Raw genomic sequence first — 47423 nt, 5'->3', positions numbered from 1 at the left:
TTAAAATACTTATGAAATCTATGCCCTCGTGTTCATAGAAGCGAGCGTCTTCTGCAGACACGAAGGCCTGAATGAGATAAGGTGGCATTTTCTTTAGAGGCACAGGAAAACGACGTTCGAGATACCAATAGGCAATAGGAGTTCCGTTTCTATCATAAACCGTAGTTACCGCCGGAGGACGGTAGTGCTTGAGGCTTGAAATATCAGGAAGTTCAAGGCGCAGATAAAAATAGACTCCGGAAAAGATGATCACTAAAGCCGCAAAGGCTGAAAGAAGAAAAAGTATAGAGATATGATAATAGGTAAGCCTCATCTTTCAGGACGGGCCTTAAGGGTCCGCAGGCGATTGAGAGCCGCCGCGACCTCAAAACGTCTCACAAAGGCTAAATCTCCTCGCGCCTCCTCCGAAAGTCCCAGGAGCCCTCGGCTCTTTATCTCGTCCTCCACTTCCAGGACAGCCTCGTATAGAAGTTTACCCGCATAAAGCTTTTCTCTCACCTTGAGCAGAGCAAGCCCAAGAGTTCTTACCTGATCTGGACAGACCAGTTGTTCTATCGCTGAAAGATCGATCTTCTCCCGGTTAAGACTCAGAGCCTCAAGCCCTAAGACTTTGAGCTTGATACCTTTTAACGGAAGGTTATCAGATAGTACTCGCCTGGCAGGAATTCTTTCAAAGGGCCCCGGGCGCTCCGGACGTCGGCGAGAGGGCAAAGCCTTTACGATCTCCCGGGCCCGCGAGGTGACCTCTAGCGGCCGGAAGTGATCCATGGCAATGACGGTGTCCGCCACTTCAAGATAATCGCCGCTTCCCCCCATGACAAGCACGGTAGAAACCCCGAAGAGTTCATAAAGTTCTCGTACACGGTCAAGGAAAGGGGTTATGGGTTCCTTTTCCTTGGCAATCAAAGCTTGCATGCGGGCGTCCCGGATCATAAAGTTGGTGGCCGAGGTGTCCTCGTCAAGGAGAAGCACCCTGGCCCCCACCTCTAGGGCTTCCATGATGTTGGCCGCCTGGCTGGTTGATCCCGAAGCGCAGGGGGTCTCGAAGTTTGTAGTGGATCTTCCGAATGGAAGATGGTTTATAAAGGGAGAAATATCTACGCCAGAGACCGATCGGCCGTCCTCAGCACGGATCTTTACGGTCTCGTACCGACTTACCACCAGCTCTCGGCCATCGCCGGGGCGGTGGTTATAAATCCCGAGTTCAAGGGCCCGAAGGAGGGTAGATTTTCCGTGAAACCCGCCGCCAACAATAAGGGTTATCCCTTCCGGAATGCCTAGGCCGCGCACCCTTCCCCGGTTGGGAAGTTCGATCTCCACGGCGAGCTCGGGAGGGGGCTCAAAGGGTACAGCCTCTTTGGCTGGACGAGGATCAACTCCGGAGGCCCGTGGAAGGATGGCCCCCTCGGCTACGAAGGCCACGAGCTTGAGTCTCGCCAATTGATTTCGCAGGAAATCGGCGTCTTCGTAAGTTTCTACAAAACTCCACAGTTCGTTCTGGTCCAAATGACGATAAAAGAGGGCTTCGGAGACGAGCCGAGGTAGCTGTTTGCCTAGCATATCCCAGGCTTCACTGGCCAACACCCTCCTCCCGGCGGCTGGCAACCCCACAAAGAATCTGGCCTCCACATTGCCTTCCTCGTCCACAGAGACCGCCGTGCGAGGCATAAGTTCTTGCCCCGGCCCGTGAACCACAATGAGACCGCTTTTTCCGGAACCGCGTCGTTCAGCAAATCGACGGGCAAATCGTTGCAAGCGATCGGCAAGATAGTTTTCAAGGCCCAAACGCCGACTGGTATTGGCATAACTTGAGGGCGGAAGTTTTGCTTCCGAAGCCGGCACTTTCACCCTTACCCGGCTCGGAGGAGCAAAGGGATCGGCCTGCACCCTATCAATAAAAAGGGTAAAACCCGGGAAACGATAAGTCCCCTTGAGTTCCTTATAGGCCCCATAACCTCTACCGTCTATGCGAAAAAGGAGGGCCTTCAGGCGATCCATGGCTGCTTGATACCTCCGTTAGTCTTTGTTTTAATACCATAAAGAAGGTGATTTAACATGCCTTGCGAAAGAAGTTTGCCCTTTTATGAGGCTATTTTAAACCTTTTTCCGGGAATGATCTCGGTTATATCCCAAGATTTCCGAGTTCTTTATGCCAACGAACCTTTAAAGCAACGCTGCGGAGAAGACCCGGTAGGAAAAATGTGTTACCAGGTCTTTCATGGCCTAGAGAAAGTATGCCCTTGGTGCAAAAAAGAAGAGGTCTTAAGGGATAAAAAGACCATTGTCTGGGAAGTAAAAAGCCCCAAGGACCAATGTTGGTATGAAGTAAGGAGCATTCCTTTCAAAGTTGGGGAAGAATGGATCTACCTTTCGGTAATCATAAACATCACCGAAAAAAAGAGACTTGAACACAAATTAGAAAAACAAGTTCGATTTTTTCAAGAAATCTTGGAGAGAAATCCCGCCCTTATCATATTCAATCAGGAAGGCAAGCTTACATTTGTAAATCGCGCTTTCGAAGAGATTACTGGCATTCCGCGGGGAGAGGCTTTGGCCAAAAATATTTTTGAACTCTTCGTGCCGGAAGAAGACCAAAACCTCTGGCGTAAGCATTGTGAAGAGGTCCATTGCGGGATTTTCCAAAAGGGCGTCGAACTCCCGATAAGATCTCGTAAGGGCGATAAACGCTATCTCCTTTGGAATTGCATGCGAGTAGACGATCCCGAAGGCAAGCCTACCATTGTAGGTTTGGCTATAGATATAACGAACCAAAAACAGTTTTTCGAGCAGTATCTTCAGGCCCAAAAAATGGAAAGTCTTGGGCGGTTTACCGGAGTTATTCTCCACGAATTGAACAACCTTTTCATGGCCCTTCAAGGCTACCTTGGCGTGGCCAAACTTAAGCTCACTGACCCCGAAAAAGTAAAAGATTATCTCGAAAAGATGGAAGGGCTCATCGAACGCTGGCGTAACATGAGCCAGGATCTCCTCTCTTTTGCCCGCAAGTCTCCGGGCACACCCCAGACCATTGATCTGGCCCAATTTCTCCATAGCCATAAAGAAACCTTCTCTCGACTATTAGGATCCAATATCCAACTCGAAATTGAGGCCCCCCAAAAGGGGCTTTTTACCGAGATAAATCCCCTCCATATTCAGCAGATACTTTTCAACTTGATCTCCAATTCCAGAGAGGCCATGTCCGAAGGGGGCAAAGTAAGCATTAAACTGGAAGAGGTTATCCTTTCAGAAGGAACGGCCCAAATACTAGGCCTTCTAGCCGGCCCCTATCTCCTTCTTACCTTCGAAGACAACGGTCCGGGTATATCCAAAGAGGTCCTGCCCCATATCTTCGAGCCCTATTTCACCACTAAGGATTCCGGCACCGGCCTTGGCTTGGCCACGGTCTATTCTTTGGTCAAACAATACAAAGGCCATATTGCCGCCTATTCTACCCTCGGTAAAGGCACGACCTTTCGAATCTATCTTCCCCAAAAACCTTCCAAACCAGAAACGGCCCTGCCCCCCTCTTTTCTCAACATTTTGGTGGTAGAAGAAGAGGTAGTCCTCCTCGAGACCATTAAAGAAATGATGCAGCACCTGGGTTATCGTCCTTATCTTGCGGCCGGATTTCAGGAAGCCAGGGAACTTATTACCCATGGTCTCAAACCCGAAGTCCTCCTCATTGACATCCAAATGAAAAGTGGAAATACCGTTAACTTCATTCGGGAACTTCGAAACAAATTTCCGGATCTCAAGCTCATTGTAGTTTCAGGTTATGGCGAGGACTTTGTGCGCCAAAATCTACCTGAGGAAAGGTACTATCATCTCTCCAAACCTTTCTCTCTGGAAGAACTCGCCAAGACCTTGAAAGAGGTCCTCACCGTTGAATAGAGAACTCATCGAGGAATTTCTGCGCTATCTTTCAAACGAAAAGAACTTCTCCCCTCACACCTTGCGGGCCTACCGGAGAGATCTGGAAGACTTCCTCAAGTTTTTGGGAAACAAACCTATTACCGAAGTCGAGCTTTCGGATCTCCGGGCTTTTATAGTAACTCTCCGAAAAACGGTCTCTCCTCGGACAGTAGCCCGCAAGCTCTCGGCCATCAAAAGTCTCTACCGATATCTCATGAAACACAAAGGCCCTGTGGACACCCGTCTCCTGGCCCTGGCCAGTCCCAAGTTATCCAAGGAACTTCCCCGAGTACTTACGGTGGATGAGGCCGTGGGTTTGATAGAGAGTCCACTCGAAGACCATTTTATTTCTCTGCGTGATCGAGTAGCCCTAGAACTCCTGTATGGAGCGGGTCTTAGGGCCTCTGAGCTCTGCGGTTTAAGGCTTCCGGACATCAATCTCCAAGTTCGACTCCTCAGGGTTCGGGGCAAGGGCCGGAAGGAGCGCCTAGTCCCCTTGGGACGCAAAGCGAAAGAGGCTATTTCTAAGTATCTTCCCGAAAGAGAAAAGTTCCTTCAGCGTCTTGGCCGAAGCTCGGATTATCTCTTACTGAACCGATTCGGCGGGCCTCTTTCCACCCGTAGCCTCCAGCGCATCGTCCAGAAGTATGCCCTAAAGGTCGGCCTTTCCGGTGTCCATCCCCATGTCCTTAGGCATTCCTTTGCGACTCATCTGCTTGAGTCCGGGGCGGATCTCCGAAGTATCCAGGAAATGTTAGGCCACAGCCGACTGGCCACCACCGAACGTTACACCCATCTCGATTTCGGACACTTGGCCCGGGTTTACGACACTGCCCATCCTCGGGCCCTTGCTAAAAAACCTGAATGTGATAAGGATTAGAGCCATATGTTCAAAGGCACCACGGTTCTGGCGGTAAGAAGGGATAATCAAGTAGTCCTTGGAGCTGATGGCCAAGTAACCCTGGGCGAAACGGTCATCAAACACAAGGCCCGTAAGGTTCGTAAACTTTACAAGGGGCAGGTACTAGCCGGTTTCGCAGGCTCAACCGCAGACGCCTTAACCCTTTTCGAACGTCTAGAGAAAAAGCTGGAGCTTTATAGCGGTCATCTGGTAAGGGCCGCGGTAGAGCTGGCCAAAGACTGGCGCACGGACAAGCTCCTGCGCCGGCTTGAGGCCCTTCTCATCGCCTGCGACCGGAAAACTACCCTCCTCATCTCTGGTTCTGGAGATGTGATCGAGCCAGATGAGGCGGTCATGGCCATCGGTTCCGGGGGGCCGATGGCTCTGGCGGCGGCCCGGGCCCTTATACGCCACACCGATCTTCCCGCCCGCAAGATAGCGGAAGAGGCCCTTAAAATCGCCGGAGAGATCTGTGTCTATACCAATCAAAACTTAACCATCGAGGAACTATGAAGCCGCTTACACCTCGAGAGATCGTAGCCGAACTAGATAAATACATCGTAGGCCAGGAAGCCGCCAAAAAAGCGGTGGCCATTGCCCTTCGAAACCGCTGGCGCAGACAACAGGTGCCCCCACCCCTTCGGGACGAGATCTATCCCAAAAACATTATCATGATGGGGCCTACCGGGGTGGGTAAAACCGAGATAGCCAGGCGCCTGGCCCGGCTCTCGGGGTCGCCCTTCCTAAAGGTGGAAGCCACCAAATTTACGGAGGTGGGTTACGTAGGTCGAGATGTGGAATCTATGATCCGGGACCTCACCCACATAGCGGTCCAGATGGTCAAAGCCGAGGAACAGGAACGGGTCAAGGAACGTGCCCGGAAGCTTGCCGAGGACCGGGTGCTGGATTTCCTTCTTCCTCCTACCCCTCATCGTCCCGGGGGCGACACCGAGACCCGGGAAAAATTTCGCCAGATGCTTCGGGATGGAAAACTCGATGACCGGTATGTAGAGCTGGATATTGAGGACCGACCCTCCATGCCCATGGTGGAGGTCTTTGCGGCCTCAGGGCTCGAGGAAATCGAACAGCAACTCCGGGACATGATGTCCTCTCTCTTTCCCCGCAAACAGAAAAGACGGCGGGTCAAAGTTAAAGAGGCCCTCGAAATCCTCACCAAGACCGAGGCCGAAAAACTCATTGATATGGAAAAGGTCACCCGGGAGGCCATTCGCCGCACGGAAACCAGTGGCATCATTTTCATCGACGAGATTGACAAGATCGCAAGCCGCGGCGAGGGTCACGGACCAGATGTATCCCGGGAAGGCGTTCAGCGGGACCTCCTTCCCATCGTGGAAGGCACCACGGTGAACACCCGTTACGGTATGGTCCGTACAGACCACATCCTCTTTATCGCTAGCGGGGCCTTTCACGTGGCCAAGCCCTCGGATCTCATACCGGAGCTTCAGGGGCGCTTCCCCATCCGGGTGGAACTCGATCCCCTGACCCAGAAGGACTTTGTACGCATCCTCACCGAACCTGAAAACGCGCTGGTGAAACAGTATCAGGCCCTTTTGGCCACCGAAGGGGTAGAGCTGGAATTCACCTCGGATGGCATTGAGGAAATCGCACGCATAGCCTTTGAGGTCAATGAGCGCACGGAAAACATCGGGGCCCGCAGGCTCTACACCGTGATGGAAAAGCTCCTGGAAGAGATCTCCTTTTCGGCCCCGGATATCGCCCCCACCAAAGTGGTTATAAACGGGGATTACGTGCGAGAGAGGCTCTCGGATATCGCTTCGGACCTCGATCTTTCGCGGTTTATCCTTTAAAGCTCTATTTCAAAGCCATCGTAAGCCGCAATGACCGGGATACCAGTCTCTTTCGTGAGTTTCTGGGCCACCTGTTTGGGATTGGCCCGGATCATGGTCATCCCGAAATGGGTAAGCACGGCCCTTTCGGGTCTCAAGATCTCAACCATCTCCTTTACATTGGCCACCGAAAGGTGCTGGACTTGGGGTGAGGGATGGGGCTTGAAGCGCACCACATTGAAGATTAAGAGGTCACAGCCCTGATAGCTCTCAAGAAGCCCCTTGAAATAAAGGGTGTCCACCACGAAGCCCACCCGCTTCCCCGAAACTTCCATCACGATACCGTAGGTCTCAACCGGATGGTGGTGCCGTACAGAGGTCCGAAACGCAATTTCTCCCAGCCTAAATTCCTTTTGAGCTCCAAGAATCTCGATTCTTTGGAGATAAGGCCTGAGATAAGGGAGAAGTACGGCGTTTTCTCCATAAAGCCCTTCTCTGGGGATAAAGACCGTCCCTCGTTTCTTAAGCCCGCCTTCTGTTATGGCATCCACCAAGATGTTGAGATCCGCGGAGTGGTCGAGATGGACATGGGTGACAATAATCCCGGAAAGCTTTTCCACCCGCAACTTTTCCCTGGCCATGTAGACCAGGGTCCCGGGGCCAGGGTCGAGCACGAGGCGGGTGCCCTCGGCCTCGATGTAGACCCCACCCGAAGCCCGAAGCTGCCGGGCCACCACGTAGCGGGCGCCTGCGGTGCCAAGGAATTTAATGATAGCCACCAGCCAACCTCCCGAACCGATCTCTTCAAAAAGTTAAGGTCGCTGATTCAGGGTTTCAAAGAAGATTCGGTTTAGCTTGACCGCCGCAGAAAAGGCGTTTAGCCCCGGCCGAGCAAACTCGTGTTCATCCACCCGGATAACCCTGCTCTCAAGACCCTTGAAATAGGGACGTTTTTTAGGAGACACAGGGTTTCGATTCATGGGTCCTACCTGGTAGAGATAAAAATCTGGGTTAAGGGCCAGCACCGCCTCCGGAGAGAGCAACACGTGTTTTTTTTCTGCAGTCACCAGGTTACGTCCGCCTGCCACCCGTATAATGTCGTTCACGATGCTACGGCGTCCGGCCACTTTGAGGGGCAATGAACTTACCTCATAGATTACGTTCGGCCGCCGAGGGAGGGGTTTGAGGGCCGCAAGCTCGGCCTTGAGCTCGACAACTAGGTTTCGGGCGGCCTCCTCCCGCCCGAGGACCCTTCCCAAGGCCTCTATGGCTTCGAGAATCTCCTTAAGTGTCCTCGGATCGTATCGAAAGATCGCGGCCTTAAGTCTTTCAGCCGCCGAATCGGGAAAGGCCTTTTTGGAACCTACAATCACGAGATCCGGTGAAAGGGCCCGGATGAGTTCCAGGTTGGGCCTTAAGTGAGATCCCACCTTTGTTGCCCGAGGAAACACCTGATCCGTACGCGTAACCCCCACTACTTCATCCTCGGGAACCCCGAGGGCCTTAACAATGGGACTAGCAGCCGCATAGAGGATCACTATCCGCCTAGCCCAAACTGAATGGACAAGGACCAGAACGAAACCCAGTGCTAGCAAGAATCCGGTTAAGACTCGATGTGTGCTCATTTAGACCCCTGTTGAGACTAAAATTTCGTCCCCCTTCCGGAAAAAGTCTACCCTGACCTCCAGGACTTCCGAAAGGAGGGCGGGATCAAGCTGCGAACGTTTAGCCTGATGCAATAGTAGTCCTTCCTTGAAAAGCAAGAAGTAATCGAAGTATCTAGCCGCAAGCGAAAGATCGTGAAGCACCACCAGCGCAAGGGCCTGGTCTCCACGGACATATTCTCTCAGAAACTTCAAGATGGCGTGCTGGTGCCGGAGGTCCACACCATTGAAGGGTTCATCAAGGAAAAGTATCTGCGCCTGTCGATTTAAAGCCCGGGCTAAAAGTACCCGCTGTCTTTCTCCTCCTGAAAGTTCGTTAAATGTCCGATGTCTCAGGTCCCAGAGATCCATAACACGGAGTATCTTTTCGGTCTCAAGATGGTCTTTCTCGGAGTAACGATTTCCACCCACCAGAGGATAACGGCCGGTTAGCACCACGTAAAAAACCTCAAAGGGCAGCCCTACCCTTCCAGCCTGGGGGAGATAGGAAAGAAAACGATATCTCTCGGACTCGGAATAGGCCTCAAAGTCTTTACCTAAGAAAAGGTATCGACCTTTATAAGGCCTCAAACCTGCCAAAGCCGAAAGAAAGGTAGACTTTCCGCTACCGTTGGGCCCAAGGATGGCTACCAGATTTCCCGGACAAAGAGCCAGTTCTGGAACTTTGAGATCGAAGGACGCCAGTCGAACCTCAAAATTCTGAAGTTCAATCCATTTCATAAAGTTGCCTCTTGCGATGGATCAACAGATAGAGGAAAAAGAGCCCCCCTAGGGAAGAGGTGAGCACGCCCACCGGAAGTTCCTCCCCTCCGGGCAGAATGCTCCTGGCAGCTAGATCGGCGAGTAGCATAAAAGTAGAGCCGAAAAGGAGGCTTAGGGCAATAAGGTGTTCGGCCCTATAGAAGCCACAGAGCCTAAGGATGTGCGGTACGATCAGCCCTACGAAACCTATAATCCCAGAAAAAGCCACGCTTACAGAGGTAAGAAGGGCCCCCAGAAAAAGGAGTTCCCGCCGCAAACGGTCAATGGAAAGACCACTTGAGACCGCGGTGGCATCGTCAAAGGCCGCAAGGTCCAAAGCCAACCGACGTTTCCAAAGAAAGATCAACGTTCCTCCAATCACTAGGACCAGCAAACCCACCCGTCCGTAAGATGCATTTTGGAATCCCCCCATGAGCCAGAAAACGATGGAGGCCACAGAATCCTCGTGGAGGAACTTGAGAAGACTTATAGCCGCGGAGGCAAAGGTGCTTACTACTATTCCGGCAAGCAACATAGTTACCGGAAGGAGCCTTCCCCGAAAAGAGGCCACTCGAAAGACCGTAAACAACCCCACCATGGCCCCACAAAGCCCGGAAGGAAGTACTAGGGCCTCGGCACCAAGGACCAGGGCGGCTACTGCCCCCAGGGCGGAAGAGGCCGCGGCCCCGGTGGTAAAGGCGTCTGCCAGGGGGTTTTGCATCACATACTGAAAAAGAAGCCCCGAGAGAGAAAGGGCTGCTCCTACCAAAGCCGCAAGCGCCACTCGAGGAATACGCACCTGAAAAAGAATGTTCTTCTCTATCTTATCAAGATGAGCAAAATCTATAGCCACCGCCCCATACCTGATGGCCAGAACCAGAGACAGAAAAAAAACCACCACGAGAGTACCTACGATCAGAGTTTCCCGACGCATAATCCCAAGTTGTCCCTGAAAGGCATACGCATTAAACTTGCTTCCATGCAAACTCGATTCTTTTTAGTGGTTGAGCCCAGTATAAAGGGATTTTTCCTTCCCCTAAAGGGCGCCTTCGAGGTCTTGACCCCCGAGGAATTTCCGGGAAGACTTTCCCGGGCTAAGGAAGAAGGTCTGCGACGCCTAATCGTCCATGCCCTGCCAAAGGACCTTTTGGCCATCCTCCGAAGGCTGGCTTCCCGCTTCCATGAGGTAGAATTCATCTGGGCGAACGAAGACGCCCCAAAAGTCACGGTCGAAACTCTGGCCCTCCTTTCCGAGGCCAACGAACCGCAAAAGATCGAGGAGACGAGCTTTGAGATCATCTCTTCTCTTGTAGATCTTGCCTCCTATCCCCCGGAGCTTCGGCCCATCATTCTGCGTTTGATCCATGCCACCGGAGACCTGACGTTTCCGCAAACCCTTCTCATACATCCTCAGGCGGTTGAAACTGGAATTGAGCTCATCCATTCAGGTTATGACATCTTAACCGATGTAGAGATGCTCAGAAGTGCTATCAATGAAAGACGGCTAACTCGTTGGGGCGGAAGGGTCCTCTGCGGGCTTTCAGAGATTTCTGAACCCCCTTCCGGTAAGACCCGCACTGAAGCCGCTATCGAAAAGGTCCTTTCCGAAAATCCCAAGGTAGGTATCGTAGCCATCGGTAACGCCCCCACGGCCCTTTTAGCCACCATTAGGCATCTAAGGGAGAATCCTCGAAAAATCCTGGTCATCGGTCTTCCGGTAGGTTTCGTTAAAGCCGCGGAGGCCAAACTCCTTCTAAGCTTGCAACCTTACCCATATTTCACCAACCTCGGCCCCCGCGGAGGTTCGGCGGCGGCCGCAGCGGTGATAAACGCCCTCCTTCGCCTGAGCGATGGCCAGACGTCGGCTTAGAACGGGTTACACCACCGGCACCTGTGCCGCGGCGGCAGCCAAAGCCGCTACTCTTCTCATCATGGGAAAAGAAGTCCGGGAGGTGGAGGTTACCCTTCCCGACGAAAGCCGCCACCGGCTTCCGATCCATCGGCTTGAGATTGAAGGAGATTCCGCCACCGCCTCGGTCATCAAAGACGCTGGAGACGACCCGGACATCACCAACAGGGCCGAGATCGTGGCTACGGTAAGAATCCTTTCCGAAAACGGAAACCGCATGGTTTTAAAGGGTGGCCCCGGGGTTGGAGTAGTCACCAAACCCGGACTTCCGGTGCCTGTAGGCGAGCCGGCCATCAATCCCGTACCCCGAAAGATGATTCAACAAGCTGTAAAGGAGGCCCTATCCGGGAAACCTTTAAGTCTTGAAATCACCATTTCCGTACCCCATGGAGAGGAGTTGGCCAAGAAGACCTTGAACCCCAGGTTGGGTATCCTGGGAGGAATATCCATACTTGGGACTACCGGAATCGTAAAACCCCTTTCCTCCGAGGCTTGGTTGGCCACCATCGAGGCCTCCCTGAGGGTGGCCCGGGCAGTAGGCCTGTCGGAAGCCGTACTCTCCTTCGGCCGAACCTCGGAGCTCGCCCACATGAAACGCTACGGTTTCCCGGAAGAGGCCTATGTGCTCATGGGAGACTTCCTGGAGTTTACCCTCAAGGCCGCTCAAAGGGAAAAGTTCCAGAGGGTTCATTTAGTGGGCCAGTGGGCCAAACTCCTGAAATGTGCCCTGGCCTATAGGAATCCTCCTCGGATCTCTGAAACCTATGGTTTCACCACCCATGTGAGACACGGGGCCGTGAGGCCCGAAGAGGCCCTACCCCTTCTCCTTGAGGCCGGTTTCCCTAGAGAATTGGCCCACAAGCAACCCTTCAATACCGCCCGAGAGATCTTCGAAGTCCTCCTCGAGCTTCCGGAAAAGATCCGCGTCTCCGTATTTCAGCAGGTGCTTACCCTGGCCCGGCTTTTTGCCGAAAGGCTTGCTCCGGGCCTTACGGTGAAGGTCTATCTAGTAGACTATCGGCGGGAGGTCATCTTTGAGCTTTGAGATTTATCTCATAGGTCTATCCGAAGAAGGTCTTTTATCCGGCGCCCTCAAGGCCCTTGAGCGGGCCGAAACCATCTTGCTTTCGGAAAGGATCCTCAGTTTGGCAGAAGCCGTACTTCCGTCTTCCCTACACCCTAGACTTAAAACCTATCGAAAGCTCGGTGAGGCCCTATCTCAGCTCGAAGCGGCCGAAGAACAGGGGCAATCGGTGGCCTTCCTCGCCAGCGGGGATCCCCTCTTTTTCGGGATCGGAAAACGCCTGGTTGAAAGATTCGGCCCTGAACGGGTCCAGATCTTTCCGGCCTTGAGTTTTCCCCAACTGGCCTTCGCCCGTCTGAAAATCCCCTGGGAAGACTTTTTCTTTGTAAGCCTTCATGGCGCCGGAGCCACTACACGGGCTTTCGATCTTCATGATCTCCCCGGACTTCTACGACTCTATGGCCGCCTCTGCGTCTTCACCGACCCGCAAAATAATCCCCGGAAAATAGTCTCTTTCTTAAAGGAACGGGTTCCATCCGAAGACTTGAGGATATTTGTGTGCGAAAAGTTAGGTTATCCCGAAGAAAGAATCGTTGGCGGTCGCCTTTCTGAGATAGCCCAAGAGTCCTTTCGGGACCCTAACCTGGTGATCCTCACTTATGATGGCCCGGGGAGGGAAAGGGGCTTCGGGCTTGAGACCTCGGAGATCATCCATCCCCGGGGGCTTATCACCAAGGATGAAGTGCGGGCGGTAGTGGTACACAAACTCCGGCTTCCAGAACGAGGAATCTTCTGGGATATCGGAGCCGGAGCGGGAGGACTGGCCTGCGAAGTGGCCCGAGCCCTTCCCTTATTAAGAGTCTTTGCCATAGAAAGGCATCCCGAGAGGGTGGCTTATCTCCACGAAAATCGGAAACGCTTCGGGCTTCTCAATCTGGAGGTGATCTCCGGCGAGGCCCCAGAAGTCCTGGAGAAACTCCCGCAGCCGAACCAGGTCTTCATCGGAGGGTCAGGGGGAAAACTTCTCGAGATCTTAGAGGCAGTCTCAGAAAACCTTTCAAAGGGCCGCCTCGTTCTGACCCTAGCCACTATGGATCACCTCAGCCTGGCCTTAGAATTTCTAAAGTCCCGGAGGCTTTTCCGAGAATTACTTGAGATCCAAGTGGCTCGATCTAAGCCCCTGGGTGAACATATCCACCTGCGGGCCGAAAACCCCGTATTTGTGGTGGTAGGGGAAAAGGGGTAAAATCTTTGGCATGTCTAAGGTCTACTTCCTTGGGGCCGGGCCGGGTGATCCCGAACTCATCACCGTAAAGGGCTGGAAACTTCTGCAAAAGGCCCAAGTCATTATCTATGCCGGAAGCCTGATTAATCCGGAGCTCCTCTCTGGCCTTGAGGCAGAGCTTTACGACTCTCACGGCCGGGATCTCGAAGAGATCGTAGCTCTCATGGCCCAGGCCACCTCCAGAGGCCAGATTGTAATCCGACTTCATAGCGGAGATACGGCTTTTTACAGTGCCATCAACGAAGAGATTGCCAGACTAAGAGACCTTAACATTCCTTACGAGGTCATTCCGGGGGTGAGCTCGGCCTCCTTAGGGGCGGCTAGACTCGGTCTTGAGCTTACCGTCCCTGAAGTGGCTCAAACAGTGATATTCACCCGTTTGGGGGGTAAAACCCCCGGTCCGAGTCCCGAAGACCTGGCCTATTTCGCCAGAGAAGACGTCACCCTAGTTATCTTTTTAAGCGTACACCGGGCCCAAACCATTGAGGAAGCTTTACTCCAAAGGTTATCCCCGGAAACCCCGGTGGCCGTGGCCGAGAAACTGGGTTTCCCGGAAGAAAGGATCGTGCGGGGGCGGCTCGCAGATCTGGCCCGCTTAGTAGAGGAGGCCGGCATCCGCAAAACCGCTCTGATCTATGTAGGTAAGGCCTTAGAAGTACTCGAACACCCCCAGCGCACCCGTTCAAAACTTTATGACCGCAAGACTTAACAAGTCTAAACCCCTGTTTCTGTTTTATTTGAGTGATCGAGGCCGGGCCCTTTGTGAGAAGCTATCCGATTATTTTCCAGAAGCTAGCATAGAAAAACTTTCCAAAGAAAAGGTCGCCAAGTGCTGGCCCGAGGCTCGAGGCCTTATTTTCGTTATGGCCTGTGGCATCGTCGTGCGCACTATAGCCGAACTACTAAAGAGCAAGAAGGAAGACCCTGCAGTGGTGGTGCTGGATGAAGCCGGGAAATTCGCTATAAGTCTCCTTTCCGGACACCTCGGTGGAGCCAACGAGCTTGCCTGTGAGATCGCGGCCCTAATCGGGGCCCAGTCTGTGATTACCACCGCAAGCGATCTTTCAGGCCTTCCGGCCCTCGATCTCTGGGCCGAGGAAAACGACCTCATCCTTGAGCCCGAGGATCTGATACCGGAGGTTACCGCCTGCTATCTCAGGAACCGTAGTTTAAAAACCTTTACGGATTACCCGGTAAACCTTCCGGAGGTCTGGGAAAGGGTAGAACGTCCCGAGGAGGCTGACCTGGTGGTCTCCTACCGCAAACTTGAGGTTCCGAAGAAGGTGCTTTTCGCAAGGCCAAGGGTCCTTTTTCTGGGCCTGGGATTCAATCGCGGAACCCCTACCGAAAAAATCGAAGAGGCGGTCTCGAGGGTCTTCGAAAAACACGGCCTTTCCTTAAAGGCCATAAGGGGGGTGGGCACCCTGGACCATAAACTACATGAGCCGGGGTTTTCTGCCTGGCTTTCGAAACGCGACCTCAAGGCTCTGGGGTTTTCGGCCGAGGCCCTTAACCGGGCGGTGAAAGAATATGGCCTTGAAATCTCAGAGGCCGCCCGGGCCGCCACCGGGGCGCTTGCGGTGGCCGAACCCGCAGCCCTCCTCGGTGCCGGACCGGGGAGCAGGCTCATCGTTTCCAAGGAAAAAACCCCAGAGGTTACGGTGGCGGTGGCTGAGGCCCTTCGACGAAAAGGAAAGCTCTTCATCGTGGGCACCGGTCCGGGGGCCCTCGAGGAACTCACCCCTCTGGCCCGCAGGGCTATCCGCCTGGCCACCCACGTAGTGGGCTACCACCGATACCTAGCCCTCATCAAACCCCTCCTTTCCGGAAAGCAGGTTTACGGCACCGGGATGACCCAAGAGGTTGACCGGGTGAAAAAGGCCCTTGAGCTTGCCCAAGGGGGCTATTCCGTGGCCCTGGTAAGCGGAGGGGATTCCGGAATCTACGGCCTTGCCGGCCTGGTCTTCGAGCTCATGCGGGAGGAAGACCTTTTCGGAAGTTTTGAGGTCGAAGTTATCCCTGGGCTTTCGGCCTTGAACGCTTGTGCTGCCCGTCTGGGGGCCCCTCTCATGCACGACTTTGCGGTCATAAGCCTTTCGGACCGCCTGACTCCCTGGGAGACCATCGAAAAACGCCTTAGAGCCGCAGCCGAGGCCGATTTCGTGATCGTAATTTACAATCCCAAGAGTCGCTCCCGCAGGGAACACTTAGCCCGAGCCCGCGATATTCTTCTAGAATATCGCTCCGGCAAAACCCCGGTGGGGCTGGCTCGGGCTGTAAGCCGAGAAGAAGAGACTTTGACTCTAACCACCCTGGAAGATATGCTCCTTCATGAGATAGATATGCAGACCACGGTCTTCATCGGAAACTCTGAGACTTTCATTTTCCATAATTGGTTGGTGACTCCTCGAGGCTACCGGGGACGAAGGTTCTGATCTCGCCTGGCTGTTCGGCGAGATTTTTAATCATAGCGGAGAAATCGCGCTCCCCGAGGCCTCTACTCCTTGCCAGCTAAACAAGGATCTTGCCCGTATCCCTAAAACTATATCCAGGGACTTTATGCCAGTTAGCAGAAAAAAGGAAGGAAAGAAAATTTTTTACTTTCTCGGTTTCCCAAACCAGAGAAGAAAACACTAAATCGAAACGCTCCTCCACTAAAGGGATAAATTCTAGTCCGAAAAGATGCGCCATGTATTCTATACCTAAACCCGCGTCCGCCTCTCCCAAAAAAACCTTCAGAGCTACTTCAAAATGAGTGCTCACTTCCTGACGAAATCCGACCACTTCTTCTGAAGAAATGTTTTCTTGTTCTAGGATCAGATCCAACAAATGCCTTGTGCCAGAACCTTTGTTGCGGTTGATAAAACGGGCCCCCTTCGACACGGCATCTTTGAGATCCTTGATGCCAAGAGGATTCCCTTTGGCAAGGTAAAGGCCCTGCCTTCTATGCCATAAGGTTACCACTACGTAAGTCCCGGCCTGAAACCACTTTTTCAAAAAAGGCAAATTGTATTCTTGAGTTTCAGGATCCAACAAGTGACAGCAACATCCTTCCACTTTTGCTTCTTTAAGGGCCATTAGTCCCAAGCGACTCCCTATAGCCGCATAAAAAACCGTTCTTTGGAGAGGATCTTTGCGATTAAAAGAAGATAAGAACTTCAACAAAAGAGGATCGTCACTGCCTCCCAGTCTCAAATCCTTTTCCGTTTGAATCCTTTCTCGAAGCCAATGGTTTAGATGTTCTTTAGGAAAAAGCCACTTACCGGCAATCCTTACATGGGGCAAACCCGCTTCTTTGATAAGTTGATAAACTTTCTTTTCATTTACCCGCAATAGGCGCGCTACTTCTTTGGTGGTCAGAAGCTCTTCCATAAAAGATGGTGTATCCTCTCTCCCCCATGGTGTCAATGAGTTCAGGAAAAGATCTCAAACAGCCCAGATACTTACTTATAATAACTAGAATTGACAAAAAGTCTCTCTTTTGGTAGCAATACCCCAAAAAGGGTATCATAAAGAGGGAAACACACCATGAATACTAAAAAAGTCCTACTTTTATGCTTTTGGGCGTTGCTAGCCTTATTTCTTGCGGATCTTGGTCTAGCGGAGAAAAAGGTCCTGCGCATGGCCACCACTACCAGCACGGACAATACAGGCCTTTTGGATTATTTAGCTCCCATCTTTAAGAAAGATACAGGCATTGAACTTCAATGGATCGCTGTGGGTACGGGCAAAGCTTTGAAGCTGGGGCAAAACTGTGATGTGGACATACTTATGGTACATGCTCCCTCTGCTGAAAAGGCCTTTATTAAAGCGGGATATGGTATCAACAGGCGAGAAATAATGTATAACGACTTCATCATCGTCGGTCCGCCGGATGATCCTGCTGGTATTAAGGGTATGTCCGCCACCGAAGCGTTGAGGAAAATCGCTAACCAAAAAGCAATCTTTGTGAGTCGAGGAGACCATTCTGGTACCCACAAAAAAGAAGAGACTTTGTGGAAAACTGCAGGAATTGATCCTAATAAACTGGATAAAGAACCTTGGTACATACAGACCGGGCAGGGTATGCTGGCCACCCTTAACGTGGCCTCAGAAAAGAGAGGTTATACCCTTACCGACCGGGGAACCTTTATTAAATACGAAGCCACCCTGAAAGGGAAGCCCATCCTAGTGATCTTGGTGGAAGGAGACAAAATAATAAGAAATCAATATAGTGTTATAGAAATCAATCCCGAACACTGTCCCAACGTGAAAAACGACTTGGCACGGACCTTTTCGGATTGGATTACTTCTCCAAAGATTCAACAAGCCATAGCAAACTTCAGGCTCATGGGCAAACAACTTTTCATCCCTAACGCGAAAACTAAATAAGTATAAAAAAGTATTCAAGAGAAATAATCTATACTCATTTTTCTATCCTAAAAGATTATGGGATATATTACCGAAGGGATAATCAAGGCTTTCGAGTTGCTTATATCTAGGGACGCAGAAACCTATTCGGCTATTTTAACAACGCTCAAAGTTTCCACTTATGCCATGACAGCAAGTCTTGCGCTGGGAATACCTTTGGGATTCTTTTTGGGCTTTCTGGATTTTAGAGGCAAGAAGTTATTGCGAACCATCGTCAATACCCTTTTAGCCTTTCCTACGGTTTTGATTGGGCTTTTAGTTTATGCCCTTTTGAGCCAAAGAGGACCGCTAGGACAATATGGTCTTCTTTTCACCTTGCCTGGGGTGGCCATTGGACAGACTATTTTGGCCTTGCCTATCGTTATAGCCTTAACAGCTACGGCAGTTGAAAGCCTCGATCGGCAGTTGCGAATAACGCTTCTTGCCCTAGGGGCCAACCGTTACCAGCTCTTGTGTACCTGTATTTGGGAAGCCCGTTACGGTATCCTCACTGCGGCTGTTACCGCCTACGGCAGAGTACTTACTGAGGTAGGCATATCCTTGATGGTTGGAGGAAACATCAAATGGCATACCAGGACCATCACCACCGCCATAGCTCTTGAAACCTCTAAAGGCGAATTTGCCATGGGTATAGCCCTAGGGCTAGTCCTGTTGTTAATAGCTTTCGTTGTAAATTTTAGTCTAATGTATTTAAGGCAAAGATCGTGATTCCGCTTTACGAAATAAAAAATCTGATCCACAAATATGGAGAAAAAGTGGCCCTAAAAATAGACAATTTGACCATTTCAGATAGGGGGGTCACCGCTCTCCTAGGACCTAATGGAGCAGGGAAAAGCACCCTTTTAAGACTTCTTGCTCTAGTAGAAAAACCTACCCAAGGCCAAATTTATCTCCGGGGAGAACCTGTGGGCCCCTTTTGTAAGGCCTTCCGAAAAGTTACGCTTTTGCCTCAACAGCCTTATTTACTTAAACGCTCAGTCTTTGAAAATATCGCCTATGGGCTCAAAATAAGGGGGAAAAAGAAGAATCTACGCCAAAAGGTATGTGAAGTACTTTCCTGGGTGGGCTTAGATCCCGATCAATTCCTCCATCGGCCATGGTATGCCCTTTCGGGAGGGGAGGCCCAGCGTGTGGCCTTGGCCAGTCGTCTAGTGTTGCAACCTGAAGTACTCTTGTTAGATGAGCCGACAGCAAGTGTAGATGCCAAAAGCGCTCAGCTCATAAAAGAAGCGGTAACTAAGGCCGTATCCCTATGGGGTACTAGTCTTATTATCGCTACTCATGATTGGGCCTGGATTAATGAAATAGCTGATAGGACGCTTTACCTCATCAAAGGTCATGTGTTGCCGTCGGAGATGTCAAACCTCATCTTCGGGCCGTGGACAGTAAATGGTCGCTTTTGGGAAAAGAGATTTAGAGATGGTCAAAGACTTTTACTGGAACCGCCGCCTTCAAAAGATATGGATATCGCTCTTATTTCTTCCTCTTCGGTAGAGATCTTTGGTAATCCAAAGCCGGTTCATGACCAAAATCTGCTTTCTTTTTGGGTTACACGTCTAAACCTAAAAACAAAAAGTGGGCAGATCCTTGTAACTTTTAGTCTAGAGGACGTATCTTTCACTCTCGAATTTTCAAAAGAAAAATTTTCTTCTTATGGATTTGTGCCTGGCAAAAAGGTATGGCTATCCTTTCCTAAAAAAGCCTCTGCTTGGTTGTGACGGAGTTTGGCCAATAAGATTATTCCAAGCGTATCTTGATCTCTATTTCGCGGGCACCTTCCGTCATTTTGAGACGACTCACAAAGCCCTCAATGACTCCAGCTAGAGTTTCCCGAACGTATTTTTTGATGGGGATACGTCTGCCATTCACGAAAAGGACGGTCTTTACATCCCGCTTCAAGGGTAAAAGGATGTGTTCTTCGATAAAGCTTGCAATTTCAGAAATGGCCTCAAAGGGAAAACTCCGGCTTCCTGGCACTTCAAAATCTGAGACCACGGCCAACACACCGGAAATTTTTCCTTTAAAGAGGTTACGCGAAACGGAAGCCCTGGCTACCTCGATCTTGGGGATAGGCTCTATCTCGACAAAGCCTTCACCTAAGACGATATCATAGCCTTCAAACAGACGATAAATCAAATGTTCAAAGTCTTCGTGGTCAAGCTCTTGAACGAGTGAGATCTGGCCAAAATTCACCTCGGCCTGCCCCGGGAACGGGAGGGATGAGGTCTTCACTGGGCTAGATTTCTCCCTGATGAGCCCTACCTTATAGCCCCGCCCCTTGAGTTCCTGAGCCACGGCCTCCACCAAGGCCCGTTTCTCCACAAACCCCACGAAAGTAACTACGGGAATCAATCGGGCCTCCTTGGCGGTTAAGAACGCCCTTGCTTCAATTTCTCGTAATACTTGCTATGGAGGACGGAGACCTCTTCGGCGGATTTGTAGCCGGAAAGCATACTTTGGATGGCGCCTTTAACGGCAAAGAGAGACATGTAAAGATGGGTGAAAAAGAGGGCCACGATGGCAAGCCCTAGAAAATTGTGAATGAGGACAAAAAGACGCAAATCCTTCAAAGGGGCCTCGAAGAGATAAAGGTAAAATCCGGTATAGAGCATCACCCCCCCGCCCACGGAGGCCAGCCAGAACCACATCTTCTGTCCGGCGTTGAATTTTCCTGCCGGGATGGGTTGCTTCTTGCGGCTTAAGTATCCGCCAAACATCAGGAACCATTTCAGATCATAAGGGGCCGGAAGCATGTCCCTGAGCCACATAAGAAACATGGGGACAACCACGGCTCCAAAGCCAAAGGCCGAAAGTAGATGAATCTTGCGCGAAATCCGCACTAGAGAACCACCACCGAAAGTCTTGGCAAAGATGATGGTTAGCCCCGTAACGACGAGAAGCGTAAAGAAAAGCGCCGCCACCCAGTGAATCAATCGGGCCAAGGGCCCGTAGTAGAGGATCTTTTCACCTTGGTGCGAGAACCTCTTAGGTCCTATGATAAGGTAGTGCAGGAAGAAGAGGCCGGGCACCCCCACAAGCACTACCAGGAAATATAATTTCAACTTCGGCACCAGGGCGAGGAACTGCCTGCCGGAATTAGACCAGTCGCCCACGATGATCTCAGAGAACTGTCTGAAATAATCCGTAAAGGACTCCGGTCCGAAACCACGAAGGATATCCTGGGCCCAAACATAATGAACCCCTAAGCTTAGCAAAAAGAAAACCAAAAGGCCTTTTCCTAAAAGGCTTCCTCGCATACTCCACTCCATAATAGTTTTCCGGGGGCAGAGCCCCCGGAGTCTATTAAAAAATCTTTTCCTTTAGCCCGTTCCCTCGACGGGCCACGCGTTCAGCATAGATCTTGGAAATGACGTCAGCATCTCCGGCAAGCAAGGCCTTGGTAGCACACATGCCAGCACATAGGGGCACCTTACCCTCGGCAATTCGGTTCTGGCCATAAAGTCTCTTCTCTTTTTCGCTGAAGGTGGGAGCCGGACCACCCGCACAAAAGGTGCACTTGTCCATGACTCCACGCGCCCCGAAACTACTGTTCTTTGGAAACTGCGGGGCCCCGAAGGGACAGGCCATAAGACAATAACCGCAACCGATGCAGATATCTTTATTCACCAGGACGATGCCGTCGTCGCGCTGATAAATGGCCCCTGCCGGACAAACCGCCATGCACGGAGGATCGGAGCAATGCATACAAGAGATGGAGATGCTCCTCTCCCCTGGTTTACCCTCATTAATGATGATCACCCGCCGGCGGTTAATCCCCACCGGGATGTGATGTCCCTCTTTGCAGGCAACAACACAACCATGACAGGCTACGCAGCGCTCGGTATCACAAATAAATTTCATACGCGCCATATCGTCCTCCTATCACAAATTGTAGGGGGAGGGGGATCCCCCACCCCCTATTTTTAGACTTTTTAGGCCTTTCTTATCCGGCAAAGCCCCTCCTTAGTGGCCTGGATTTGAGTCTTGATGTCGTAGCCGTAATTTACGACGATGTTAGCCGGCTCACCGATAGCGTAGGGTACCAGGCCGTCTGGATAATTGGCGGCCATAGAACGCCCCATAAACATACCGCCGAAGCTGTAGGGGATAAAAATTGTCCGGTCATCTACCCTATCCGTGATCTTCACCTTAACCCTAATCCGGCCACCCTCAGGTGACTCCACCCAGATCATATCTCCCTCGCGGAGACCATAGTTGTTGGCCACCCGCGGGTTGATCTCCGCGTAGACCTCGGGCATGAGCTCTGCGAGATATTTGTTGCTTCGGGTCTCGTCACCACCGCCCATGTGTTCCACCACACGCCCGGTAATAAGGACGAGCGGAAATTCTTTGACGAGCTCCGGTTTCTGCTCGCTCTTAAAACGCGTGTAAACGCGGTAGTGATTAGGTTTGTCTGGATAAGTGGGATATTTCTTGATGAGATCAGGTCTAGGAGAATGGAGCGGTTCCCGGTGGACAGGTACAGGATCCGGGAAGTTCCAGCAATAGCACCGGGCCCGGGCGTTGCCAAAAGGCGCCATGCCGCGCTTAACGGCTTCCTTGATGACCCGAACATCTGTCTTCCAGCCCTTGAACTCCGGATACCCGCCCATGATCTCGCTTCCAGGGTTGGCCACCCCTTCAGCGGCCAGCAGATTCTCCTTGCGGCCGCTCGGATAGGTATACTCCGTGCCGAAGCGGGCCCGGAAGGGTAACCCTCCTTTGGCTACGGGTTTCGAGATGTCGTAAAGGATCGGGGTTCCGGGATGCTCCTCCGTCCAGCAGGGCCAGGGTAAACCGTAGTACTCCCCGTCGCAAGGGCCACCCTTGGCCTGGAGGGTATCAATGTCGAAGGTGTGCCAGTTGTCGGTATGTTTCTTGATGCGTTCGGGAAGCCAGCCCACAAGCCCGATGGTGAGTGTGCCGCGGGCAATCTCTCGGGTAACATCCTCGGGGATCTTCTTGATGTTCTTGAAGAACTTGTCGGCAAATCCGAAACGCTTCACGAACTCCTGGAGAATCTCGTAGTCGGTCTTGCTGTCATAGATCGGGTCCACCACCTTGTAGCGCCACTGGGCTTGGCGGCAGCTGCTGGTTACCGAACCCTCGGTCTCATACTGGCTGGTGCTCGGGAGGAGGTAAACGTTGTCCTTCTCGCACATGGCCGCCGTGGTGGTAGGGAAGGGATCGATGATCACCACGAGCTCAAGCTTGTCCAAGGCCTTCTTTAGCTTGTGGTACTGAGATTGCGAGGTGGAAGAACAACCCCAGAAGACTACGGCCTTAATCGGAGTGTATTGATAGATCTTATCTTCCTGGATGACGCCTTCGTACCAGCGGGCTAGCGTAAATCCCGGTTTCTCCATGTACTCCTTGCTGTGGAAACGGGACTTCATCCACTCGTAGTCTACGCCCCAAACCTCACACCAGTGACGCCAAGCCTTCTCCGAGAGCCCGTAGTAGCCGGGCAGCGAGTGCGAAAGCACGCACATATCCGTGGCACCCTGAACATTGTCGTGTCCTCGGAAGATATTCGTGCCACCTCCGGAAACACCCATATTCCCGAGCATGAGCTGCAGGATACAGGCCGCCCGGGTATTGGAACTTCCGATGTGATGCTGGGTGAGCCCCATGCACCAGACCACCGTGCCCGGACGGTGCGTGGCCATGAGTTTGGCGATGCGTACCACCTCTTTGGCCGGCACGCCGGTAATGTCTTCCACCACTTCGGGGGTATAGTGGGCCGCCACCTCTTTAAGCTCTTCAAAGCCTGCCACCCGGGTGCGAACGAATTCTTTGTCGTACCACTCGTTCTGAATGAGTTGGTTGATGAGCCCCATGAGAAAGGCCGTGTCTGTCCCGGGACGTATGCGCACGTAATCCGTAGCCTTGGCCGCAAGCTTGGTAAACCGCGGATCAACTACGATAATAGGCGCGTTGTTGACCTCCTTGGCATAAAGGATGTGCTGCATGGCTACCGGATGGGCTTCGGCAGCATTGGAACCAATAAAGAAAACCAATTTGGCATGACGAATATCGTTGAAGTGATTGGTCATTGCACCATAGCCCCATGTGTTGGCCACCCCGGCCACCGTGGTGGAGTGTCATATGCGGGCCTGGTGATCGATATTGTTGGTGCCCCAGAAGGCGGCAAGTTTTCTCTGAAGATAAGCCATTTCGGTCGAAACCTTGGCACTCCCGTTCCAGTGGACAGCATCAGGGCCATACTTTTCCCGGATCTCAAGGAGCTTGCTGCAGATCTCGTCTAGGGCCTGTTCCCAGGAAATCCTCTTCCACCGCCCGTTTTCACGTTTCATGGGAGAGCGCAGACGCTTCTCACTCCTTACCATGTCAATCGCCCCGGCGCCCTTGCAGCAGTGCCCACCACGGGAGACGGGATGATCCTGGGCGATCTCCTGCCGGACCCAGACCCCATTTTCTACCTCAGCGTAAATCCCGCACCCCACAGAGCAATAGGTGCAGATGGTGCGCACAATCTTGGACTGACTATAAGGAGACTTGGGTGTCTTGGCCTCGGCCCGCTTGGTAAGCCTACCACTTAGGGCAAGACCGGTAAGGGCCGTGGTCGCCGCCGCAATCTTCAAAAAGGAACGGCGAGCCATCTTGGGATTTAAGGTAATCTTGGTCCCGGAAGGGGAGGTCGTTTGAGGAACAATTTTCCTTGCCGCCATTTGCGTACCTCCTTTAATTTCTAAGAGATTCGTAATAGGCCCGGAAGGCCTCCGTCTCACGATAAAGGATCTCGTCCTGACTCTCAGGGGCAGCCTTTTGAGCCCTGGCCTTCTTAGAGCTTAAAGCCAGGGCCGTCCCCGCGGCCAAAAGCATACTCTTTATGATAGATCGTCTAGTCTCATCCACTTTTTTAGCCATCTCTTCCCTCCTTAACTACACATTTTAAACTTCCCCCTCGAGAAAGAAACGTTCCTCGAGGAGGATATAGGCCTTAAGGAAGGCCGCACACCGGCGATAAAACCCGGTCTCTTCTCTTTCCTCCAAGGCCTGACTTAACCCCTCTACACACGGTTTCAAAAAATTAGTCAAAAGCTTCTCTTGCGCCCTCGAAAGTTCCTTTCTTTCAACGTAGATAAGGGAAATCAAAAAGTCAAGGAGACAGACCAAAGAATCTTCTGGTTCCTTAAAATTTTCGTCTTTAACAAGCCCTATTTCCTTCAGGAAACTGCGTAACTTGGCCAGAGTCGGTCCGTAGTTTTTACCATCTATGTGATAAGAGGCTGTAAGCAAGACGGGCTTTTCATTGAAAGGGTCTACAAAAAGCCGGTAGTATTCCTCAGAAAGGGCTGAAAGGGGAGTCTGCGCAAGATATTCCCTGAGGTCCCTCACCGCCTGATCGAGAGGCGCGAAACCGGTCTGGCCGTCGAGGGCGGCAAGGGCCTTCTCCCAGGCCTGGCATTTTTCCTCTGAAGGTTCTCCAAGAAAGAAAGATTTCGCCAGATCAAGCATAAAAATACGGGCACGTTCAACCTCAGAAAGCGACACCTAGGCCTCCTTTTCGCTAAACATCTTAATCACCCGACAGGTCTCACAGTACGGAAGCAGGCCCTCGACCTCAGCCCATCTTCCCAAAGAATTGAGCGTGGTCCTAACCTTTTCAAAACTCTTTTTCGTACCGAAGATCTTGCCGCACATGAGACACTTAATCGGTTCGTCCTGGGCCAAGACCTTTTCCTGCAAAAATTCCGGGGAAAGCCGAAGCCCAGGCGCTTTCTTCAAGACCTCCTCCGGGCAGACGGAGACACAGGTTCCGCACTGGACGCAAAGGACAGGGGTGAAAACCAAGGCGTAGGATTCGGGATCGCCCCTCAGGGCCTCGGTATGGCACTCGTTTAAACAAGCGGCACATAGGGTACAGCGGCTTTCGTCACAGAGGATCTCTCCGAAGGTTTCACTTTTTATTTCGGGAAGGGAAGCCTCGGGAGCCTGGCTTTCAAGGAAAAAGGAAAGGAGGGCCGCGATGGCCCTCCGCCGAGAACGAAACTCAAACTTCTCAAAGGACTCTTTGAGGGGATTTTGGGCTTCCGGTTCTAAAGAGGCCCTAAGGACCTCTTCTGAGGTAAGAATCTCAAAAGGCTTAAAACCCCAGAGGAGAAAGATGATTTCGTTGGCAAGCTCAACCTCTTCGGAAAGGGCCCGGGCCTCTTCTGTTACCAGAATCACCCGGGAGACCCCTCGGGCCCAGAGAAAGAGCAGGTGCATACTCGTTAGAGCGCGTGGTTCTGGATACTCTAAGAAAAAGACATCAGGGAAGCGGGTACCGTTTTTGCGCCACCAGATGAGCTTTAAGGTCTCCTCCGGAGCGATGAGAACGGTGGTCCCTTTGGGGAGAGGAAGGTTTTGGAAATAGGCCACAAAACTTCGGTCGTCAAAGGGGGCGTACTGGAGGGCCCCGGTAGGACAGGCGGCCACACAGGAGCCGCAGCCTGCACAGCGGAAGTGATTTATCTTAAGCCCTCCATCGCTTTCCCTGATCGCCCCCTCCGGACAGGTCTCAAGGCATCGCTTACAGCCCGCCTTTAAGCGGGCGATGTGCTGGCATAGATCGGAAGAGAAACGTATGACCTCATCTACCTGATGGAGTCCTTGAAGAGCCAAAAGCTCCTCAAGCTTATCCCTGGTAAAAATGTTCTCTTTTTCTTCGGGGATAGGGATAGTAGGTTCTTCCAGAAAGAGGATATAGGGAGCCTCGACCTCTAGGCGCGTGTAGCGGTGGAAATCAATAGCCTCGGTGGGGCAAACCGCCACACATTCTCCGCACTGATCACAACGAGAAAGATCGACCTGAAGATCCGGAAGAAGAGCTTCTTTATTACATACCGGACCGCACCGACCACAAAAGAGACATTTTTCGGGGTCAATAGGAAGCCGGCGTAGGAAAGTCAAGCGAAAGCCCGAGGAGGTCTTCTCAAGGGAAAGATCTTCGGCCACCGGAAAGGAAAGACAGGGGGTACCGAGGACCACAGGAAAGAGATCAAGGATGCCTCCGTAGATCTCCACAAAATCTTGGAGGGTTTCCGGCTTTCGAGCAAGGACGATGATCTTTCCCCGGGTGTCTAAGGTGTAGCTCTTGAAATAGTTTTCTTCAAAGCGGGCTTTCTCAGCCAGCGCCAAGGCGTATAGAAAAGACTCCTCAAAAGTACCGAGATCGGCATTGACCCTAAGTGTGGGGGAGGCGAGCCAGGAGGCCTCCGGGGCCTGGTCTGAAAAAAGGCCCACCAGCACCGCCTCTGAGGGGATCTCTTCCTGAGAAGAAACCCGATTCAGTAAAAATTTATCCCCTTTTTTTAATAAAACGTGGAAAGAAGTACTTACCATAAAAGAAGTCCCTTATTTCCTTGGCATCGTTAGCAAATCAGCTTATACTCCTCGACCAAATTGGTGTCAAGCTTTCTAGCTTCTTAGATGCAAGATAGAACTTCCACACTTTCCGAAGTAATTACTTCAAGGAAAGTCCTATTTCAAGATGGTGGGATGAGGGCAAAAGAGGATAAAATAGGAAGGATGAATCGCTTCAATGTTATCTTAAGGAGGATTTAATGAAGCGCAAAATATACCTGCATATGAAACCCCTTTATGAGGCCCAAAAGATCTTTCTTAATGCCTGGGACTGGAAAAAGGCGCTTGCTCAAGAGGACATTCCTGTAAAAGAAGCCAGAGGTCGGATCACGGCCCAACCTATTTTTGCCAAGCGATCTCTTCCCGGCTTTAACAGCGCGGCTATGGACGGTATTGCCGTGCGAGCGGAAGATACTTTTGGCGCAAGTGAGGCCAATCCCCTTTTACTCCAAATAGGAAAGCAAGCCTTTTTGGTAAATACGGGGGAACCCTTACCCGAAGGAACCAATGCGGTCATCATGATTGAACACGTCCACTTCATCAAAGAAGACCTGGTAGAGATCAGGTCCCCGGTTTATCCCTGGCAGCATGTACGTCGTATTGGTGAAGATGTAGTCCAAGGAGAAATGCTTTTTACCGAAGGCCACAGGCTTTCGGCTTGGGATCTTGGGGTCTTACTGGCCTCCGGTTACCTAACCGTTACCGTGCGTGCCAAACCCCGTGTCATCTTTATCCCCACGGGGGATGAGCTGGTTTTGCCAGAAGAAGCCGAAGGAGAAATCCCTTTTGGAAAGACGGTGGAGTTCAACAGCACCATGCTCGCCGCTCTGGTTGAGGAATGGGGAGGAGAGGCCGAAATCTTTCCTATTGTAAGAGATAATTACGTAGAGCTCAAAAAAGCAGTCGAAAAGGCCGCCTCAAGAAAGCCTCATCTCATAGCCCTTATTGCTGGATCTTCTGCTGGAAGCAAGGATTATACGGCCGCTTTGATCGAAGAAGAAGGAAAACTTCTGGTGCATGGCATACAAATGATGCCTGGGAAACCCGTAGTACTGGGGCTCGTTCAAAACACTCCTATAATCGGCGTGCCAGGTTATCCGGTATCGGCCGTCCTGGCTTTTGAGCAGATGGTAAGACCTGTTTTTGAAGCCATGTATGGCGCAAGAATCCCTAGGCGCCCCAAGGTCAAAGCCGTCTCTGGATGCAAGATTCCCTCCAAACTCGGTGTTACCGAATTTTTGCGCGTTAAAGCTGGTAAGGTTGGGACGCAAACCGTATTTTTGCCCTTAAAACGCGGAGCCGGAGCCATCACTACCCTTACCCGTGCGGATGCTATAGTCCGTATCTCTTCAGAATCCGAGGGTTTACTTCAAGGGGCGGAGTGCGAAATAGAACTTTTGCGTCCAGAAAAGGACCTTGCCAAAACCATTCTTGTGGTAGGGAGTCATGACCTGGCGCTAGACATTCTAGCCCAGTTCCTACGCCAAAAAGAGCTCGGTCTTGAACTCTCTACGGCTCATGTAGGAAGCCTTTCTGGTCTTATGGCGATAAAAGATGGGCTGGCCCACATGGCCGGCACCCATCTTTTCGATCCCGAAACCGGAGAATTTAATGTTCCTTACATAAAACGCTACTTACCGGAAACACCAGTACGCTTGATCAATTTCGTTTATCGGGAACAGGGGCTTATCCTTCCACCCGGCAACCCCAAGGGAATTAGAGATTTAAGAGATCTTGCCCAAAAAGAGGTAACCTTTATCAATCGCCAGCCAGGTTCAGGAACAAGAGTGCTCCTTGATTATCATCTACAAAAAATTGGTGTGTCACCTAGAGAAATCCAGGGCTACGAAGTAGAAGAAACCACGCATCTCGGTGTGGCCATAAACGTTGCCACAGGGCAGGCCGACGTTGGCCTTGGAATACGAGCCGCAGCCAAGCTTTTAAATCTGGAGTTTATTCCCCTTTTTAAGGAAAGGTACGATCTTCTCATACGTCTAGACTTTTATGAAAGCCCCTTCTTCAAAGTCTTGCAGGAAGTACTGACCGACCCTGCTTTTAAAAAGGCCGTTGAAAATCTTGGAGGTTATGATACCTCAGAGATGGGCAAAATAATCCTATGAGACCTATTACCCTAGAACTAGAAACCATTATAAGAACTCCGGCTGAAGAACGGCAACATTTTGAAGAAGTTATCCAGGAGGTTCCGTACAAAATTTATCTCAATGAAGAGCCCATAGGTTCTTCTATGGTTTTGCCTACCGGGCTTGAAGAGTTTGGCGTAGGTTTTCTCTATGCCCAGGGCTATCTTTCTGGCCCCGAGGTGGTCAAAGAAGTAAGGCTCTGTCACGAAAGGGGTGGTATATTCGTTTATGCGGATATAGAAAAGATCGAAAAAAAAGACCTCATTGTAACTTCTGGCTGCGGTGGGACCGGTAAGATTTCACGAGATTTTTTGGAAAGAGACTTTGAACCCTTGGCTGAATATCAAATATCCTTGAAAGAAATAAGAAGTTTTATCCTTGAGGTCCTAAAGACCTCTGACCTTCAACGCAGAACACACTGTGTTCATGGGTGTGGTTTCTGGTCTGAAGGGGAACTTAAGCTTTTTTATGAAGATGTCGGACGCCACAACGCCATGGACAAAATAGTAGGGGCTATCCTTCTGGGGAAGGCTACCCCTAAAGGGGCTGTTTATACCACGGGACGCTTGACTTCGGATATGGTTTTAAAATGTGCCCGCATAGGCATTCCTATCGTGATGTCGCGTACAGCTACCTCTTCTTTAGGACTCGAAATAGCCAGACGGGCTGGCATCACACTCGTCTGTTACGCTCGCCCGGACCGAATAAATGTTTTCCATGCTCCCGAAAGGATTAAGATATAAAAATGGAATTCTTCTTTCAGGTCAAAAAGGTGGAAGAAGTCTTAAGTGCCATTGAAAAGTTTTCGCCTCTAGGGAAAGAAAACGTAGATTTGACGAGTGCCCAAGGGCGTTTTTGCGCGGAAGATCTCATCTCTCAAGAAGACTTACCTCCTTTTAGCCGTTCCACCATGGATGGCTATGCAGTCTATGCCAGAGACACTTTTGGCGCCAGAGAAGGAGAGCCGGTAGTTTTGCGCCTAGTGGGAGAGATTCCCATGGGCGTTGAACCTACCTTTACCCTTTCTTCGGGGGAAGCCGCCAAGATCGCTACCGGAGGCATGTTGCCCGAAGGGGCCGACGCCGTTGTCATGCTGGAATATGCCGAGGAAATAGGAGAGCTAGTTGAAATCAGAAGACCCGTTGCTCCCGGAGAAAACGTCATTACTAAAGGGGAAGATATCCCCAAAGGTGGGCTCATTCTTGCCGCCCACACCCGGATCACTCCAGGGCATATCGGCCTTCTGGCCAGCGCCGGGATCACCTCAATCCCCGTCTTCAAAAGGCCTAAGGTAGCCATTATTTCTACGGGCGATGAACTAGTCCCGCCGGAAGCGCCCTTAGAGCCGGGGAAGATCCGAGATGCTAACTCTTTTTCTTTATGTGCCGCCGTCCAAGAAGCCGGAGGTACAGCCCATATCATGGGCATTGTGCCAGATCAGGAAGAGGCCCTTTATTCGACTCTAGAAAAGGCTTTAATGGAAAACGACGTAGTGCTTATTTCCGGCGGTTCTTCCGTGGGCACGCGGGATTATACCTTGCGCTGTATCTCGCGTCTTCCCGACGCAGAACTTATCTGCCACGGAGTGGCCGTTAAACCGGGTAAGCCTACTATTTTAGCAAGGACCGGAAACAAAGCTGTTTTCGGCTTACCGGGCCAGGTCACAAGTGCTCTTGTCGTATTTTATATAATGGTCCGTCCCCTTCTACTGCATCTGCAGGGCGCCTGTGGGAAAGACTTGTTTTTACCTAAAGTACGGGCCAAAGCATTACGTAATATCGCTTCGGCTCAGGGCCGAGAAGATTATATTAGAGTCAAATTGCAGGAAGACAAAGAGGGAAAACTCTGGGCAGAGCCCATTTTTGGCCGCTCAGGTATTCTTTCCCCCATGGCCCAGGCCGATGGACTTTTGCACATACCTTCCGAAAGCGAAGGGATATACGAGGGCGAGGAGGCCGAAATATTTTTACTCTAATGACTAATCTTTAATCCATTCCCCTACCGGCCCATTCCTTAAATATAGTGCTCCTTACGAAATTCGAAGACGAATTTTTTAAACTCCGGCCAGGGAAGAGGACGAGCAAAATAGAAGCCCTGGATCTCATCCACTCCGAGTTTACAGAGACACTCTAGCTGTTCTCGAGTTTCTACCCCTTCGGCTACTACCCGCTTGCCGAGAGCTCGGGCTAAGGCCAGAATAGCCTTTACAATTTCAAGGTCTTTAACCGAATTGGGAAGTCCCTTTACGAAAGCTCGATCAATCTTTAGATCGTGTACCGGGAGACGGGAGAGATAGTGAAGAGAAGAGTAACCGGTCCCAAAATCATCTAGAACCACTTTCACCCCTGTTTTTGAAATCTTTATAAGTTCTTTGATTATTTCCTCCGTTTTTTCAACGAATACATTTTCCGTAATTTCGATCTTTATTCTAGTCGGACACAGTCTGTATCTTTTGAGGATGTCCATAAAGCGATCCACAAAGTTTGAGCCCCATAATTGGCGGGGAGAGACGTTGAAGGAGAGGTTAAGGGACACAAACATCTCCCGGGGAAGATCCAAAAGTATGCGACAGGTTTCTTCGGCTATCCAAAGTCCCAAATCCGTGATGAGACCTGATTCTTCGAGCACCCAGATGAATTCACCGGGAGGAATGAGACCTCTCTCCGGGTCCTGCCACCTTACCAGAATTTCTCCTCCGCACACCTTCCATTCCTTGGCGTCTATCCGCGGCTGACAGTACACCACAAATTCGTTTTTCTGTATGGCCCGCCTCAGCCGAGGGAGAAGCACAAGGTACTTGCGGGCCCGTTCGTGAAGATCCCGAGAAAAGAAGACTGTACGGTTCCCCCCCAGGCGTTTGGCTTCATGAAGGGCAGTACGGGCCTTTTTTAAGAGATCTCTAGGTTCGGTACCATCCTCTGGAAAAAAGGCTACTCCGAGGGAGAGCGTAATTTCAAGGGGCAAGTTCCCTAAAACGACTGGTAGAGAGAGAAACCGTTTTAGTTTTTCCAGATATTCCACGTACGATTCCGGTCTTGGAACGAGAAGATAGAAAGTCTCACTTCGGCCGCGGCCGATTTCCCCATCTTTGCCCACGAAATCTTTAAGTCTTTCAGCAAGAACTTTAAGAAGGGCATCCCCTGTATCGAAACCAAAAACCTGATTGACGTGAATGAGACGATCCACACCTAGCGATAAAAGCATGAGCTTTTCGCCTTTTTCTCTTGCCTCTCGGAATCTTTTTTCCGTCAGTATCAGGAAATATCCTTCAAGCGGAAACTCGGTTACGGCATCGAAAAGATTATTACCGTGGGCCTTCCTCTCTCTGATCGCCTCCAGGGCGGAATTTATGTGGTTATAAAAGTCATCAAGAAAGAGCGTACGTTCCCATTCTGAAAGAGGGGCTTTCGAGAGTCCCAGGATAAGCATTCCGAAAGTCCAATCCCTTACTCCAAGCGGAATGAGGACCCAACGCTCGACCCCAAAATTTTTGGAGGGTTCAATCAGTGATTCCGAGATCTCCGAGGGTTTCAGAATCCTAGGCTCACGGAGCCATTCGAAATCCTCAAAAATTTCATCAGGGAAGAATTTTTTCAATCCCTGAGCATCAAAAGGAAGGATCGTATCCAAAGAATTTATCTTTCCCCATAGAACCCTAAATTCCGGGAAATGAAAGAGCAAGTCAATCAGACCTTTTACGAATTCCTCCAAACTGCCGGCATGATGGAAAAGGGTGTTCATCTGATATAGGATAAAATAAAAGTTGATAATTCTATTGAGTTTATCTCTTAAGCGAGAAAAATCTCTTTTTTGGATTAAAAGATTGTATTTAGTAGCCCAGAGAAGATCTTCAACAATGATTTCTGGATTTCTGGAGGTTAGACCTGTTTTAAGTAATTCTAAAAGGGTTTGAAAGCCCTTTCGGGATGCTACGGCTCTTCGTACAAAATAAGCTAAAACCTTTCGAGCCTTTTTAGGATTGTCGTTTAGGAGATCAAAATACTTTTCCGACTCCGGCTTTTCAGTTTTACTAGTATCAAGTCCCACTAGTATCTCTTTTTAGCGAAGAGCGCAAGGAGAGTCAAACTCATTAAAAAATCAAAATAGATCTTTATATCTAATTTCAAGTCTAAAAGTCGAGGAAAGGCCCTATATAAAGCTTATTTTTCTTTAAAAGCAAAGAATCACTAGGGAAGCCTATAATACCCAGCCGGAAGCCCGGGGCTTATCCCCTTTTCATGGAAACAAGACGGGAGCCTTAGAGTTTAAGGCCCGATATAATGGAAACACCCGAGGTGGAAAGGCCTTGGGAGGTATTGACAAATATGTCTTGATTGCTCAAGATGTTGACGATGAATACCGGTTCGATAGCCGGTAGCTCAAGACGTAAAATTAAACTGATCTCCCTAGCAAGCCTTTTTATTTATCTGGTCGCCCTCTATTTAATCATCCCTCTCCATCAAAGAAAGCACATAAATGAAATATTTTCAGAAAGCTTTTGCTATACCTGCGTCCCTTTTAAACCAGCTTATACCCACCCTCCCGACCAGGATTCGGGAAAAAGGCCTCACCACACTACCCAAAATTGTCCCGTCTGTCTTACCTACCTTTTGGCCCAAAGTGCCCTACCCTCCCTTTTCATTTATTTGGTTATTTGGGCGATAAAGCTTGCAATAAGATTTTGCTTCCGTGAATTTCTAAGCCGAACTTCTTTTGTTCATTTTCAAACCAGGGCCCCTCCCGTCTGCATATCCTGAAGGGCTCGGCCAGGCTCCTCAAGGAATAAAAAGCGGACTCGGAAACTGAATTTAGCCGATCAGGTGACCTGAAAGATATTTTGTCTCTTCCTTCTGGCACCCGACGTTAAAGATGGGCCGTGCCCTTCAGGGCCATTCCAAAAACCTCTTTTCAATCAGGAATAAGCATTTCCTAAAACCTAAGAATAAGGAGGGAGCTATGAGGGGCCTGATATTGATATTTTTACTGGTCGTGGTTTTAACGGTTACTTCGGTGGGGCAGGTCCTTTCGGCCAACCCCTCCGAAACCGAATTCTCTGAAATTTCTAAACTAAGAGAAGAAATCCGTCTTCTGCGGGAAAACTATGAAAGACAACTTGAAGAGCTTAAAGCAAGTTATGAACGACGCATCAAGCTCTTAGAGGAACGTCTAAAAAGGGTCGAAGAAGAGAAGTATCTGGCAAAGGATTCTCAACGCCTTAAAGAAGAAGTAAAAGAAGAGGTTTTAGAAGAGATCCAACCGGTCATCTCCAGTTCCGTAAGGACCTTCCCCAGCATGTTCAACCCGGCGGTCTCTCTGACCATCGACACCATGGCCAAATACTATTCCAATGAAGGTCGGGACAATAGTTTTGATCTTCGTTCGGCAGAGCTAATGCTCTCCGGAAGCGTTGATCCCTTCCTTTCGGCCTACGCAGTCATCCTGGGCACCGAAGAGGATGTTGAACTTCATGAGGCCGCCGGCGTTGTCCGTCTGCCCATGGGTTTTTCCCTAAAAGGAGGCAAGTTCTTTGCCGATTTCGGTCATCTGGCCAAGGTCCACGAGCACGATCTCCCGTTCGTGGATCGTCCTCCCTCCCTTAAGGCCTATCTGGGGGGTGAACCCATTGTGACCGGGGTCGAGCTGGGATGGTTAGTACCGATTGAAAGGTATCTCCACCTGACACTAGGAATCTACGACGAATTTGAAGGACATTCACACGATGAGGGGCATCATCACGAGGCAAACTCCCACATCCACCGCTCCACCGATGACTTCGCTTATCTGGCCAGGATCTCAACGGGGTTTGATCCTTTTCCGGACCACAATTTCCGCCTAGGCGCAACTTATCTTCGTTTTGACACGCAGGATCGCCAAACCTACGCCTTTGACTTCAAGTACACCTGGTTTCCTCTGAGCAAGGCCCATTATCAGCGTCTGGACTTTGGAATGGAGGTACTTTTCAATCGAATAAGATTTGCCCATGAAGCCCATGAGGAAGAGGCCCATGTTCAGCATGCCTGGGGTGGTTATGCTTACCTGGAGTATAAGTTTAGCCCTAAATGGTCATTAGGTTTTCGTTACGATCAGTTTCAATACCTGAATAACAAAAACAACGAATATACCTATACCCCTTACCTGACCTTTTCTCCTTCCGAAAGGCATCGCTGGAGGTTCCAGTACAATTATCGCAAGCTGGGGCACAAACTCTACGATGATCGGAGCTACGCCCACGAAGTCTTCCTACAGTGGACCTTCACTCTGGGCTCTCACAAGCATCCTTTCCAATACTAAAGGAGGAGGTAGAAACCATGAAATGGAAAACGATAATTTTAGGACTTAGCCTTCTACTCCTTCTGGCTCCCTTCGGCTGGGCCAAAAAACTTTTCGTGGTAACCTCGGTGCCCGATTTGGCTGACATAGCCAGACAGATCGGGAAGGAGCGGGTAGAGGTCGTAAGCCTTACCACGGGAGTAGAAAACCTCCACCATGTTCCGCTGAAACCGAGCTTCCTGGTCACCCTTAGAAAGGCAGATGTCCTAATTGTTCTGGGACTGGAGGCCGAACACGCCTGGCTTCCGGCCTTAATTGAGGCCAGCCGCAACAAAAAGATACGCTACGGAGCGCCGGGTTATGTAGATGCCTCCAAGTATATCATCCCCATTGAAATTCCTGAGGCCATCGATCCGGCCTTAGGACATGTTCATCCCAAGGGCAATCCCCATTACAACCTCGATCCCAAAGCGGGCCCTAAAATGGCCAAAGCCATTGCTGAAGGCCTTAGCCTCAACGATCCGACCAATGCTGCCTACTATCAGGCCAACCTTTCCGCTTATCTCGAATTTTTGCGGGAAAAATGGCATGAATGGAAGGAAAAGGGAGAGAAACTTCGAGGGCTGCGTTTCATTAGCTATCATAAGACCTTCGGCTATTTTGCCAGGCGCTTCGGCATGATCGAAGTAGGGACGATTCAGTTGGCAACCGGGGTGGAGCCAACCCCTACCCATCTTAAGGAACTCCTGGAGAAGGCCCGCCGGAACGGCTGCGAGGTGGTGATAAGGGAGGTTTACTATCCGGAAAAGACGCCCAGGCGGGTGGCCAGGGCGTTGGGAGTCCCTCTTGTCAGTCTGCCGGTCATGGTGGGAGGGGTACCGGAGGTGAAGACCTGGCCGGAATTGATCGACTATCTCATCGAGGGGCTTTCGGAAATAAGAGATGAATAGAAAAACGGCCATCAGGGTCGAGGACCTCACTGTGGCTTACGACAGCCGGCTAATCCTTGAAAAAGTGAGTTTGGAAGTCACGGCCGGCCAAATAGTGGGTTTCATCGGTCCTAACGGGGCCGGCAAGACCACCCTCTTTCGCGCCCTGCTGGGGTTGATCAAACCCATAGCAGGGCGCGTCACCTTTTTCGGGGATGCGGGTCGTCCCAATTTGGGCTACGTGCCCCAACAGGACCGCCTTGATCCCCTTTACCCTCTTACGGTTTGGGAGGTAGTCGCCATGGGGCTTTATCGAGACCTCGGGCCCTGGGAGAGGCTTAGCCGTCATAAATCCAAGGTGCTCGATGCCCTGAAGACGGTCCGGCTCGAAAGGGAATATCGGAGAAAGTTTTGGGAACTCTCACATGGTCAGCGACAAAGGGCCCTTCTGGCCCGAGCCCTCCTCTCGCGCCCCGAAATCCTTTTCCTTGACGAGCCCTTCAGCGGCCTGGATATGGAGAGCACAACCCTCATTTCACAGCAACTAACACGTCTGAAGAGCGAACAGAATCTGACTATCCTTCTGATTCACCACGATCTCCCCTTTTTGAGAGGATGGGCGGACCGTGTCTTCTGGGTTGATAATGGACGAGTATCTCCCCTAACTTGAGGTCAGTCTATGGAGACTTTTGATATCTTTCGCCATGCATGCCTCATGACCCTCATCTCCGGTCTGATTTATCCGGTCATCGGGGCCTATTTTCTGCTCAGACGTTGGGTGTTTTTGGGAGTGGCCTTACCCCATCTGGCCATGGCCGGAATGGCCTTGAATCTCTTTATCTTAACCATCTTCGATCATGTCCTTCCCCCGGGAGTCCAAAAACTGATGGCCTTCGGTAGCCCTTTCCTAGTAAGCCTTTTGGCCCTAGTCATACTGGCCCTTCTCGAGAGGCGGGAGGCAATTAGCGAAGCCCGCATAGGGGCCGCCTACGCCCTGGCCCTTTCGCTGAGTTTACTTTTCGTGGCCAAAAACCCCTGGAGTCAGGCCCAGATTATGGAAAGACTTCGGGGAGATCTCATTATGGTCTCCTCCACCGAGGTTCTTACGGCCGTGGTCGTCTTTGGGAGCGTCATCGCCTGTCTCCTCCTTTTTCGGAGAGAGTTTGTATTGGTCTCCTTTGATCCGGATCTGGCCAGGATTTTGGGCAAGAGGGTCAGGTTCTGGAATGCGTTTCTTCTGGTGCTGGTAGGGCTTTCCATTTCCGTAGGGGCCGTTGTGATCGGTCCTCTGGTAGTCTTCTCCCTTATGCTCTTTCCACCGCTTGCAACCAGAAACCTGGTCTCCGGTCTCAATCGTTTCCTGGTGTTTTCGAGTTTGATCGGTTTCTTGGGAGCCGGCCTGGGTTTTGGGATCAGTATCCATCCCCTCTTTGACACTCCTTTAGGGCCTACCGTTTCGGTAAGCGTGGCCGGCATTTCGGGACTTGTTATGGCCGCATTCAAGGTTATGAAAACTTGGAGAAAGGCCCGGGCTTGATGCCATTGAGGCCCTTCCCCTCCGAGGTCAACACCACGGCGCACCTTCACTTCCCGGGCCACAGGACTTAACTTGAAGGTCCTATTTGGCCAGGGGGAAATAAATTTCAAACCTAGTGCCTTCCCCGAGTTTACTGGTAACGTGGATCCAACCGCCGCGGCGTTTTACCAGGCTATAGACAATAGCTAACCCCCAGCCCCTGTTACGGCTTGCATTTTCCCCTTTGGTAGTGACCATAGGCTCGAAAATCTTGTCAAGCATCTCTTCCGGAATTCCACAGCCTTGATCCTGGCAGACAAGCACCGCAAACTCCCCCGGATAAGCGTTCCCGTGAAGTCTGCACTCCTCCTCGCTTACTTGCCTTAAAGACGTGGATATGAGAATCTCCCCCTCTCCATTCATGGCTTCACAGGCGTTAGAGACCAGGTTACTTACCACACGCCAACACTCTCCCGGGCCCATTTTTACCGGAAGAGGGCAAAAGGAAGGCTCAAAACGGAGCCTTATCCCTGGTGGAAGCCCTGTTTGAATAGACCTCAGGATTTCCTTTACTTCGGAAGATAGATCTTTTAGTTCAAGAGCTTCTTTGTGCCCTTCTAATCCGTTTGCCTGTAAAGCACTAAGTCTTTCAACTAACTCCCCTAATTGTTCCACAATCTTTCGCAGAGCCTTGATCCTCGGACAAAGCTCGTTCCCACTCTTGGCACATTTCAGCGACAGGATCTCCAAACCGCCTTTTAGAACGGTCAAACAGTTTCTTAGATCATGGTAAATACCCCGAGACAGGTTTTCGATGGCCTCCATGCGTTGTAATTGCAGATATTCCTGAAAGGCGTGAAAATCGCGACCAGTTAGCCCTTCCCGAAAAATTTCTCGTTTTTCCTTTTCCATAGGCTTTTCCTCATACCAAAATGTAATAAAGCTCCCTGATTAGGATATACCGAGGGACAAACACCTCCTGTTTCGAAGGTTCCCTTCAGTCTCATTAGGCTCAACCAGCATGAGATCTCGCCACCTTTTGAGGTGAACCGGATTACTCCCAGCGAGGCAGCACCAGAACCAGGCCCAGTCGGTCTCAGGCCAAGTGTAAGTAAGCCAATCGTCTCGATCCCAGTGAAAGCGGGGCTTATTCCTCAATCGCAAAATGTCTGCGCACCATTGGCGGAGCACGGCCACAGCCAGCTTCTTCTCAGGAGAAACCTGCTTACCTGTCCACTCGAAGGTGATGCTGAGCCCGTTAAACCTCATAACCACCTTTTGGTTATTGAATTTCTTTTGCAATTAGTATCATAACCCTTGGATGGTTGTCAAGGGGCCAGGAAGGCTACCGGCGGATGACATAGTCGCGCACTTCAGGCTCTAACCCCTGGACATATCGGGCAGAATGTTTTTACTCTAGATCCGAATGCGCTTGAAACTCACGCTTGAGCCGATAGGGGGGCGGCTAATACTTCAGGTGCATTACAACCACCTGATTCAGGGGATGATTTACCATCATCTTGACCAGGCTCTAGCCCGGCGATTCCACGAGGAAGGGTTCACCTACCACAAGCGGCGCTTCAAACTCTTCACCTTCTCCCGCCTGATTTCCCGGAACCCGCACTACCTTCCGGAAAGGCGAGAACTTGTCTTTAAGGGGCCAATCTATCTCTGGATCGGGGCCATGGAGGTGGAATTTCTGGAGTCACTGGCCTCGCATCTGGTCAAACGGCGAGAGGTGAGACTTGAGGGGCAAAGTTGTCACCTTGCGGCCATCGAGGTGGAAATGCAACCCGAGGCGAGGGGGCCAGTGGTGGTTCGCACTCTCTCGCCCATCACGGTTCATCGCACCTTCTTTGATCCTGAGGGCCGGAAGAAGACCCGTTTTTTTCATCCGTCGGAGGTGGAATTCGAGCGCCTGGTGTTTGACAACCTCCTGCGGAAGGCCCGGGCCTTTTACGGGGAGCAAACCGATGTGTTTCCCGCTCTTGAGGATGGGGCCTACTTACGCCCGCTGAAGCTTAAGAAAGAGGTTATCACGCGGTTCAAAGATACGCTGGTCAAGGGCTGGGACGGGCTTTTTGAGCTTTCACTTCCCGAACCCCTTTTTACCCTGGCCTACAATGCCGGCCTCGGGGCGAGAAACAGCCAGGGCTTCGGTATGGTGGAGGTGGTAAAGCAATACGAAACCAGCCTATAGAAGTACTAGGCTTATTTTGTCAAATTGAACTTTCGACATTCAATTTGACAAAATTATTGCGGAGTGGCAACATGAGGGTATGGAGACCAGATTCAAGCCCCGAATTCTGCAAGCCAGCTTAAAAAAGGCGGCGGAAAAGTTTCCCAGCGTCACTCTCATCGGCCCGCGTCAATCCGGAAAGACCTCCCTGGTGCGCATCACTTTTCCGGAATACCAATATGTCAACCTAGAAGATCCCGAGGAGCGCGCCTTTGCCCGGGAAGACCCTCGCGGATTCCTGCGCCTATACCATGGCCGCGTCATTTTCGACGAAATACAGCGTGTTCCCGAACTCCTTTCCTATCTCCAGCCGCTCATTGACGAAGATCCACAGCCCGGGCGTTTCATCTTCACTGGTTCGGGGCGTTTTCAACTCCTTCAAAGCGTGAGCCAGAGTCTTGCCGGAAGGACCCTCTTTCTGACACTTTTGCCTTTTAGTCTCGCGGAGCTCTTGGAAGAAGCCTCCCTTGATCCGGAACGATTCGACGAAGAGCCACCAACACGCCCGAAGCCCCCTTTTTCGCTTGAGGAGCTTCTTTTTAAAGGGCTTTATCCTCCGGTACACACCCGAGGCCTTCCCGCAAGGGAATGGCTCGGGGCTTATTACATGGCCTATGTGGAGCGGGACGTGCGTGAGATCTTAAACATCGGGAACCTTGAAGCCTTTCAGAAATTCATCCGCCTTTGTGCCGGAAGGGTCGGACAGGTACTCAACCTCTCCTCCCTGGCTTCGGATACCGGCATCTCGCACACCACGGCGCGAAGATGGCTTTCAGTGCTTCAGGCCGCCTTCATCGTCCATCTTTTGAAACCCCATCACCAAAATTTTTCAAAAAGACTCATCAAATCGCCCAAGATCTATTTCTTCGATACCGGCCTCCTGTGCTACCTCCTGGGTATCAGGAAGCCTGAGGATGTCCTAGTCCATCCCCTTCGCGGGGCGATTTTTGAAAATTTCGTCTTTTCCGAGCTTTACAAGGCCTTTGCTCATCGTGGCGAAGAGCCGCCGCTTTATTTCTGGCGAGATCGCACCGGACATGAAATCGATTTTCTCCTCGATTTGGGCGTAAGACTCATTCCGGTGGAGGCCAAGTCCGCAGAAACCGTAACCCGCGATCAACTCAGAAATCTTCTCTATTACCGCAAACTAGCCGGAAAAATAGTGAAACACGGGGTCTTGGTCTACGGCGGCGAAAGGACCCTTGAACGCGAAGGACTAATTGTCCGCCCCTGGTTTATGTGTTCTTAAATTTTTGATATAATTTTTTTCAGGGGGGTGGAGAGCGAGGAATATCGGATAAGGTTACCCTCGACCTTTCCCGTCCGACTGGCAATTTTTGGATAGACAACGGTCTGGTGGTCCTCTATCGCCTCTTCGGTGAGGGAGAATTCGATCACCGGAAACTCATCGATAGCTTACTAGAAAAGCTCGTTCATGCGACAGGAAACAAAGGTGAATACTTCGATCGAGAAACCGGCGAAATAAAGACGTATCCCAAGAAAAATTGGTGCTATCCTGCCAACCTTTTTATTAAAGCCAACCCTAAGCCCAAAAAGATCAAGATAGACGGTAAAGACTATTTCCTTCATCCTCCTAGATACGAACTCAAACTTTCCTTCTCCAGGAAAAAGGAGCCCTGCGACATTTGTGCCCAAATCGCTCCTTCAACCAAGGCCAAGATGTGGAACTATCCCTTTGTCGTGGAGCCCGGAAAGTTCGCCAACTTTTATCCGGGCCTCAAGCGTGAGCTCAAGGTTTGTCCCACCTGTGCCGTGGCCGGTCTAGCCGCTTATCTCGGCTGGCTCTGGTGTGCCCAAGGACGGGATGCCCTTCATATCTTTTGTTTTCACGGAGATCTATGGGATCTCGAACGCCTCCAGCGCGAGGTCTTTGACTCTCTCCGTCTGGAAGAAAAAGGTAGGAACGTCCCTCTGGCCTTCTACGGCCCGTATCTTCACGAGACGGCCTGGGGCCTCCTCTTGAGGCTTTTCTCGTACGTGCGCCGTCATTCGCCGGAGGCCGAAAAGCTTTCTTCCGAGGCGCGGGAACTCCTGAAAAAACTTTTTGGGGCCTCGGACGGCGGTTCCGCCCAACCTCTGGTCCTTTACGTGGTTACCGGAAAGCCCGGTCAGGCCTTCAATATGCAACTTTTCAAGGAATTCGGTCGTCTGGCGGCCCTCTACCGCCTCTATAAAAAATGGATCAACCTCTTTGAAGATTACGACCGCCCTCAGAAAATAGTCGAAAACGTCTTTCGGCAGTTTCAGAAGAAGGAAGGACGCAACTTCCACACCATTTGGAGGGACCGGATTTCCGCCGCGGTCCTCGAGATGGGTGATCCCCTCCCTTTCGTGGAGGAATTCCTTTACGAAGGTGCGGATAAGAAGCCCTTGGTCTTTGGGACCTTAGAGGTCCTTGAAGTCTATCTCAAGGAGGTCTTGGAAATGGATGCCGATCTGCTCAAGGTCATCCGGGGATTCGGTTACAACCTCGGAAGTACGGCCCAACGCGAAAACGAAATGGGGCTCCTCTACGCCCTGCGCAACGCCAAGAACCTCGACGAGTTTTTCCGCGTGCTCAACGACGTGCAATATCGGTTGAGACTCACCGTGCCGGAGGATCTTCTAGTGGTGGAACCCGGGGAGTCCATAAAAGGGAGCCCCTGGAGGCGGGTCAAAACCCTCCTTTCCATCTATACCATGAACGCCTATCTCCGGGCCCAAAACAAAGGCCAATCGTAGGAGGAACAAGATGAGTAAAGCGGTAAGCCTGGGCTACCTTTTCAAGGTTTCAGCGGGAAACGTAAACGCTTCCCATACTGAGGGCAACGTGTTAGTAGCCAAAAAGGTGACTCTTCCAGATGGAAGCACCATACCCTACATCTCCGGCCAGGCGATAAGGCGGATGCTCCGCGATCGTCTGGAGGATCTCGGCTGGACTCTTTCCGAGCCCTTCTGCGAAGTTTCGGGCCAGGAGGTCACCCCGCCGGTGAGACCTTGGGAATTCATCGACGAAGACCTCTTCGGTTACCTCGACCCTTCGGGTGGCCGACGCCGCACTTCTCCGGTGAGGGTTTCGGCCGCCGTGGGGCTCTTCTCCTTTCAGGGTGACCGGGACCTCGGCACGCGCTCTTTCGAAAAGTTCGGCCAGTCCATAAGTGAGGGCGGGAACATGTTTGAGACCGAAGTCTATACTAATCTCTTTCGTGGGGCCGTTTTGCTGGTGCTTGATCGTCTGGGCAGTTTCACCGCTCTCGAGGTGCGCGAAGATGAAGTTCCAGAGGAAATCTCGCGAAGCAATGGGCGTTTCAATCTTCCTCCTGAGGAAAAGGCCAACCGGGCAAAGGCTTTACTTGAGGCTCTGGGCCTTCTCTGGGGAGGCGGGCGCACGGCCCGGATGCTCGTAGATCTCTCGCCGCGTTTTCTGGCCTACGCGCGGCTTTCGGTGAAACATCCGGTTTTTCTGGAAAACCTCGAGGCCGAGTTTGAACGGGGGAGATACCGCCTCCTGATCCCTCCGCTCAAAAACGCCCTAGAGCGCTTTCGGGATCGCGCGGAGAAGGTTCTCTTCGGGCTCGAGGCGGGCTTCTTCGCCAACGAGGAAGAAATCTACCGGGAGCTTGCGGATTTCGGTGCGGTGATGACCCTTTCCGAGGCTTTGGAGGCGGCCCAAAAGGATATATCGGAAGTATGGAAGGCCTAGCGGTCACCCTCAGAGCCCCGGTGGCTTCCTTTCGGAGGCCGCTTGACATAAATTTTCAGCGGACCCTTCTTTTGCCCCCGCCGACCACCTGCCTGGGACTTGCCGGGGCCGCTCTCGGTCTTTCAGAAAGGGAAGTCTGGTCTCGCGGAAGCCCACTTACCTCCCTCAAGGTCGCCGTGCTTCTTGAACCCTCTTGGGTGACGGGCGGAGATCCGGCGGTGACCAGGGATATGTGGAAGGTCCTCAAGATAAAGAACAAAAAGATTGCCGAGAGGTCCCCTTACTTTCGCGAACTCCTTTTCTTCCCACGTTACACGATCCTTTTTGCCGGAGACAAAGGTCTTCTTTGTCGTCTCCGAGAGGCCTTTTTCGATCCCGCTTATCCGCTCTCTCTGGGGCGGGAAGATGAACTGGCTCGGATAGAGACGGTGGAGGAAACGAATTTTGAACTGGGGGGCCCGCTCTTTTCCGGAACGATGATCCCAGGCGACATCCGGGAAATGGAAGTCAGAGTAAAACTTGCTTCGGGGATGAGGATAGAGCCCCCAACTGTGGAGGTGCTCCCTCTCCGTTTTGAAGTAGATAAGAAAGGAGTGAGGCATCCTCTCCGCCGTCAGGTATTCACCCTAATTCCCTTGGGAACGGAGCTCGAACTTCCGGAACTTGAATCGTATTCTTTTCGTGACCGCAATTTCGTATGGCTAAACTCCTAGCTAAACCGGAAGTCTCCCTTAAGGACCACCTTCTCCAGGTGGCCGAACTCGCCAAGGAACTTTCCTCACAACTCGGTCTTTCCGCCGATCTTTCCTGTCGCGCCTTTTTGGCGGCCCTATTTCACGATCTGGGCAAGGCCACCAGAGATTTTCAGCGTTACATGCGCCTCCTGGGCGAGGGGAAAGAGACCGAGGCCCGTCGGCTAAAACCCCGGGTCTTTCCCCATGCCCTGGCCTCCCTAAACTTCGTGTTCCTGACTGAAAAAGTCCTTTTCGGTGGACCTTTCCTGGCTACTGGGGCCGTTCTCAGCCACCATTCTCCGCTCGGCGGAGACCTATATCGGACCTGGGAAGCAAGGCCGGAATACGAAGATGGACTTAGGGAACTAATAACCTGTCTGATTGGAAAACTGAAATCTATCATGGATAAATTTCCCGATCTCGAAAGAGACCTGAAAACTGTTCGGGGGATTCCGCCTTTGCTCCTTCTTGAAAAAGCTAACTTTCAAAGAGAAGGACGCCGGTTCAGTCTTCGCGGACTGCTTAAAGAGGCCCCGCAATGGGGCTTTGCGCGGGTGAAAGCCGTCCTCCGTCTTGCGGATTGGTTGGTCTCCGCCGGAAAGAAAGATCCCGGAGAACTTTTCCTGAAAAACGGCCGCCGTGCGGTGGAAGATCATTTTCGGTGCCGGAACCTAAGTCCTTACCAGTTTCAAAGAAGAGCCGGACGTCTTTCCAAGGAGAGCCTGGCCCTTAGGGCTCCCACGGGCTCCGGTAAGACGGAGGCCTTGCTCCTCTGGGCCGGTGAGGCGGAACGCATCGTCTATCTCCTTCCCACCCAGGCCACGGTAAACGCCATGTATCAGCGGCTTCGCAAAATCTACGGCCCGGAAAGGGTGGGATTGGCTCACGGTCACGCTTCTTATATCCTTCACCGAGAAACCGAGGAAGACCTCCTCTGGGAGAGACTTTCTTCTTCGGTCTTTGCCAAACCGGTGACCGTGGCCACCATTGATCAGTTTCTCCTCGCTTGTCTTCACGGAAGACATTGGGAAGAGAGGCTCACGCTTTCCGCTTCGGCACACCTCGTCTTCGACGAAATCCATTCGTACGAACCTTACACTCTGGGTCTCCTAAAGGAGGCCCTAAATGACTTTCCCGGAAAATATCTAGCCTTTGCCAGTGCCACTTTGCCGAAAACCCTGCTGAGAATGTTTCCTACCGCGGCCTTTATGGAGGCTGAAGACCGGTTCTTTTCTCGCAGACGTCATCGCCTGGTTCCGGTCCACCGCTTTCTGAAAGAAAACCTTCCGGAAATCATTTCCGCGGCCAAGAAGGGCCAGAAGGTATTGGTGATCCTCAACACCGTTCTAGAGGCCCAGGAGATCTATCGGCTTCTGTGCAAAAGTTACTCCGGTCCGGTGCACCTCTTTCATTCGCGTTTCGTATTTCGAGATCGGTTGGCCAAGGAAAGTATGGTGAAGGAGGCGAAGGCAGGTACCATTCTTGTGTCCACCCAGGTGGTCGAAGTGAGCCTGGATATTTCATACGACGTACTATTTTCCGAGCTCGCCCCTCTCGATGCCCTCGTGCAACGTTTGGGAAGGGTGAACCGCCGTGGGGCAAGGCCTCCAGCAAAGGCAAAATTTTTCACCCTGGTAGGAGAGGGTAGCAAGCGGGTTTATCCAAAAGGTATCCTCGAAAGGAGTCGTTCTCTCCTGGAGAATCTTTCCGAAATTCCCCAAGAAAGGGAATGGGTAGACGCTGTGAACCGTCTCTATGAAGAGATTGTTCGCACGGAGTCCTTCCAAGAAGATTTTGAACTTGGGCGTCAAACCCTGCGGGAGATTCGGGAAACACTGGGGTGCTATACCATTGACCTTGCCGATGAAGAATTGCGGGCCCGTTTTGCCACCCGAAGAGGTACACCCTCCGTGGAAGTGCTTCCGGAGACCTTTCTCACTGAGGCTTGGACCTTGAAGGATCGAAAAGAAGGCTGGCGTTTGGTAGAGCTTTTGGTGCCGGTGCCCATCTGGTGGCTTCGTACCTTCAAGGATTGGTTTTATCCCTCTGAAGACTTTGGGCTTTTCGTGACCCGTCTTCCTTACAATCCCGAGGAAGGGCTTCTCACGCCGACCGGGGACGGAACACCGGAGGGATACGAGCTCTGGTGAGCCAAGAGGGACAATGTTTTCTCTCCGTCATCTCAACGGCACAATCTTCTATGCCTATCAGGTTTGCCCGCGGGAGGCCTGGTTTTACTTCCACCGCCTTAATCCCGACCAAGAACACCCTCTGCTCGACCTCGGCCGCCTGGTTCACGAAACCTCCTACAGCCGTTCTCGCAAGGAAGTCCTAGTAGATCAACTCTTGAAGATAGATCTTTTTCGCGGAGATCTGGTGGCGGAGGTGAAACGCTCCGGCAAACACAAAGAAGCCGCCCGTCTCCAGTTGGCCTTCTACCTCTATTATCTCAAGCACGAAAAGGGCCTTACGATGGAAGGGATCCTGCTTTTTCCGAAAGAGCGCCAAACCGAACACCTCGTACTTAATCCGGAACTTGAAAACCGGGTGGAGGGCCTCATTCGCGAAATGGAATCCATACTTGTTTCGGAGAACCCACCCGCGGCAAAAAAGATCCGCTACTGCCGATCCTGTTCCTTTGAGGAGGTATGTTGGGGATGAAGCGGCCAATTTACATCTTCAGCAACGGTCAACTCAAGCGCGAAGGTAATACCCTGCTCCTTATAACCGAAGAGGAAAAGAAGGTTATCCCAGTGGAAACGGTGGAGGAAATCCTGGTCTTCTCGGAGCTAACCCTTAACAAAAGGCTCTTAGAGTTTCTCACTCAAAAGCACATTCCCGTTCACTTCTTCAACCATTACGGCT

The 47423-nt window shown here is 51.4% G+C and carries 44 protein-coding genes; 28 read left to right on the top strand and 16 right to left on the bottom strand.

Annotated features, from left to right (window positions below; translation table 11 throughout):
• On the bottom strand, positions 1-313 hold a 313-nt coding region (locus TDIS_RS09150; RefSeq protein ID WP_208595695.1), incomplete at its 3' end, for a transglycosylase domain-containing protein.
• Complete coding sequence (locus TDIS_RS09145; RefSeq protein WP_068671552.1) at positions 310-1998, bottom strand: ABC-ATPase domain-containing protein; 1689 nt, start codon at positions 1996-1998, stop codon at positions 310-312. The genes TDIS_RS09145 and TDIS_RS09150, both read right to left, overlap by 4 nt.
• Positions 1999-2055: 57 nt before the next feature.
• On the opposite strand from TDIS_RS09145, the gene TDIS_RS09140 reads away from it, so the two are divergent.
• Genes TDIS_RS09140 through hslU form a run of 4 tightly spaced genes read left to right on the top strand, consistent with a single transcriptional unit; the run spans position 2056 to position 6642 of the window.
• On the top strand, positions 2056-3891 hold the full coding sequence (locus TDIS_RS09140) for a hybrid sensor histidine kinase/response regulator (RefSeq protein WP_068671551.1): 1836 nt from the start codon (positions 2056-2058) through the stop codon (positions 3889-3891).
• Complete coding sequence (gene xerA, locus TDIS_RS09135; RefSeq protein WP_068671549.1) at positions 3884-4792, top strand: site-specific tyrosine recombinase/integron integrase; 909 nt, start codon at positions 3884-3886, stop codon at positions 4790-4792. The genes TDIS_RS09140 and xerA overlap by 8 nt, the downstream gene beginning before the upstream one ends.
• A gap of 6 nt (positions 4793-4798) precedes the next feature.
• Positions 4799-5326 (top strand): ATP-dependent protease subunit HslV, encoded by a 528-nt coding sequence (hslV, locus tag TDIS_RS09130; protein ID WP_068671547.1) that lies wholly within the window; start codon positions 4799-4801, stop codon positions 5324-5326.
• Positions 5323-6642 (top strand): ATP-dependent protease ATPase subunit HslU, encoded by a 1320-nt coding sequence (hslU, locus tag TDIS_RS09125; RefSeq protein ID WP_068671545.1) that lies wholly within the window; start codon positions 5323-5325, stop codon positions 6640-6642. The genes hslV and hslU overlap by 4 nt, the downstream gene beginning before the upstream one ends.
• On the opposite strand, the gene TDIS_RS09120 is transcribed toward hslU, so the two are convergent.
• From TDIS_RS09120 to TDIS_RS09105, 4 genes are read right to left on the bottom strand one after another with little or no spacing between them, the layout of a single operon-like run.
• On the bottom strand, positions 6639-7400 hold the full coding sequence (locus tag TDIS_RS09120) for an MBL fold metallo-hydrolase (RefSeq protein WP_068671543.1): 762 nt from the start codon (positions 7398-7400) through the stop codon (positions 6639-6641). The two genes, hslU and TDIS_RS09120, sit on opposite strands and share 4 nt — an antisense overlap.
• Positions 7401-7433: 33 nt before the next feature.
• A complete protein-coding gene (locus TDIS_RS09115) occupies positions 7434-8246 on the bottom strand; it encodes an ABC transporter substrate-binding protein (protein WP_068671541.1) in 813 nt (270 codons plus the stop codon).
• Positions 8247-9005, bottom strand: coding sequence for an ABC transporter ATP-binding protein (locus TDIS_RS09110; protein ID WP_068671539.1), 759 nt, complete (start codon positions 9003-9005; stop codon positions 8247-8249).
• A complete protein-coding gene (locus TDIS_RS09105) occupies positions 8992-10011 on the bottom strand; it encodes a FecCD family ABC transporter permease (RefSeq protein ID WP_084271049.1) in 1020 nt (339 codons plus the stop codon). The genes TDIS_RS09110 and TDIS_RS09105 overlap by 14 nt, the downstream gene beginning before the upstream one ends.
• A gap of 72 nt (positions 10012-10083) precedes the next feature.
• Here TDIS_RS09105 and TDIS_RS10890 point away from each other — a divergent pair, with 72 nt between their 5' ends.
• Genes TDIS_RS10890 through cobJ form a run of 5 tightly spaced genes read left to right on the top strand, consistent with a single transcriptional unit; the run spans position 10084 to position 15679 of the window.
• A complete protein-coding gene (locus TDIS_RS10890; RefSeq protein ID WP_161939514.1) occupies positions 10084-10896 on the top strand; it encodes a precorrin-8X methylmutase in 813 nt (270 codons plus the stop codon).
• Complete coding sequence (cbiD, locus tag TDIS_RS09095; protein ID WP_068671537.1) at positions 10877-11980, top strand: cobalt-precorrin-5B (C(1))-methyltransferase CbiD; 1104 nt, start codon at positions 10877-10879, stop codon at positions 11978-11980. Before TDIS_RS10890 ends, cbiD begins: the two co-directional genes overlap by 20 nt.
• A complete protein-coding gene (gene cbiE, locus TDIS_RS09090; RefSeq protein ID WP_084271048.1) occupies positions 11970-13205 on the top strand; it encodes a precorrin-6y C5,15-methyltransferase (decarboxylating) subunit CbiE in 1236 nt (411 codons plus the stop codon). The genes cbiD and cbiE overlap by 11 nt, the downstream gene beginning before the upstream one ends.
• Before the next feature lie 10 nt (positions 13206-13215).
• The gene (gene cobM / locus TDIS_RS09085; RefSeq protein ID WP_068671535.1) at positions 13216-13953 is read left to right on the top strand and encodes a precorrin-4 C(11)-methyltransferase; all 738 of its coding nucleotides are present in this window, start codon (positions 13216-13218) and stop codon (positions 13951-13953) included.
• Positions 13937-15679: a precorrin-3B C(17)-methyltransferase gene (gene cobJ / locus TDIS_RS09080; protein WP_068671533.1), complete on the top strand. Its 1743-nt coding sequence runs from the start codon at positions 13937-13939 to the stop codon at positions 15677-15679. Before cobM ends, cobJ begins: the two co-directional genes overlap by 17 nt.
• A 76-nt stretch (positions 15680-15755) precedes the next feature.
• Here cobJ and TDIS_RS09075 read toward each other — a convergent pair whose 3' ends face one another.
• Complete coding sequence (locus TDIS_RS09075) at positions 15756-16616, bottom strand: helix-turn-helix transcriptional regulator (protein ID WP_068671531.1); 861 nt, start codon at positions 16614-16616, stop codon at positions 15756-15758.
• Positions 16617-16772: 156 nt separating this feature from the next.
• Here TDIS_RS09075 and TDIS_RS09070 point away from each other — a divergent pair, with 156 nt between their 5' ends.
• The 3 genes from TDIS_RS09070 to TDIS_RS11475 are packed head-to-tail and all read left to right on the top strand — an operon-like array spanning position 16773 to position 19372.
• Positions 16773-17615, top strand: a complete 843-nt coding sequence (locus tag TDIS_RS09070; RefSeq protein ID WP_068671529.1) for an ABC transporter substrate-binding protein — start codon at positions 16773-16775, stop codon at positions 17613-17615.
• 57 nt (positions 17616-17672) lie between these two features.
• Positions 17673-18362, top strand: coding sequence for an ABC transporter permease (locus tag TDIS_RS09065; protein ID WP_068671527.1), 690 nt, complete (start codon positions 17673-17675; stop codon positions 18360-18362).
• Positions 18359-19372, top strand: a complete 1014-nt coding sequence (locus TDIS_RS11475) for an energy-coupling factor ABC transporter ATP-binding protein (protein WP_068671526.1) — start codon at positions 18359-18361, stop codon at positions 19370-19372. The genes TDIS_RS09065 and TDIS_RS11475 overlap by 4 nt, the downstream gene beginning before the upstream one ends.
• Positions 19373-19391: 19 nt before the next feature.
• On the opposite strand, the gene TDIS_RS09055 is transcribed toward TDIS_RS11475, so the two are convergent.
• The 7 genes from TDIS_RS09055 to TDIS_RS09020 all read right to left on the bottom strand — a co-directional run bounded on the left by TDIS_RS09055 (position 19392) and on the right by TDIS_RS09020 (position 26906).
• Positions 19392-20006 carry a molybdopterin-guanine dinucleotide biosynthesis protein B gene (locus TDIS_RS09055; RefSeq protein WP_068671524.1) on the bottom strand — a complete coding sequence of 205 codons (615 nt, stop codon included), beginning with the start codon at positions 20004-20006 and terminating at the stop codon, positions 19392-19394.
• Between the two features lie 17 nt (positions 20007-20023).
• Positions 20024-20911 carry a formate dehydrogenase subunit gamma gene (locus TDIS_RS09050; RefSeq protein ID WP_068671522.1) on the bottom strand — a complete coding sequence of 296 codons (888 nt, stop codon included), beginning with the start codon at positions 20909-20911 and terminating at the stop codon, positions 20024-20026.
• 46 nt (positions 20912-20957) lie between these two features.
• Positions 20958-21524, bottom strand: a complete 567-nt coding sequence (fdh3B, locus tag TDIS_RS09045; RefSeq protein ID WP_068671520.1) for a formate dehydrogenase FDH3 subunit beta — start codon at positions 21522-21524, stop codon at positions 20958-20960.
• 62 nt (positions 21525-21586) lie between these two features.
• A complete protein-coding gene (locus TDIS_RS09040) occupies positions 21587-24346 on the bottom strand; it encodes a molybdopterin-dependent oxidoreductase (RefSeq protein ID WP_084271047.1) in 2760 nt (919 codons plus the stop codon).
• 13 nt (positions 24347-24359) lie between these two features.
• A complete protein-coding gene (locus TDIS_RS09030) occupies positions 24360-24545 on the bottom strand; it encodes a hypothetical protein (RefSeq protein WP_068671514.1) in 186 nt (61 codons plus the stop codon).
• Positions 24546-24569: 24 nt separating this feature from the next.
• Complete coding sequence (locus TDIS_RS09025) at positions 24570-25172, bottom strand: TorD/DmsD family molecular chaperone (RefSeq protein ID WP_068671512.1); 603 nt, start codon at positions 25170-25172, stop codon at positions 24570-24572.
• Entirely contained in the window at positions 25173-26906 is a 1734-nt protein-coding gene (locus TDIS_RS09020; RefSeq protein WP_161939513.1) for a 4Fe-4S binding protein, read from the bottom strand.
• A gap of 320 nt (positions 26907-27226) precedes the next feature.
• On the opposite strand from TDIS_RS09020, the gene TDIS_RS09015 reads away from it, so the two are divergent.
• Genes TDIS_RS09015 through TDIS_RS09005 form a run of 3 tightly spaced genes read left to right on the top strand, consistent with a single transcriptional unit; the run spans position 27227 to position 31142 of the window.
• Positions 27227-29146: a molybdopterin biosynthesis protein gene (locus tag TDIS_RS09015; RefSeq protein ID WP_068671508.1), complete on the top strand. Its 1920-nt coding sequence runs from the start codon at positions 27227-27229 to the stop codon at positions 29144-29146.
• Complete coding sequence (gene fdhD, locus TDIS_RS09010) at positions 29143-29910, top strand: formate dehydrogenase accessory sulfurtransferase FdhD (RefSeq protein ID WP_068671506.1); 768 nt, start codon at positions 29143-29145, stop codon at positions 29908-29910. Before TDIS_RS09015 ends, fdhD begins: the two co-directional genes overlap by 4 nt.
• A 2-nt stretch (positions 29911-29912) precedes the next feature.
• Positions 29913-31142: a molybdopterin molybdotransferase MoeA gene (locus TDIS_RS09005; protein WP_068671504.1), complete on the top strand. Its 1230-nt coding sequence runs from the start codon at positions 29913-29915 to the stop codon at positions 31140-31142.
• A gap of 38 nt (positions 31143-31180) precedes the next feature.
• On the opposite strand, the gene TDIS_RS09000 is transcribed toward TDIS_RS09005, so the two are convergent.
• On the bottom strand, positions 31181-33214 hold the full coding sequence (locus TDIS_RS09000; protein ID WP_068671502.1) for a putative bifunctional diguanylate cyclase/phosphodiesterase: 2034 nt from the start codon (positions 33212-33214) through the stop codon (positions 31181-31183).
• A 296-nt stretch (positions 33215-33510) separates the two neighbouring features.
• Between TDIS_RS09000 and TDIS_RS11580 the strand changes: the two genes are divergently transcribed.
• From TDIS_RS11580 to TDIS_RS08975, 5 genes are all read left to right on the top strand, one after another.
• Complete coding sequence (locus tag TDIS_RS11580; RefSeq protein WP_425263983.1) at positions 33511-33924, top strand: DUF2946 family protein; 414 nt, start codon at positions 33511-33513, stop codon at positions 33922-33924.
• A gap of 199 nt (positions 33925-34123) precedes the next feature.
• Positions 34124-35458 carry a hypothetical protein gene (locus TDIS_RS08990; RefSeq protein ID WP_068671489.1) on the top strand — a complete coding sequence of 445 codons (1335 nt, stop codon included), beginning with the start codon at positions 34124-34126 and terminating at the stop codon, positions 35456-35458.
• 17 nt (positions 35459-35475) lie between these two features.
• The gene (locus TDIS_RS08985; RefSeq protein WP_068671487.1) at positions 35476-36387 is read left to right on the top strand and encodes a metal ABC transporter substrate-binding protein; all 912 of its coding nucleotides are present in this window, start codon (positions 35476-35478) and stop codon (positions 36385-36387) included.
• Positions 36380-37036 (top strand): metal ABC transporter ATP-binding protein, encoded by a 657-nt coding sequence (locus tag TDIS_RS08980; RefSeq protein WP_068671485.1) that lies wholly within the window; start codon positions 36380-36382, stop codon positions 37034-37036. Before TDIS_RS08985 ends, TDIS_RS08980 begins: the two co-directional genes overlap by 8 nt.
• Before the next feature lie 9 nt (positions 37037-37045).
• Positions 37046-37903 (top strand): metal ABC transporter permease, encoded by an 858-nt coding sequence (locus TDIS_RS08975; RefSeq protein WP_068671483.1) that lies wholly within the window; start codon positions 37046-37048, stop codon positions 37901-37903.
• Positions 37904-37984: 81 nt separating this feature from the next.
• Here the strand turns inward: TDIS_RS08975 and TDIS_RS08970 are convergent, their stop codons facing one another.
• On the bottom strand, positions 37985-38794 hold the full coding sequence (locus TDIS_RS08970) for a two-component system sensor histidine kinase NtrB (RefSeq protein WP_068671481.1): 810 nt from the start codon (positions 38792-38794) through the stop codon (positions 37985-37987).
• A 514-nt stretch (positions 38795-39308) separates the two neighbouring features.
• Here TDIS_RS08970 and cas6 point away from each other — a divergent pair.
• From cas6 to TDIS_RS08925, 8 genes are all read left to right on the top strand, one after another.
• Complete coding sequence (gene cas6 / locus TDIS_RS08960) at positions 39309-40082, top strand: CRISPR-associated endoribonuclease Cas6 (protein ID WP_068671477.1); 774 nt, start codon at positions 39309-39311, stop codon at positions 40080-40082.
• 79 nt (positions 40083-40161) lie between these two features.
• The gene (locus TDIS_RS08955) at positions 40162-41370 is read left to right on the top strand and encodes an ATP-binding protein (protein WP_068671475.1); all 1209 of its coding nucleotides are present in this window, start codon (positions 40162-40164) and stop codon (positions 41368-41370) included.
• A 107-nt stretch (positions 41371-41477) separates the two neighbouring features.
• Positions 41478-42863 carry a hypothetical protein gene (locus TDIS_RS08950; RefSeq protein WP_244147507.1) on the top strand — a complete coding sequence of 462 codons (1386 nt, stop codon included), beginning with the start codon at positions 41478-41480 and terminating at the stop codon, positions 42861-42863.
• A 10-nt stretch (positions 42864-42873) separates the two neighbouring features.
• Positions 42874-43824 (top strand): type I-B CRISPR-associated protein Cas7/Cst2/DevR, encoded by a 951-nt coding sequence (cas7i, locus tag TDIS_RS08945; RefSeq protein WP_068671472.1) that lies wholly within the window; start codon positions 42874-42876, stop codon positions 43822-43824.
• Positions 43812-44537, top strand: coding sequence for a CRISPR-associated protein Cas5 (gene cas5 / locus TDIS_RS08940; protein WP_068671470.1), 726 nt, complete (start codon positions 43812-43814; stop codon positions 44535-44537). Before cas7i ends, cas5 begins: the two co-directional genes overlap by 13 nt.
• Entirely contained in the window at positions 44522-46708 is a 2187-nt protein-coding gene (locus tag TDIS_RS08935; RefSeq protein ID WP_068671468.1) for a CRISPR-associated helicase/endonuclease Cas3, read from the top strand. Before cas5 ends, TDIS_RS08935 begins: the two co-directional genes overlap by 16 nt.
• 13 nt (positions 46709-46721) lie before the next feature.
• Positions 46722-47219 carry a CRISPR-associated protein Cas4 gene (cas4, locus tag TDIS_RS08930; protein WP_068671466.1) on the top strand — a complete coding sequence of 166 codons (498 nt, stop codon included), beginning with the start codon at positions 46722-46724 and terminating at the stop codon, positions 47217-47219.
• Positions 47216-47423: CRISPR-associated endonuclease Cas1 (locus TDIS_RS08925; protein WP_208595693.1), on the top strand; the 208-nt coding region annotated here is incomplete at its 3' end. The genes cas4 and TDIS_RS08925, both read left to right, overlap by 4 nt.

Origin of the sequence: Thermosulfurimonas dismutans (genome assembly GCF_001652585.1) — a bacterium.
Taxonomy (GTDB): Bacteria; Desulfobacterota; Thermodesulfobacteria; order Thermodesulfobacteriales; family Thermodesulfobacteriaceae; genus Thermosulfurimonas; species Thermosulfurimonas dismutans.
The sequence above is the reverse complement of the archived record's forward strand: the minus strand, read 5'-3'. Positions and strand labels throughout refer to the sequence as shown.

Bases quoted from the DNA above. Each gene is read 5' to 3' on its own strand.
- cas5 (WP_068671470.1), top strand. From the start codon at position 43,812: ATGGAAGGCCTAGCGGTCACCCTCAGAGCCCCGGTGGCTTCCTTTCGG.
- TDIS_RS09145 (WP_068671552.1), bottom strand. From the start codon at position 1,998: ATGGATCGCCTGAAGGCCCTCCTTTTTCGCATAGACGGTAGAGGTTAT.
- cbiD (WP_068671537.1), top strand. From the start codon at position 10,877: ATGGCCAGACGTCGGCTTAGAACGGGTTACACCACCGGCACCTGTGCC.
- hslV (WP_068671547.1), top strand. From the start codon at position 4,799: ATGTTCAAAGGCACCACGGTTCTGGCGGTAAGAAGGGATAATCAAGTA.
- TDIS_RS08955 (WP_068671475.1), top strand. From the start codon at position 40,162: ATGGAGACCAGATTCAAGCCCCGAATTCTGCAAGCCAGCTTAAAAAAG.
- cobM (WP_068671535.1), top strand. From the start codon at position 13,216: ATGTCTAAGGTCTACTTCCTTGGGGCCGGGCCGGGTGATCCCGAACTC.
- TDIS_RS09115 (WP_068671541.1), bottom strand. From the start codon at position 8,246: ATGAGCACACATCGAGTCTTAACCGGATTCTTGCTAGCACTGGGTTTC.
- TDIS_RS09030 (WP_068671514.1), bottom strand. From the start codon at position 24,545: ATGGCTAAAAAAGTGGATGAGACTAGACGATCTATCATAAAGAGTATG.
- TDIS_RS08985 (WP_068671487.1), top strand. From the start codon at position 35,476: ATGAAATGGAAAACGATAATTTTAGGACTTAGCCTTCTACTCCTTCTG.
- TDIS_RS09075 (WP_068671531.1), bottom strand. From the start codon at position 16,616: ATGGAAGAGCTTCTGACCACCAAAGAAGTAGCGCGCCTATTGCGGGTA.
- TDIS_RS08990 (WP_068671489.1), top strand. From the start codon at position 34,124: ATGAGGGGCCTGATATTGATATTTTTACTGGTCGTGGTTTTAACGGTT.
- TDIS_RS09050 (WP_068671522.1), bottom strand. From the start codon at position 20,911: ATGCGAGGAAGCCTTTTAGGAAAAGGCCTTTTGGTTTTCTTTTTGCTA.
- fdhD (WP_068671506.1), top strand. From the start codon at position 29,143: ATGAGACCTATTACCCTAGAACTAGAAACCATTATAAGAACTCCGGCT.
- cobJ (WP_068671533.1), top strand. From the start codon at position 13,937: ATGACCGCAAGACTTAACAAGTCTAAACCCCTGTTTCTGTTTTATTTG.
- TDIS_RS08970 (WP_068671481.1), bottom strand. From the start codon at position 38,794: ATGGAAAAGGAAAAACGAGAAATTTTTCGGGAAGGGCTAACTGGTCGC.
- TDIS_RS08975 (WP_068671483.1), top strand. From the start codon at position 37,046: ATGGAGACTTTTGATATCTTTCGCCATGCATGCCTCATGACCCTCATC.
- TDIS_RS09015 (WP_068671508.1), top strand. From the start codon at position 27,227: ATGAAGCGCAAAATATACCTGCATATGAAACCCCTTTATGAGGCCCAA.
- fdh3B (WP_068671520.1), bottom strand. From the start codon at position 21,524: ATGGCGCGTATGAAATTTATTTGTGATACCGAGCGCTGCGTAGCCTGT.
- TDIS_RS09110 (WP_068671539.1), bottom strand. From the start codon at position 9,005: ATGAAATGGATTGAACTTCAGAATTTTGAGGTTCGACTGGCGTCCTTC.
- TDIS_RS08935 (WP_068671468.1), top strand. From the start codon at position 44,522: ATGGCTAAACTCCTAGCTAAACCGGAAGTCTCCCTTAAGGACCACCTT.
- TDIS_RS09070 (WP_068671529.1), top strand. From the start codon at position 16,773: ATGAATACTAAAAAAGTCCTACTTTTATGCTTTTGGGCGTTGCTAGCC.
- cas7i (WP_068671472.1), top strand. From the start codon at position 42,874: ATGAGTAAAGCGGTAAGCCTGGGCTACCTTTTCAAGGTTTCAGCGGGA.
- TDIS_RS08980 (WP_068671485.1), top strand. From the start codon at position 36,380: ATGAATAGAAAAACGGCCATCAGGGTCGAGGACCTCACTGTGGCTTAC.
- hslU (WP_068671545.1), top strand. From the start codon at position 5,323: ATGAAGCCGCTTACACCTCGAGAGATCGTAGCCGAACTAGATAAATAC.
- TDIS_RS09140 (WP_068671551.1), top strand. From the start codon at position 2,056: ATGCCTTGCGAAAGAAGTTTGCCCTTTTATGAGGCTATTTTAAACCTT.
- TDIS_RS09005 (WP_068671504.1), top strand. From the start codon at position 29,913: ATGGAATTCTTCTTTCAGGTCAAAAAGGTGGAAGAAGTCTTAAGTGCC.
- TDIS_RS11580 (WP_425263983.1), top strand. From the start codon at position 33,511: ATGTTGACGATGAATACCGGTTCGATAGCCGGTAGCTCAAGACGTAAA.
- cas6 (WP_068671477.1), top strand. From the start codon at position 39,309: ATGCGCTTGAAACTCACGCTTGAGCCGATAGGGGGGCGGCTAATACTT.
- cas4 (WP_068671466.1), top strand. From the start codon at position 46,722: ATGTTTTCTCTCCGTCATCTCAACGGCACAATCTTCTATGCCTATCAG.
- TDIS_RS09065 (WP_068671527.1), top strand. From the start codon at position 17,673: ATGGGATATATTACCGAAGGGATAATCAAGGCTTTCGAGTTGCTTATA.